The organism is Actinomadura madurae, from assembly GCF_900115095.1.
Taxonomy (GTDB): Bacteria; Actinomycetota; Actinomycetes; order Streptosporangiales; family Streptosporangiaceae; genus Spirillospora; species Spirillospora madurae.
The window spans coordinates 56251-113921 of the sequence record NZ_FOVH01000002.1 but is presented as its reverse complement, the minus strand read 5'-3'; the positions used below and the strand labels follow the sequence as shown (position 1 = coordinate 113921).

The 57671-nt window shown below is 73.0% G+C and carries 46 protein-coding genes and 1 other RNA gene (2 of these 47 only partly in view); 23 read left to right on the top strand and 24 right to left on the bottom strand.

All coding sequences use genetic code 11. The annotated features are described in order from the left end of the window. Nucleotides 1-533: the 3' portion of a YidC/Oxa1 family membrane protein insertase gene (locus BM339_RS06310; protein ID WP_075020217.1), read on the top strand. 157 nt of this gene lie to the left of the window's left edge; the window shows 533 of its 690 coding nt (coding positions 158-690); its start codon lies off the left edge, out of view; the stop codon is at nt 531-533. 76 nt (nt 534-609) lie between these two features. Beyond that, the gene (locus BM339_RS06305) at nt 610-1893 is read left to right on the top strand and encodes a cytochrome P450 (protein ID WP_024935041.1); all 1284 of its coding nucleotides are present in this window, start codon (nt 610-612) and stop codon (nt 1891-1893) included. A gap of 31 nt (nt 1894-1924) precedes the next feature. Here the strand turns inward: BM339_RS06305 and valS are convergent, their stop codons facing one another. Continuing rightward, nucleotides 1925-4450, bottom strand: a complete 2526-nt coding sequence (gene valS / locus BM339_RS06300; RefSeq protein ID WP_075020216.1) for a valine--tRNA ligase — start codon at nt 4448-4450, stop codon at nt 1925-1927. A gap of 128 nt (nt 4451-4578) precedes the next feature. Between valS and BM339_RS06295 the strand changes: the two genes are divergently transcribed. Continuing rightward, nucleotides 4579-4866, top strand: a complete 288-nt coding sequence (locus tag BM339_RS06295; protein ID WP_021593592.1) for a DUF4235 domain-containing protein — start codon at nt 4579-4581, stop codon at nt 4864-4866. Nucleotides 4867-4891: 25 nt separating this feature from the next. On the opposite strand, the gene BM339_RS06290 is transcribed toward BM339_RS06295, so the two are convergent. Both BM339_RS06290 and BM339_RS06285 read right to left on the bottom strand, forming a co-directional pair. Then, nucleotides 4892-5710: a hypothetical protein gene (locus BM339_RS06290; RefSeq protein ID WP_235206393.1), complete on the bottom strand. Its 819-nt coding sequence runs from the start codon at nt 5708-5710 to the stop codon at nt 4892-4894. A 17-nt stretch (nt 5711-5727) separates the two neighbouring features. Then, nucleotides 5728-6024 carry a DUF4193 domain-containing protein gene (locus BM339_RS06285; protein ID WP_021593594.1) on the bottom strand — a complete coding sequence of 99 codons (297 nt, stop codon included), beginning with the start codon at nt 6022-6024 and terminating at the stop codon, nt 5728-5730. A 507-nt stretch (nt 6025-6531) separates the two neighbouring features. Here BM339_RS06285 and BM339_RS06280 point away from each other — a divergent pair. Then, nucleotides 6532-8202: a serine/threonine-protein kinase gene (locus tag BM339_RS06280; RefSeq protein WP_024935040.1), complete on the top strand. Its 1671-nt coding sequence runs from the start codon at nt 6532-6534 to the stop codon at nt 8200-8202. Further along, complete coding sequence (locus BM339_RS06275) at nt 8199-10940, top strand: ABC transporter substrate-binding protein (RefSeq protein ID WP_075020215.1); 2742 nt, start codon at nt 8199-8201, stop codon at nt 10938-10940. The genes BM339_RS06280 and BM339_RS06275 overlap by 4 nt, the downstream gene beginning before the upstream one ends. Before the next feature lie 130 nt (nt 10941-11070). Here BM339_RS06275 and BM339_RS06270 read toward each other — a convergent pair whose 3' ends face one another. Together BM339_RS06270 and BM339_RS06265 are read right to left on the bottom strand one after the other, a co-directional pair. After that, nucleotides 11071-12459, bottom strand: a complete 1389-nt coding sequence (locus BM339_RS06270) for a sensor histidine kinase (RefSeq protein WP_256255229.1) — start codon at nt 12457-12459, stop codon at nt 11071-11073. Further along, nucleotides 12456-13109, bottom strand: a complete 654-nt coding sequence (locus BM339_RS06265; RefSeq protein ID WP_024935038.1) for a response regulator transcription factor — start codon at nt 13107-13109, stop codon at nt 12456-12458. Before BM339_RS06265 ends, BM339_RS06270 begins: the two co-directional genes overlap by 4 nt. 223 nt (nt 13110-13332) lie before the next feature. Here BM339_RS06265 and BM339_RS49630 point away from each other — a divergent pair, with 223 nt between their 5' ends. Further along, nucleotides 13333-13509, top strand: coding sequence for a hypothetical protein (locus BM339_RS49630; protein WP_021598675.1), 177 nt, complete (start codon nt 13333-13335; stop codon nt 13507-13509). 152 nt (nt 13510-13661) lie between these two features. Here the strand turns inward: BM339_RS49630 and BM339_RS06260 are convergent, their stop codons facing one another. From BM339_RS06260 to BM339_RS06250, 3 genes are all read right to left on the bottom strand, one after another. Next, nucleotides 13662-14471: an inositol monophosphatase family protein gene (locus BM339_RS06260; RefSeq protein ID WP_021598674.1), complete on the bottom strand. Its 810-nt coding sequence runs from the start codon at nt 14469-14471 to the stop codon at nt 13662-13664. Beyond that, a complete protein-coding gene (locus BM339_RS06255; RefSeq protein WP_075020214.1) occupies nt 14468-15376 on the bottom strand; it encodes a ferrochelatase in 909 nt (302 codons plus the stop codon). Before BM339_RS06255 ends, BM339_RS06260 begins: the two co-directional genes overlap by 4 nt. A gap of 78 nt (nt 15377-15454) precedes the next feature. Next, on the bottom strand, nt 15455-16744 hold the full coding sequence (locus tag BM339_RS06250) for a lytic transglycosylase domain-containing protein (RefSeq protein ID WP_256255228.1): 1290 nt from the start codon (nt 16742-16744) through the stop codon (nt 15455-15457). Nucleotides 16745-16886: 142 nt separating this feature from the next. Here BM339_RS06250 and BM339_RS06245 point away from each other — a divergent pair, with 142 nt between their 5' ends. Further along, nucleotides 16887-18197, top strand: a complete 1311-nt coding sequence (locus BM339_RS06245; RefSeq protein WP_075020213.1) for a D-arabinono-1,4-lactone oxidase — start codon at nt 16887-16889, stop codon at nt 18195-18197. Between the two features lie 9 nt (nt 18198-18206). Here BM339_RS06245 and BM339_RS06240 read toward each other — a convergent pair whose 3' ends face one another. After that, a complete protein-coding gene (locus tag BM339_RS06240; RefSeq protein WP_075020212.1) occupies nt 18207-19139 on the bottom strand; it encodes a hypothetical protein in 933 nt (310 codons plus the stop codon). Between the two features lie 422 nt (nt 19140-19561). On the opposite strand from BM339_RS06240, the gene sepH reads away from it, so the two are divergent. Then, on the top strand, nt 19562-21268 hold the full coding sequence (gene sepH, locus BM339_RS06235; RefSeq protein ID WP_075020211.1) for a septation protein SepH: 1707 nt from the start codon (nt 19562-19564) through the stop codon (nt 21266-21268). Here sepH and BM339_RS06230 read toward each other — a convergent pair. Together BM339_RS06230 and BM339_RS06225 are read right to left on the bottom strand one after the other, a co-directional pair. Beyond that, a complete protein-coding gene (locus BM339_RS06230) occupies nt 21240-22793 on the bottom strand; it encodes a PH domain-containing protein (RefSeq protein ID WP_083597342.1) in 1554 nt (517 codons plus the stop codon). The genes sepH and BM339_RS06230 overlap by 29 nt on opposite strands. Next, nucleotides 22790-23350, bottom strand: coding sequence for a PH domain-containing protein (locus tag BM339_RS06225; RefSeq protein WP_075020210.1), 561 nt, complete (start codon nt 23348-23350; stop codon nt 22790-22792). The genes BM339_RS06230 and BM339_RS06225 overlap by 4 nt, the downstream gene beginning before the upstream one ends. Nucleotides 23351-23607: 257 nt before the next feature. On the opposite strand from BM339_RS06225, the gene BM339_RS06220 reads away from it, so the two are divergent. Further along, nucleotides 23608-24603 carry a daunorubicin resistance protein DrrA family ABC transporter ATP-binding protein gene (locus BM339_RS06220; protein WP_021599112.1) on the top strand — a complete coding sequence of 332 codons (996 nt, stop codon included), beginning with the start codon at nt 23608-23610 and terminating at the stop codon, nt 24601-24603. Beyond that, on the top strand, nt 24600-25409 hold the full coding sequence (locus BM339_RS06215) for an ABC transporter permease (protein ID WP_021599111.1): 810 nt from the start codon (nt 24600-24602) through the stop codon (nt 25407-25409). Before BM339_RS06220 ends, BM339_RS06215 begins: the two co-directional genes overlap by 4 nt. A 31-nt stretch (nt 25410-25440) precedes the next feature. Here BM339_RS06215 and BM339_RS06210 read toward each other — a convergent pair whose 3' ends face one another. Then, nucleotides 25441-28698, bottom strand: coding sequence for an ATP-binding protein (locus tag BM339_RS06210; protein ID WP_075020209.1), 3258 nt, complete (start codon nt 28696-28698; stop codon nt 25441-25443). A 69-nt stretch (nt 28699-28767) separates the two neighbouring features. After that, nucleotides 28768-30141, bottom strand: coding sequence for an NAD(P)/FAD-dependent oxidoreductase (locus BM339_RS06205; RefSeq protein WP_021600125.1), 1374 nt, complete (start codon nt 30139-30141; stop codon nt 28768-28770). Nucleotides 30142-30532: 391 nt separating this feature from the next. Between BM339_RS06205 and BM339_RS06200 the strand changes: the two genes are divergently transcribed. From BM339_RS06200 to BM339_RS06190, 3 genes are all read left to right on the top strand, one after another. Then, a complete protein-coding gene (locus BM339_RS06200; RefSeq protein WP_021600124.1) occupies nt 30533-31120 on the top strand; it encodes a YbhB/YbcL family Raf kinase inhibitor-like protein in 588 nt (195 codons plus the stop codon). 268 nt (nt 31121-31388) lie between these two features. Next, nucleotides 31389-33263 (top strand): hypothetical protein, encoded by a 1875-nt coding sequence (locus BM339_RS06195; protein WP_143118297.1) that lies wholly within the window; start codon nt 31389-31391, stop codon nt 33261-33263. A gap of 109 nt (nt 33264-33372) precedes the next feature. Then, nucleotides 33373-35631, top strand: coding sequence for a SulP family inorganic anion transporter (locus BM339_RS06190; protein WP_075020207.1), 2259 nt, complete (start codon nt 33373-33375; stop codon nt 35629-35631). A 45-nt stretch (nt 35632-35676) separates the two neighbouring features. Here the strand turns inward: BM339_RS06190 and BM339_RS06185 are convergent, their stop codons facing one another. Then, a complete protein-coding gene (locus BM339_RS06185) occupies nt 35677-35880 on the bottom strand; it encodes a hypothetical protein (RefSeq protein WP_075020206.1) in 204 nt (67 codons plus the stop codon). A 227-nt stretch (nt 35881-36107) separates the two neighbouring features. Here BM339_RS06185 and BM339_RS06180 point away from each other — a divergent pair, with 227 nt between their 5' ends. Next, a complete protein-coding gene (locus tag BM339_RS06180) occupies nt 36108-36356 on the top strand; it encodes a hypothetical protein (RefSeq protein ID WP_021597438.1) in 249 nt (82 codons plus the stop codon). Between the two features lie 578 nt (nt 36357-36934). On the opposite strand, the gene rnpB is transcribed toward BM339_RS06180, so the two are convergent. From rnpB to BM339_RS48445, 5 genes are all read right to left on the bottom strand, one after another. After that, nucleotides 36935-37331: RNase P RNA component class A (gene rnpB, locus BM339_RS06175), an RNA gene on the bottom strand. 81 nt (nt 37332-37412) lie between these two features. After that, a complete protein-coding gene (locus tag BM339_RS06170; protein WP_075020205.1) occupies nt 37413-38756 on the bottom strand; it encodes a TrpB-like pyridoxal phosphate-dependent enzyme in 1344 nt (447 codons plus the stop codon). A gap of 72 nt (nt 38757-38828) precedes the next feature. Continuing rightward, complete coding sequence (locus BM339_RS48455) at nt 38829-39929, bottom strand: bifunctional RNase H/acid phosphatase (RefSeq protein WP_075020204.1); 1101 nt, start codon at nt 39927-39929, stop codon at nt 38829-38831. After that, nucleotides 39926-40669 carry a zinc ribbon domain-containing protein gene (locus BM339_RS48450; protein ID WP_021597441.1) on the bottom strand — a complete coding sequence of 248 codons (744 nt, stop codon included), beginning with the start codon at nt 40667-40669 and terminating at the stop codon, nt 39926-39928. The genes BM339_RS48455 and BM339_RS48450 overlap by 4 nt, the downstream gene beginning before the upstream one ends. Then, nucleotides 40666-41487: a Nif3-like dinuclear metal center hexameric protein gene (locus tag BM339_RS48445; RefSeq protein WP_075020203.1), complete on the bottom strand. Its 822-nt coding sequence runs from the start codon at nt 41485-41487 to the stop codon at nt 40666-40668. Before BM339_RS48445 ends, BM339_RS48450 begins: the two co-directional genes overlap by 4 nt. Before the next feature lie 113 nt (nt 41488-41600). Between BM339_RS48445 and BM339_RS06150 the strand changes: the two genes are divergently transcribed. From BM339_RS06150 to BM339_RS48440, 4 genes are all read left to right on the top strand, one after another. Then, a complete protein-coding gene (locus BM339_RS06150; protein WP_021597443.1) occupies nt 41601-42143 on the top strand; it encodes a pyridoxamine 5'-phosphate oxidase family protein in 543 nt (180 codons plus the stop codon). A gap of 45 nt (nt 42144-42188) precedes the next feature. Beyond that, complete coding sequence (locus tag BM339_RS06145; protein ID WP_024936756.1) at nt 42189-42533, top strand: DUF6191 domain-containing protein; 345 nt, start codon at nt 42189-42191, stop codon at nt 42531-42533. A gap of 52 nt (nt 42534-42585) precedes the next feature. Then, nucleotides 42586-42984, top strand: coding sequence for a hypothetical protein (locus BM339_RS06140; protein WP_021597445.1), 399 nt, complete (start codon nt 42586-42588; stop codon nt 42982-42984). Nucleotides 42985-44688: 1704 nt separating this feature from the next. Next, nucleotides 44689-45357 (top strand): M48 family metalloprotease, encoded by a 669-nt coding sequence (locus BM339_RS48440; protein ID WP_177287633.1) that lies wholly within the window; start codon nt 44689-44691, stop codon nt 45355-45357. Here BM339_RS48440 and BM339_RS06130 read toward each other — a convergent pair whose 3' ends face one another. Further along, nucleotides 45358-47478 carry a hypothetical protein gene (locus BM339_RS06130; RefSeq protein WP_075020201.1) on the bottom strand — a complete coding sequence of 707 codons (2121 nt, stop codon included), beginning with the start codon at nt 47476-47478 and terminating at the stop codon, nt 45358-45360. Nucleotides 47479-47947: 469 nt separating this feature from the next. Between BM339_RS06130 and BM339_RS06125 the strand changes: the two genes are divergently transcribed. The 4 genes from BM339_RS06125 to BM339_RS06110 are packed head-to-tail and all read left to right on the top strand — an operon-like array spanning nt 47948 to nt 52749. Continuing rightward, nucleotides 47948-48796 carry a hypothetical protein gene (locus BM339_RS06125; RefSeq protein ID WP_143118295.1) on the top strand — a complete coding sequence of 283 codons (849 nt, stop codon included), beginning with the start codon at nt 47948-47950 and terminating at the stop codon, nt 48794-48796. Next, a complete protein-coding gene (locus BM339_RS06120) occupies nt 48783-49358 on the top strand; it encodes a 3'-5' exoribonuclease domain-containing protein (RefSeq protein WP_075020199.1) in 576 nt (191 codons plus the stop codon). The genes BM339_RS06125 and BM339_RS06120 overlap by 14 nt, the downstream gene beginning before the upstream one ends. A 2-nt stretch (nt 49359-49360) precedes the next feature. Then, nucleotides 49361-52078: an ATP-binding protein gene (locus BM339_RS06115; RefSeq protein WP_075020198.1), complete on the top strand. Its 2718-nt coding sequence runs from the start codon at nt 49361-49363 to the stop codon at nt 52076-52078. Nucleotides 52079-52095: 17 nt separating this feature from the next. Next, nucleotides 52096-52749: a DUF1361 domain-containing protein gene (locus tag BM339_RS06110; RefSeq protein ID WP_024936056.1), complete on the top strand. Its 654-nt coding sequence runs from the start codon at nt 52096-52098 to the stop codon at nt 52747-52749. Between the two features lie 33 nt (nt 52750-52782). On the opposite strand, the gene BM339_RS06105 is transcribed toward BM339_RS06110, so the two are convergent. Then, nucleotides 52783-53166: a RidA family protein gene (locus BM339_RS06105; protein ID WP_021598858.1), complete on the bottom strand. Its 384-nt coding sequence runs from the start codon at nt 53164-53166 to the stop codon at nt 52783-52785. 72 nt (nt 53167-53238) lie between these two features. On the opposite strand from BM339_RS06105, the gene BM339_RS06100 reads away from it, so the two are divergent. Next, on the top strand, nt 53239-54138 hold the full coding sequence (locus BM339_RS06100; RefSeq protein ID WP_075020197.1) for a LysR family transcriptional regulator: 900 nt from the start codon (nt 53239-53241) through the stop codon (nt 54136-54138). Here BM339_RS06100 and BM339_RS06095 read toward each other — a convergent pair. The 3 genes in view from BM339_RS06095 to BM339_RS06085 are tightly spaced (at most 43 nt apart) and all read right to left on the bottom strand, a layout consistent with a single transcriptional unit that may run on beyond the window. Further along, entirely contained in the window at nt 54126-54860 is a 735-nt protein-coding gene (locus BM339_RS06095) for a maleylpyruvate isomerase family mycothiol-dependent enzyme (protein WP_021599095.1), read from the bottom strand. The genes BM339_RS06100 and BM339_RS06095 overlap by 13 nt on opposite strands. A 38-nt stretch (nt 54861-54898) precedes the next feature. Next, entirely contained in the window at nt 54899-56119 is a 1221-nt protein-coding gene (locus BM339_RS06090) for a glycosyltransferase (RefSeq protein ID WP_083597339.1), read from the bottom strand. Nucleotides 56120-56162: 43 nt separating this feature from the next. Further along, on the bottom strand, nt 56163-57671 hold the 3' end of the coding sequence (locus BM339_RS06085; RefSeq protein WP_075020196.1) for a type I polyketide synthase. Its footprint extends 2793 nt past the window's final position; 1509 of the gene's 4302 nt are visible here — the last part of the coding sequence; the start codon falls outside the window, past its right edge; it ends in the stop codon at nt 56163-56165.

The window sequence follows — 57671 nt, the reverse complement described above, 5'->3', positions numbered from 1 at the left end:
AGGGCGAGCGGACGCGGGCCCGGCTGCTCCCCCAGGTCCAGGCGTTGCAGAAGAGGCACGCGAAGAATCCGCAGCGGCTCCAGCGGGAGATGGCCGCGCTCTACGAGAAGGAGGGCGCGACGCCGCTCAGCGGATGCCTGCCGATGTTCGCGCAGGTGCCGTTCTTCATGGTGATGTACCGGCTGTTCGTGTCCGCGACGGTCGCCGGGCACCAGAACCTGCTGCTCACGCACACGCTGCTCGCGGCGCCGCTGGGCCAGAACTGGATCGGCGTCCTCGGCGGCGGGCTGCTCTCGCCGCCGTCGCTGGTCTTCCTGGGACTGTTCGCGCTGCTCGCCTGCGTCGCCGTCTGGACGTCGCGGCGGGTCACCGCCGAGGGGCCGATGGGCGTCGCGGCGCGGCTCATGCCGTTCGGGACGATCGCGGTCGCGGCGTTCGTCCCGCTCGCGGCGGGGTTGTACCTGCTGACGTCCGGGGCGTGGACGGCGGTGGAGCGGGCCGTTCTGCACCGCAGGATCGTGGCGGCCGGCTGATCGGTCTTGACGGATGTCCGGCGGGGTCGGTTCGATGGAAACCGAATGGCGTTCTGACTTCTGAGGACGGTGTGCGGTGACCGCGACGCTAAGGGCGACCGAGGACGACCTGTCGGACCTCGCCTTCTGGTCCCTGCCGCCGGCCCGGCGGCTGGAGGCCTTCGCGCGGCTGCGGGAGCGCGAGTCCCCGGCGTTCTTCCCCGAGCTCAAGCTGCCGTTCATCAAGACCGGACCGGGCTACTACGCGCTCGCCCGGCACGCGGACGTGGTGGAGGCCAGCCGGACGCCGGAGGTCTTCAGCAGCGAGCCGTGCTCCAACAGCATCGCCGACCTGCCCCGGTACATGGCCCGCTACTTCGGCTCGATGATCAACATGGACGACCCGCGGCACGCCAAGATCCGCCGGATCGTGTCGCGGGCGTTCACCCCCCGCGTCCTCGCCAAGCTGGACGCCGACCTGCAGACGACGGCGACGCGGATCGTCGACGACCTGCGGCGCAAGGGCTCCGCCGACTTCGTGACCGACATCGCGGCCCGGCTCCCCGTGCAGGTCATCTGCGACATGATGGGCATCCCCGAGCGGGTCCGGCCGATGGTGTACGACCGGACGAACATCATCCTCGGCCTGGGCGACCCCGAGTACACCGGCGGCAAGGACTTCAACCGCGACGGCATCACCCGGATCGGCGTCCTGTACGGGCTGCTCAAGGCGATGACGGCCGGATACGAGCTGAACCACCTGGCGATGAAGCTGGCCCGCCGGCGCCGCCGGTACCCCGGCGACGACCTGGTGTCGCGGCTGGTGTCCGCCAACGTGGACGGGGAGTCGCTGACCGACCAGGAGATCGGTTCGTTCTTCATCCTGCTCGTCGTCGCCGGGAACGAGACGACCCGCAACGCCATGACGCACGGGCTGAAGTTGCTCACCGACAACCCCGAGCAGCGGGCGCTGCTGACGGAGGACTTCGAGGCGCACATCCCGGGCGCGGTGGAGGAGATCGTCCGGATGGCGACGCCGGTCATCCAGTTCCGCCGGACGGTCACCCGCGACCACGAGATGAACGGCCACCAGTACAGGGCGGGCGACAAGGTCCTGCTGTTCTACAACTCCGCCAACCGCGACGCCGAGGTCTTCGAGAACCCGGACGTCTTCGACATCACCCGCTCCCCCAACCCGCACGTGGGGTTCGGCGGGCCGGGCCCGCACTTCTGCCTCGGCGCCAACCTGGCCCGGCAGGAGATCACGGTGATGTTCCGGGAGCTGTTCACCCGCGTCCCGGAGATCCGGGCCGCCGGTGAGCCGCAGATGCTCTACTCCAACTTCATCAACGGCATCAAGCACCTGCCCTGCACGTTCTGAACGGCCCCCGCGACTCGGCGGGCCCGGCGCCCTACGTCGCGGGAGCGAGGACGACGTCGACGGTCAGGTCGGCGGGCGCGTCCTCCAGCGTCAGGTCGGCGATCCGCCCGGCCGCGGCCAGATCCGGCCGCGCGATCCGCATGACCTCGGCGCCGCGGACGACCGCGCGGGACACGTCGGCGCGCATCGACGCCTTCGCCTCCGACTTGGCCTTGCGGACCTGCCGGAGCGCCTCCCCCGTCGCGGCGAGCACCGCCGGGTCGCCGCCGCGGGGCAGTTCGGCGACCGTGGGCCAGGACGCCGTGTGCACCGACCCGCGCCGCCACCACGACCAGACCTCCTCGGTCACGAACGGCAGGACGGGCGCGAACAGGCGCAGCAGCACCGCGAGCGCCGTGCGCAGCGCGGCCCGCGCCGACCGCGCCTCGGGGCCGTCCCCGTAGGCGCGCGCCTTGACCAGTTCCAGGTAGTCGTCGCAGAACTCCCAGAAGAACCGCTCCGTCCGCTCCAGCGCACGCGCGTAGTCGTAGCCCTCGAACGCGTCCGTCGCGTCCTGGACGACACCGGACAGCGCCGCCAGCATCGCCCGGTCCAGCGGCTCGGTCACCGGGGCGTCCGCGGTGACCTCGCCGAGCCCGAGCACGAACTTCGACGCGTTGAGGATCTTGATGGCCAGCCGGCGGCCGACCTTGATCTGGCCGGTGTCGAACGCCGTGTCGATGCCGGGGCGCCCGCCGGCGGCCCAGTAGCGGACGGCGTCGGAGCCGTACTGGACCAGCAGGTCGATCGGCGTGACGACGTTCCCCTTCGACTTCGACATCTTCTTGCGGTCCGGGTCGAGGATCCATCCCGACAGCGCGGCGGCCCCCCACGGCAGCGAGCCGTGCTCCAGATGCGAGCGGACGACCGTGGAGAACAGCCACGTCCGGATGATGTCGTGCGCCTGCGGCCGCAGGTCGTAGGGGAAGACGCGGCCGAACAGGTCGGCGTCGCGCTCCCAGCCGCCCGCGATCTGCGGGGTCAGCGACGACGTCGCCCAGGTGTCCATCACGTCGGGGTCGCCGACGAAGCCGCCCGGCGTGCCGCGCCGGTCCTCGGTGAAGCCCGGCGGGACGTCCGACGACGGGTCGACCGGCAGCGCGTCCTCGGACGGGACGATCGGCTCGCCGTAGACCGGGTCGCCGGAGTCGTCCAGCCGGTACCAGACGGGGATCGGCACGCCGAAGAAGCGCTGCCGCGAGATGAGCCAGTCGCCGTTCAGGCCCTCGACCCAGTTCTCGTAGCGGGCCCGCATGTAGCCGGGGTGCCACTCCAGCTCCCGCCCGCGCGCGAGCAGCTCCGCGCGGACGCCCTCGTCGCGGCCCCCGTTGCGGATGTACCACTGCCGGGTCGTGACGATCTCCAGCGGCTTGTTCCCCTTCTCGTAGAACTTCACCGGCCGGCTGATCTTTCGGGGTTCGCCGTCGAGGTCGCCGGACTCGCGCAGCAGCTCGACGACGCGCTCCTTGGCGGAGAACACCGTCCTGCCCGCCAGCTCGTCGTACGGCCGGGCGGGGACGCCCTCCGGCGGGTCGGCGGCGAGGCGCCCGTCCCAGTCGACGACCGCGCGGGTGGGCAGGTTCAGCTCGCGCCACCAGGTGACGTCGGTGACGTCGCCGAACGTGCAGATCATCGCGATGCCGGAGCCCTTGTCGGGCTCGGCGAGCCGGTGCGCGACGACCGGGACGTCGACGCCGAACAGCGGCGTGCGGACGGTCGTCCCGAACAGCTCCTGGTACCGCTCGTCGTCGGGATGCGCGACCAGGGCGACGCACGCGGGGAGCAGTTCCGGCCGCGTGGTCTCGATGTAGACCGGGCGCCGCTCGCCGTGGAACCGGATGCGGTAGAAGGCGCCGGGCTGCTCGCGGTCCTCCAGCTCGGCCTGCGCGACGGCGGTGCGGAACGTGACGTCCCACAGCGTCGGCGCCTCGGAGACGTACGCCTCGCCCCGGGCGAGGTTGCGCAGGAACGCGCGCTGGGACGCCGTCCGGGCGGTGTCGCCGATGGTGGTGTAGAGGTGGTTCCAGTCGACCGAGAGGCCGACGCGGCGCCACATCTCCTCGAACGCCTTCTCGTCGACCTCGGTCAGCCGTTCGCACAGCTCGATGAAGTTGCGCCGGGAGATCGGCCGCTGCCGTTTCGGATCCGGCTTGGCGGGCGGCTCGAAGTCGGGGTCGTAGGGAAGCGATGGATCGCACCTGACACCGAAATGGTTCTGCACGCGGCGTTCGGTGGGAAGCCCGTTATCGTCCCATCCCATCGGGTAGAAGACCGCCCGACCGCGCATGCGGTGGAACCGCGCGACGGTATCGGTGTGGGTGTAGGAGAAGACGTGGCCGACGTGGAGGGAACCGCTCACGGTGGGCGGCGGGGTGTCGATCGAGTAGACCTCGGCACGCGGCCGGGTGCGGTCGAAGCGGTAGACGCCCTCCTCCTGCCAGACGCGTACCCACTTGTCCTCCAGGCCGTCCAGGGAGGGCTTCGGAGGAACGTGCGGAGTACGCGGCTGCTCTGTCATGCGCTCAATGGTATTGACAACGGCCCGGGTCGCACGCTGATTACCCGCGCGGACGCGGCGATCACCTCCACCGCCGGGGGCGGACCGTTCCGGTAGCGTCGGAGACGACAGACGAGTGGAGGACGAATATGGCGGACAAGGGCGACATCGGCTGGCGGGTGATGGCCGGCGCGGCCGCATTCGCGGGCGGCTTCGTCGCGAAGAAAGTGATCACGCTGGCCTGGAAGAAGAGCACCGGCAAGGAGCCGCCGACCAATCCCGAATCCCCCGACGTCGCGCTGACCGAGGCGCTCGGGTGGGCCGTGGTGATGGGGGTGGGCATGGAGATCGCCCGCCTGCTCGCCACCCGTGCCGCCGCCCGCCAGTGGGCCAAGGGCACCGGGGAGCTCCCGTCACATCTCAAGGCCGAGGTCTGACCCTGCCCGCGGCGACGCGGGCCGGCTAGGGCGTGAGGCCGCGGGTGTCGTCGCCGGGAAGCCTCGGCGGGATGCCGGCGGTCTCGCGCAGGTCGTTGCGGAGCTTCGTCGCGAGGGCCCGGGTCGCCGAGCGGTTGAGCGCGGCTCCCGCGGCGGCGCCGGTGAGGAAGGGGCCCATCGTGCCGAGGCTGCGGCCGAAGGTGCGGAGCATGCGCTTGCGCAGGGCCGACTTGGCGGCCGTTCCGAGCGCGCTGGTGAGGGAGCCGGTCTCCAGCGGGTTGATGCCGCGCTGCCGCGCCCAGGACGTGACGAAGGCGGCGCCGCGGGCGGTGCCGGTGCCCTGCACGCGGACCCCGTACACCTCGTGCAGCTCGGCGATCATCTTGACCTCGACCGCCGCGACGACGAGCGTCTCGGCGGCGAGCTGGGCGGGCGCCGTCAGCAGCAGCGGCGGGGCGGCGAACTCCACGGCGGCCAGCGCGCCCCCGGCGGCGCCGATCGTGGTCGTGGTGTTGCCCGCCACCTTGACGATCCGGTCGGCGAGCTCCTCGCCCATCAGCCCGTGGTGGTGCGCCTGCAGCGTCTCCAGGTCGCGGATCGTGATGTGCGGCGCGACCTCGACGAGCAGGTCGGCGAGCCAGCGGCCGCGCCCGATCCCCGCGGCGCCCACCTTGCGGGCGCTCTGGCCGAGCAGCCTGGCCAGTCGTCCGAGCAGGCGGCCGCGGGTCTCGCGGTCCATGTCCTCGTCGGCGGTGAGCCGTCCGATCAGCTCACCCAGTTCCGTGGAGCCGTCGCCGGGCGCCGGCTCCACCTCGTCACGGCGTCGTTCTATCTCTCCCGCCACCCCGCGGCCACTCCCGGTCAGGCGGCGCACTCGCGGCAGATCGGCCGGCCGTTCTTCTCCGTGGCCAGCTGACTGCGGTGGTGCACGAGGAAGCAGCGGGTGCAGGTGAACTCGTCGGCCTGCCGCGGGACCACCCGGAAGGTGAGCTCCTCGTTCGACAGGTCGGCGCCCGGGAGCTCGGCGACCTCACCGGCGTCCAGGTCCTCGTCGATGATGCTGGCGGCCTTGTCGGCCCGCCGGGCCTGGAGCTCCTGGAGGCTGTCCTCGCTCAGGTCGTCATCTGTCTTGCGTGGGCTGTCGTAGTCGGTCGCCATCTTCTATCTCCATCCCCCTCAGGTCTTTATGCGCCCCGTCGCGCGGATCTAACGCTCGGGGGACCGTTCTTGTGCCCGATCCGGGCCGGAAATTCTGTCACGGTTGGTGACCTGCGACACACGAGGCGCGACCGTTCCCACGAGTGACACCCATCACCCGGATCTTTCCTCGTACTGTGTCTTCCGTCACATACCCGGCGAATGCCACGGCCCGGTCCGGAGGGCCGGGACACCTGCCGGGGTTCCCGCGGCGGCGGGGATCATATCGGTCCGGGGGGCGTTGCGCGCGCCGACCGGCCCGGCACAGCGAGATGGCCCGATCCGGCTGGCGGAACTTCGAACCAGACGCTTCGGTGAAACGTCTGAACTAACGCGATATCGTGCCCGCCTGAGATTGGGGGCGGACCCCCTGCGGGGGCCCGGCCCGGCGATCGCCGGCTACGGAACTCCGGAGACGGGTCCGGCGCACAATGTCGCGGACATCACTGCGGGTCACTGGAGGGTCAGATGCCGGATGCCGCTCCGCTGGAGCCGGGCGATCCTAGGGCACTCGGACAGTACGAGGTCGTCGGACGCCTGGGCGCCGGGGGCCAGGGCGCCGTCTTCCTGGGCAAGGCGCCCGGAGGGCAATACGTCGCGGTCAAGCTGCTGCACGCGCAGATGGCCAACGATCCCGCCGCGCGGGCCCGCTTCACCCGTGAGGTGTCGGCGGCGCAGAAGGTCGAGCCCTTCTGCACAGCGCGCGTGCTGGAGGCCGACGTCCACGGTGACCAGCCGTACGTCGTCAGCGAGTTCATCGACGGCCCGTCCCTGCACGACGTCGTCGCGCACGACGGGCCGCGCAGCGCCGCCGAGCTGGAGCGGCTGGCGATCGGCACGGTGACCGCGCTCGCGGCCATCCACGAGGCCGGGATCGTGCACCGCGACTTCAAGCCGAACAACGTCATGCTGGCGTCCGACGGCCCGCGCGTCGTCGACTTCGGCATCGCGCGGACGGTGAACTCGCAGGAGAGCGCCGTCACCGCGACCGGCATGGTGGTGGGCACGCCCGGCTACCTGGCGCCCGAGCAGCTCACCGGCGCGCCGCTCACCCCGGCCGTCGACATCTTCGCCTGGGCCGCGACGATGGTGTTCGCCGCCACCGGGCAGTCGCCGTTCGAGGCCGACACGCTGCCGGTCATCATCAACCGGATCCTGAACGAGGACCCCGACCTGTCGGCGCTGCCGCCGGGCCCGCTGCGCGACCTGATCGGGCGCTGCCTGTCCAAGGACGCGGGGCTGCGCCCGCCCGCGCCGCAGCTGCTGCTGAACCTCCTCGGCCACGTCGGCGCCGCCCCGGCCGGGCAGGGCGCCGGCCAGGAGGACCTGCTCAACCAGGGCACCCGGATCGCCTCGCAGCTTCCGCCGCCGCCCCCGGTGCCGCCCGCGCCGCGGCCCCAGCCGCAGCAGCAGCCGATCACCCCGCCGCCGATGCCGCTGCACCAGGGCGGCATGGGCGGCAACATGGGCGGGCCGAACACCCCGCCGCCGCAGCCGATCACGCCGCCGCCCATGCCCATGTACCAGGGCGCGCCGATGCCGCCGTCGCCGCCCCCGATGCAGATGCAGCAGCCCGTCCCGCCGGGGCCGGGGTACGGGCCGCCGAAGCAGTCCAGCTCCGCCGGCCCGATCATCGCGATCGGCTGCGGCGCGCTGGCGCTCATCGTGATCCTGGTCGTCGTGGTGCTGGTCATCATCGGCGCCAACAGCGACGACGACCCGCCCGTGACGACGTACACGCCGCCGACGAACACCTACACCCCGAGTGACAGGCCGACGACCAGCACGACCGGCGGGCTGCTCGGCGTGTGGGACGGCAACGGCAACCAGCCGAGCGCCTCGTCCGGGCACACGAGCTTCCAGGTGCGCTTCGCCCTGCTCTACACCAGCGGCACGGCCCGGTACACCTACCCGTCGGGCGCGCAGGACAACTGCTACACCAGGCTGTCCCTCATCTCCGACGACGGCGACGGCGGAAAGGTCGAGTACCGCGAGACCCCGATGGCGGGGATGGACCCGAAGGAGTGCGCCTCCGGCTACATCACGTTCATCCCGTCCAGCTCCACCTCGATGCGGTGGGAGTGGCGGCAGACCCAGTCGTCCCCGAGCCCCGACGCCTACGGGACCGTGAGCAAGTGACCGCGGAGGTCGCCCCGCTCCGCCCGGGTGACCCCTCGCAGCTCGGTTCCTACCGGCTGACCGGCCTCCTCGGCGAGGGCGGTCAGGGCGCCGTCTACCTCGGAGAGGACGAGCCGGGCCACCGGGTCGCCGTGAAGCTGCTGCACGCGCGCTTCAGCGGCGACCCGAAGGCGCGGTCCCGGTTCGCGGCCGAGGTCGCGGTCGCCAAGCGGGTGTCGGCGTTCTGCACGGCCCGCGTCCTGGACTCCGACGTCGAGGGCGACCGCCCCTACATCGTCAGCGAGTACATCGACGGGCCGGCGCTGTCGGACGTGCTCACGGCCGAGGGGCCGCGGCGCGGCGCCGACCTGGACCGGCTGGCGATCGGGACGATGACCGCGCTCGCCGCCATCCACCAGGCGGGGGTCGTGCACCGCGACTTCAAGCCCGCCAACGTGCTGCTCGCGCCGGACGGCCCGCGGGTGATCGACTTCGGCATCGCGCGGGCGCTGGACGCCACCGGGACGATGTCGAGCACGGCCATCGGCACGCCCGCCTACATGGCGCCCGAGCAGATCTCCGGCGCGCGGGTCGGCCCGGCCGCCGACGTGTTCGCGTGGGCCGCGACGATGGTGTACGCGGCCACGGCGCGCCCGGCGTTCGGGCAGGACTCGATCCCCGCGGTCATGCATCGCATCCTCAACCTGCCGCCCGACCTCGGCGATCTCCAGGAGCCGCTGCGCCGGGTCGTCACGGACTGCCTCAGCAAGGACCCGGCGCTGCGTCCGGCGTCCCAGCAGGTCCTCGCGCACCTGCTGGAACTGGCCGGGAGCCTGCCGCAGCCGAGCGCACCGCAGGGCGGCGCGGACGCCGTGATGCTCACGCAGGGCGCTCAGACGGCCGCCACCGAGTCCGTGCAGTTGCGCGTCCAGACACCGCCGCCCTTCCCGCAGCCGCCGATCCCCGGACCGCAGACGCCGCCGCCCATGCCGGGCCCGGCGTGGCCCTCCCCCGCCCCGCCGCCCAACGGGGGCACGCCGGGCACATGGCCAAGGGCCGGGCATCCCGGGCAGCTCGGGCATCCCGGCGGCTTCACCACGCCGTCCGGGACGGGCGGGCGGCGCGGCATCACCGTCCTCGCCAGTGCGGGCGGCGCCGCGCTCGCCGTGCTGGTGCTCGCCGCGGGCCTGGCCTACATCCAGCTTCGCGGAGACTCCGAGGAGACTCCGCCGGCGACCGGGCGGACCGGCGGGACGCTGCCGGTCTCGATGTCGTCACCGACGACGATCAAGGGCGAGATCGACCCGTCGCACGCCTACGCCGGCACCGAGAAGTTCCTCACCAAGCAGCTGTTCACCGGCCTCACCGAGCTCGGCGCCGACGGCGTCGCCCGCCACCGCCTCGCCACGTCGATCCAGCCGGACGCCGAATGCCGGCAGTGGACGATCACGATCAAGGATGGGACGACGTTCAGCAACGGCGAGCCCGTCGACGCGCAGGCGTTCGCCCGCGGCTGGGCGCGCAGCGCGGCGGAGAAGACCGGACCCGGCTCGTACCTGATGAACGACATCGAGGGGTTCTCCTCCGTATCGTCCGCGGGGAGCGGGGAGCTGTCCGGGGTCAAGGTGGCGTCGCCCACCACCCTGGTCGTCAGGCTGAGCGATCCCAACTGCGACTTCGGGGCGCGGCTGTCCGAACCGCCCTTCATGCCCGCTCCGCAGGCGGCGGGGAAGCCAGACAACACCGTGTACAACGAGCGCCCGATCGGCAACGGGCCGTTCCGGCTGGAGGAGTACCGGAAGGAGGCGAGCGTCTCGCTCGTCCGCAACACCGCCTGGGCGTTCGGCAAGACCAAGCTGGACCGCGTCACCGTCATGCTCGGCAGCGACCCCGCCAAGGGACGCGCGGCGTACGCGGCGGGCGAGGTCGACTGGTACACGATCGGCACCGAGGAGCTGGCCACGGTTCCGGACACCGGGGTCACCTCCCGTCCCCTGCCGTTCACCAGGATGCTCGTCCCGCTCACGGCCAAGGGCCCGATGAAGTCGAAGGAGGCGCGGGAAGCCGTCTCCTACGCCATCGACCGCGGCAAGCTCAGCCTGACGCTCGGCGGCTTCTCCAAGCCCGCCCACGGCATCGTCCCGGCATCGGTCCCGGGGTTCGGCAAGCCCGGCGCCTGCCCGTCCTGCGACAAGTACGACCCGGAGCGGGCGAAGACGCTCGCCTCCCAGGCCGGGCTCAAGACAGGCGACACCGTCCCGATCTACTTCCGGGAGTCGCCCGTCGACAAGCGCCTGGCCGAGGTCGTCGGCCAGCAGCTGAGGTCGGTGCTCGGCCTGCGGGTGGAGATGAAGTCGTATCCGGTCGCCGAGTTCACGAAGTACCGCGAGGCGGTCATCGCCGGGGACGCGTCCGGGCTGGCCTTCCTGCCCTACGGCCCCGACTACCCGGGCGCCTACACGATGCTCTGGCCGCTGCTGGGCGGCGACCTGGTCGCGACCAGCGGCAACGCCTACTACAACCTCGGCAAGTACAAGAACGACCGCTTCGACAACCTGGTCTCCACCGCGCTCAGGACCGGTCCGGCCCAGAACCGCACCGAGCTGTTCAAGCAGGCCGAGAAGGTGGCGCTGGACGACATGGCGCTGATTCCGCTGGTCAACGACGGCCGTGTCGCCGTCCTCCGGCAGGGCGAGTACGTGAAGCTGGCGATGGACTACGACGGCGACCCGACCGTGGCGACGGCCGCGCTCAAGTAGCCGCTCACGTGACGCCGCTCACGTGACGCCGCTCACGTGACGCCGCTCACGTGACGCCGCTCACGTGACGCCGCTCACGTGACGCCGCTCACGTGACGCCGCTCATGTGACGCCGCTCATGTGACGCCGCTCATGTGACGGGGCCCGCCGGCGGCAGCCGGACGGTGACGATCAGCCCGCCGCCGGGGCGGGGCGCCGCGTACACCGCGCCGCGGTGCGCCAGCACCACCGAGCGGACGATCGACAGCCCGAGGCCCGCGCCCTTGGCCGACTCGACGCGGTCGGCGTTCAGCCGCCGGAACGGCTCGAACAGCCGCTCCACCTCGTAGGCGGGCACGACGGGCCCGGTGTTCTCGACCTGGACGGTGGCGTACCCCTCCAGCATGCCGGTGCGGATCCACAGCTCGCCGCCGTCCTCCCGGTTGTGCTTGACGGCGTTCTCGACGAGGTTGGACACCAGATGCTCCAGGAGCACCGGGTCGCCGAGCGCCGCCCCCGACGTCAGCTCCGGGTGCACCGTGACGTCGTTGTCGTGCTCGCGGCGGGCGGACTGCTCCAGCACGGTCGCCGCCACCTCCGCCAGGTCGACGGGCGTGCGGGCGGTCAGCTCCCGCTCGCTGCGGGCCAGCAGCAGCAGTCCCTCGATGAGCCGCTCGTGCCGGGCGTTGGTCGCCAGCAGCGTCCGGCCGACGGCGCGCAGGTCGTCCGACACCTCGGGGTCGCCGAGCGCCACCTCCAGCAGGGTCCGGTTGATCGCGAGGGGGGTGCGCAGCTCGTGCGAGGCGTTGGCGACGAACCGGCGCTGCGAGTCGAACGCCTGCCCGAGCCGCTCCAGCATCGCGTCGAAGGTGTCGGCCAGCTCCTTGATCTCGTCCTCGGGGCCCTCCAGCGCGATCCGCTCGTGCAGGGTGCTCTCCGACAATCGGCGCGCGGTGGTGGTGACCCGCTGCAGGGGGCTGAGGGCACGGTCGGCGACGAACCAGCCGAGCACCAGCGTGATGACCCCCACCCCGCCGAGGGCGAGCAGCGACCGCCCGACGAGCTGCTTCATCGTCTGCTCGACGAACTGGCGCTGCAGTTCGGCCGCCTCCGCGTCGGAGATCCCGAAGCCGATCACCTTGACGTTGCCGAGGATGTTGGCCATCAGGACCGACATCACGAAGAGCAGCAGCGCCCCGGCCATGAAGAACAGCAGCCCGTACAGGAGGGTGAGGCGCAGCCGCACGCTCATTCTGGCGGGCACCACGTCCAGCTGCGGGAACGGCCCGCTGCCCTCGCCGCGCCACACGCCCGCCGGGTAGGGCTGCGGGACCTGCTGCGGGCCGGGGCGGCGCCACCGGCCGCCGCGCCGCGCGCCGCCGGCGTCGCCGTTCGTGCCGTCCGCGCCGGGGACGGCGGTCGGCCCGGTCGCCTGCGCGCCGTTCTCCCATCCGGCGTCGGTGCGGGTGGCGGGGCCCTGCTCCTGGGCCGCGCCGCCGGTCTCGTCCGGCCGGTTCCGGGGTGCTGGTTCGTCGGTCACAGTCGGTATCCCACTCCGGGCACGGTCTCGATCACCGGGGGGTCGCCGAGCTTCTTGCGCAGCGTCATCATCGTGACCCGGACGACGTTGGTGAACGGGTCGATGTGCTCGTCCCAGGCCTTCTCCAGGAGGTGCTCGGAGCTGACGACGGCGCCGTCCGCGCTGAGCAGCACCTCCAGGACCGCGAACTCCTTGCGGGTCAGCTCCACCGGGCGGCCGTCCCGCGCGACCTCCCGGCGGGCCGGGTCGAGCGTGATCCCGGCGCGCTCCAGGACGGGCGGCAGCGGCGCCGCGGCGCGCCGGCCGAGGGCGCGCACGCGGGCGATCAGCTCGGCGAACGCGAACGGCTTGGCCAGGTAGTCGTCGGCGCCGATGGACAGTCCCTCGACGCGGTCGTCCAGCTCGCCCGCCGCCGTCAGCATGATGATCCGCGCCGGGTAGCGCTGAGCGACGAGCTGCTTGCAGACGTCGTCGCCGTGGACCTTGGGCAGGTCGCGGTCGAGCACGATCACGTCGTACTCGTTGACGCCGGCCCGCTCCAGCGCGCCCGCGCCGTCGTAGGCCACGTCCACGGCCAGCGTCTCCCTGCGCAGGCCGGTGGCGATGGCGTCGGCGAGCACGCGCTCGTCCTCGACGACTAGAACACGCACGGGGTCCCCCTCCTGGCCGGGGCTCGGCGGGCCCCGGGTCTTCCGAACATGCCTGCTTCACATATGCCATGGGGGTCGTAAGACGCCCGTAAGCAGCTGTTCCGCTTCTTGTACGCCACACCGTGCCGTAGCGGACGCAAGAATCCGCGAAAATTGCATCGGTGCGCAGGTTTACCTTCAGCCTAGGCCTGGGTAAGCATGGGCACGATCCGGGAGGAGGCCCATGGGCGAGTTGTCACGCATGATCCAGCAGCGGCTCGACGACGCGTACGCGTCGCTGCGGAGCGCCCACGCAGACGGCGACACCTACCTGGCGGGCATTCGCCAGGAGGAGATCGACGACCTGCGCCGGATCGCAGCGAACAACGACATCGGCGTCGAACCACCCCGCTGCGACTGACCCGCCGAACCGCGAGGCGCGACCCGTGAACGGGGAGCCCGGGACCATCCGGCCCGGGCTCCCCGTTTCCGCGCTCGCCCGTCTCCATGCCGCCCGTCTCCATGCGCGCGTCTCCATGCCGTCCGTCTGCGTCCCGTCCGGGCCGGGGCCCGCTAGTCCCGGGCCGGGTCGAGCGGGGCCAGGAGGGCGTGCAGGGCCTCGAACGTGCCGGGCCCGGCGGCGATGGTCAGCTCCGGCCCCGGAGCCGCTCCGTGCAGCCCCTCGACGCGTCCGCCGGCCTCCTGGACGATCAGCCCGCCCGCCGCGATGTCCCACGCGTGGACACCGCGCTCGTAGTAGGCGTCGGCCCGTCCCGCCGCGAGCGAGCACAGGTCCACGCAGCAGGAGCCGCCCCGGCGGATGTCGCGGATGTTCGGCAGCACCCCGGTGAGCACCTCCGCCTGCCGGGCGCGCCGTCCGGCTTCGTAGCCGAAGCCCGTGGACACCAGCGCCCTGTCCAGCGGCACGTGCGCGTTCACGCGGAGCTCGCGGGTGCCGGACGCGGTGTGCTGGAGGGCGCCGCCGCCGCGCACGGCCGTGTACGACTCGCCGCGGCGCGGGATCTCGACGGCGCCGGCGACGACGGCGCCGTCCACCTCGGCGGCGATGCTGACCGCCCAGTCGGGCAGGTCGTAGAGGTAGTTGACGGTTCCGTCGATCGGGTCGACGACCCAGCGGACGCCGCTGCCCCCGGTGCGGGTGCCGCCCTCCTCGCCGAGGAACGCGTCGTCGGGGCGGACGGCCCGGATCCGCTCGATGATCAGCTGCTCGGCGGCGCGGTCCATCTGGGTGACGACGTCGGTCGGGGACGACTTGGTCTGCACGACGTCCGGGCCGTCCGCCGGGCGCTTGTCGACCAGCATCCGGCCGGCCTCGCGGGCCGTGGCGGCGGCCAGCTCCAGCAGCTCACCGGCGAGGCTCATCCGCGCTCCTCCAGCAGCAGGCGGGGCAGCCGGGCGAAGCGCGGATCGGTCCCGGGCGTCGCGGCGCGGGCGAACGCGAGCCCGAGCTCGGCCGCCCGTCCCGCGGCCTCGACGTCGAGGTCGTACTTGACCTCCATGTGGTCGGAGACGAAGCCGATCGGCACGACCGCGACGGCGGGGACGCCCTCGCCGTGCAGCTTCTCCAGATGGTCGGTGATCTGCGGCTCCAGCCACGGCTGGCTCGGCGGCCCGCTCCGGCTCTGGTAGACGAGGTCCCACGGCCTGCCGGGGGCAACCGCCTCGGCGACCGTCCGCGCGACCGTGTGCAGTTCGGCCTCGTAGAGTTCCCGGTTGGGCTGGGCCAGGGGGACGCTGTGCGCGGTGAAGACCAGCCGGGCATCCTGCGGGAGGCGGCCGAGGGCGTCCTTCGCCGCGTCCACGAAGGGGTCGACGAAGCCGGGCCGGTCGCAGTAGACGGGCAGCTTGTCGATCTCCGGAGCGTCCGGGACCTCGTCGCGTGCCCGCGCGATGTCGTTGAGGTACTGGTCGTTCGTGGAGAAGCCGCTGTAGGCGGACGTGACGAACGCCGCCGCCCGCCGGATCCCGTCCTCCTTCATCTGCCGGACGGTGTCGGCGAGGTACGGGGTCCAGTTCCGGTTGCCCCAGTACACCGGCAGATCCACGCCGTGGGCCGCGAAGTCGGCCTCGACCGCGGCCTTCAGGTCGCGGCACAGGCGGTTGATCGGGCTGACCCCGCCGAACAGGTGGTAGTGCTCGCCCACCTCTTCCAGGCGCTCCCTGGGGATGTCGCGGCCGCGGGTGACGTTCTCCAGGAACGGGATCACGTCCTCGGGCCCCTCCGGCCCCCCGAAGGACAGCAGAAGCAACGCGTCGTAGGACGTCATGCGTCCATCCAACCAGCCAGGGTCCGATGCCCCCGCCAGGGGCCGGTCACTCGTGGCGCGCCTCACTCGTAGCGCGCCTCACTCGTAGCGCGCCGCGTACGCCTTGGCGAGGTTGAGCACCTTCTGGACGTACCAGTCGGCGTGGTTGTAGTGCCACACGGCGTTGTAGAGCTGCTTGCCGCCCCTTCCCGCGCCGTTCGCGCACAGGTACTTGGCGGCCCCTGGGATGGCGTCGTAGGGGTTCATGATGTCGGCCTTGCCGTCCCTGTCGCCGTCCACCCCGTACGCCTTCCACGTCGCGGGCATGAACTGCATCGGGCCGAGCGCGCCGGCGCTGGAGCGTCCGGCGTTGCGGCCGTGGTCGCTCTCGACCTGGCCGATCGCGGCGAGGACCGTCCAGGACAGGCCCGGGCAGCTGGTGGCGGCCTGCTTGTACAGGTCGAGGTAGCCGCTCGCGCCACCGCCGTCCGACGGCGACCGGTACTTGCTCTCGTGGAGGTTCAGCACGCTCGTCCCGGTGCCGAGGACCTTGGTGACGGCCTGGACGACCTTGGCCGGGCTCACGCCGGGCGCGTTGACGAGGACCGCCACGTTCGGGACGAGCCCCATCTCCCGGCCGGTCTTCTCGCTGACGAGCATGTCGATGCCGGGCAGGCCGAGGGGGCCGGAACCGCCCATCGTCAGCCTCGGCATCGTCCGGCCCACGACCGGGTAGTCGTAGCCCCGGGTGAGCTGGAGCTGCTCGGCGGCGGCCGGCGACACCACGAACCGGTTCCCGGCCAGCGCCCCCCACAGCTCTGTCTTCTTCGCCGTCCCGGGCGGCGTCCAGGACCGGTACGCCGACGGGTCCACGGCGAACGCGTTGACCTGGCGTCCCTGGAGCTGGACGGCTCCGCCCGCGACCGCCATCACGTCCTTGACGCGCCCCAGCCTGGCGATCCGCTTGATCTTGGCGGCGGGGATCGAGCCGGTGCCGACGGCGAGCACGTCGGGCGGCACGACGCGGCGCAGCGGCGCGACCTGCCCGCCGGTGGCCACGTTGACCGGGTCGCCCGGCGGCACGCCCGGCGCGGTCCGCTGCGCGGGGCCGGACGCCTCCGCCGTCGTCTCCGTGGTCAGCGCCGCATAGACGCCGCCGGACGTGCTGGCGACGGCGAGGACCGCGATGGTGCCGATGAGGAACGGCAGGCCCCGCCCGCCCCGCCGCCGAGCCGGCCGTTGGGCCGGCCGCGCGGCGGCCTCCCGCGGAGCGCGCTTCTTCTTCTCGGGACGCGGTTTCTTCTTCCCGGGCCGCGGTCCCGCCGGAGGGGCGGCGGTCGCCTCACCACCGCCGACCGCGCCGGTGCGCGGTGCTGAAGGAGGAGCCACAACTGATCCCAACGCGTGTCGCCACGGACGGTTACCCTGCGGGCAGTTACCGGATCGTACGTTATCGCCCGATCTGCCCCCGAGGGGCGCCCGGGATAAACATGAACTTTCCTCACGATCGATATCTGAGTAGAGTCGCCGCATGTCCCCCGTGACCCATGAGAAGTGGCGGAACTGGGCCGGAAACCAGCAGGCCACGCCGCGGCGCGTCGCCACGCCGCGCACCGCCGGCGAGGTCGCCGCGGAGGTCCGGTCGGCCGCCGGCGACGGCCTCACGGTCCGCATGACCGGCACAGGACACTCCTTCACCGGCGCGGCCGTCGCCGAAGGCGTCCTGCTCCGGCCCACCGCCCTCACGGCCGTCCGCTCGGTCGACACGGCGAGCGGCCTCGTCACCGTCGAGGCGGGGCTCCCCCTCCACGCGCTCAACCGCGTCCTGGACGAGCACGGCCTCGCGCTGGCCAACATGGGCGACATCCAGGAACAGACCGTCGCGGGCGCGCTGCAGACCGCCACGCACGGCACCGGCCGCGACGCGGCGGGCCTCGTCTCCCAGGTCGGCGCGCTGGAACTCGTCCTCGCCGACGGCACGACCGTCACCTGCTCGCGGGAGGAGCGCCCCGACCTGTTCGACGCGGCCCGCGCCGGGCTCGGCGCCCTCGGCATCGTCACCGCCATCACCTGGCGGACCGTCCCGGCCTTCCTCCTGCGCGCGCAGGAGGCGCCGATGAAGTGGGACGAGGTCCTCTCCCGCGTCGACGAGTTCGACGCGGCCAACGAGCACTTCGAGTTCTACTGGTTCCCGCACACCGAGGGCTGCCTGACCAAGCGCAACAACCGCGTCGACGGCCCCGCCGAGCCGCTGTCCAAGGCCAAGTACTGGCTGGACGACCGATTCCTGTCGAACACGGTGTTCGGAGCCATCAACCAGGTCACGCACCTGGCGCCCGCCGCGACGCCCTTCGTGAACGGCATCTCCGCCAAGGCGCTCGGGGCACGCACCTACAGCGACACGTCCTACAAGGTCTTCACGAGCCCCCGGGCGGTCCGCTTCAAGGAGCAGGAGTACGCGATCCCGCGCGAGGAACTCGTGCCCGCGCTGCGCGAGCTCCGCTCCCTGTTCGCCAAGCGGGACTGGCGGATCAGCTTCCCCATCGAGGTCCGCCTGCTCCCCGCCGAGGACGCCTGGCTCTCGATGGCCCACGGACGGCGGAGCGCCTTCATCGCCGTGCACGTCTACCACCGCGACCCGCACGAGGACTACTTCGGCGGCGTCGAGGAACTCCTCACCGCGTTCGGCGGCCGTCCCCACTGGGGCAAGCTCCACACCCGCGACGCCGCCTACCTGGAGAAGGCGTACCCGAAGTTCGGCGACTTCCGCGCCCTGCGGGACGAACTGGATCCCGACCGCCGCTTCGCCAACCCCTACGCAAGGCAGGTCTTCGGCGACTGACCGGGCGGGTCACCCCGCCGGGGCCGTCTGCCCCTGCGGGTTCGTGGCGCCCGGACCGCCCTCCTGCTCGCCGCCGGTCGGCGCCGGCGTCTCCGGAGCGGTCGGCGCCGGCGTCGTCGGCGCGGTCGTCGGCTGCTGGGTGGGCCGCTCGGACGGCTCCGCCGGCTGCGGGGCGGGAGTGCTCGCCCCCGTCGACGGCGTCCCGCCGGTCGGCTCGCCGCTCGGCGTGGCACCGGGCTCCGGCGTACCGCCGGACGGGCTCTGCGACGGGGTGTCGTCCGTCTGCCCGCTCCCGCCGCCGCCGAGCACCTTCGTCACGGTCAGCCCCTTGCCGCCGCCGGCCCCGACGGGCTGCCCGGTGGTCGCCTCATAGATCGTGATGCCGCCGATCACGACGGCGAACACCGCCGCCGACGCCACGACCAGCTTCACCCAGTGCGCCTTCGCCCACTCGACCGTGCTCAGCAGCGCGGACCGGCGCACGACCTCGCGCACGGCGTCCTCGCCGGCCTCCCGGGCGAACGCGGCGGCGACCGCCTCGCCCGGGTCCACCCGGGTGGCGTTCGGGTCGCCGCCGGGGTCCAGGCGCGTGGCGTTCGGGTCGCCGTCGAACGGCGGGTCGAAGCGCGTCGCGTTCGGATCGCCCGACCACACCCGCGTCCGGGTCGGGTCCGCGCTGGTCGCCCGCGCCGCCGCGTTCTCGGCCGCGTCCCGCCGCCGCACCGCCGACTGCAGGTGCGTCAGCTCCCGGATCTGCTCCCGGCCCTGATCGAGGTAGTGCTTGCCGACCGCCGACCCGGCCGTCGAGATCACGCTCATCAGCGCCGCGCCGATGATCGTGCCGTACACCCCCAGGTAGGACGCTCCCAGGGCGGCGACCGACGTCGCCACCGCACTCGCGATCAGCTGCGTCGTGCTCAGATCCGGCAGCTTGCGCGGCATGACCCGTATCACCCCTATCCAACGCCACGATTCCCCACGACCAGGAACTGATCAGGAGGACCCGGGTGTTCCTGCCCAAGACGTGACACTCGCAACGTCAAGACGGGCGGCATCGTCCCGGCCCGCCGGGCACGGTGTGGAAAAGGATGCACAAGAATCCGGCAGGGCGACCCCCCGCCGGTCGCGACACCGGCAAGCTTGGGCAGTGCCCTCTTCGACCTCGTGAAGAGGGCTTCGAGAGCGGCGATGTTCGGACATGCCGGGTACGGTGCTGGCAGCAGGTGTGTCCGAAAGAGAGACTCGGGAACCCGGGGGAAGGGCACGCATGCGCCCTCGGTGGGCATCGGACGGCCGACCGTTGAGAGCACGGTCGCGCGGTCCGGCGTCCTCCGTGCCATCAGAACAGGGCAGGAAGGACACGCATGCAGGAGCTGCGCCTCGTCGCGGTCAGCGAGGACGGTACGTACCTCGTCCTGGCCACCGCGGGCCGAGGCACCCGGTTCACCCTGCCCGTCGACGACCGGCTCCGCGCAGCCGTCCGTGGGCACTTCTCCCGCCTCGGCCAGTTCGAGATCGAAGTGGAGAGTCCCTTGCGCCCCAAGGAGATCCAGGCACGCATCCGGTCCGGGGAGACCGCGGAGGAGATCGCCGAGTCGGCGGGCATCCCGGTCGAACGCGTCCGCTGGTTCGAGGGTCCGGTCCTGCAGGAACGCGAGTACATGGCCCAGCAGGCGCAGCGCGTCACCGTCCGCCGCCCCGGCGAGACCGCCCCGGGCCCGCCGCTCGGCGAGACCGTCGAGGAGCGCCTCGGCCGCGGCGGCGTCGACCTGGAGGAGGCCGAATGGGACTCCTGGAAGTGCGAGGACAGCACCTGGCGCGTCCGGCTGTCGTTCTTCGAGAGCGGCCGACCGCACGCCGCCGAGTGGACGTTCGACCCGCGCCGCCGGCACGTCACCCCGCTGGACGAGATCGCCGCCCGCCTCACCTCCGTCGAGTGGGACGACGAGACGCTCTCCGACACCGTCACCCCGCTCGTCCCGCGCCGTCCCGCGATGAAGGTCGTCTCCAGCGACCGTGACCTGACCGCTCGCGGCCTGCCCGCCGAACCGGAGCAGCCCGCCGCCCCCGGACCCCTGCGGGCCGCCGAGCCCCCCGAGTATCTCCTCGACCACGGCCGGGCGGCCGACCCCGGCGCCGCCTTCCGCGAGGCGTCCGAGAGCGCCCCCCTGCGCGAGGCCGCCGCTCCTCTCGAACGGCCCCGGCCCAGCGAGGCCCCCCGGCCCGTCGAGGCGCCTGGTCCCGCTGAATCGTCCCGGCCCAGTGCGGCAGCGGAACCGCCCGAGGACTTCGCCGAGGAGCCCCGCGAAGCCTCTCCCGGCTCCGCGGCCCCACACCTGGCGGAAACCGCCGAAGACACCGGCGACGCGGACGCCGCCGCCACCGAGGCCGCGACGCCTTCCCAGGCCACCGAGCCGGCCGCCCCTGAAGAAGCACCGCGGGCGGACGACGGCGACCACGCGAGCACGGCATCCGAGGTGCCGGAAGAGCCCGCGGAGGAGGCGCCGGCCGCCGAGACGCGCCCCGTCCGAGAGACCGTCGCCCCGTCCACCGAACCGGACGAGGAGCCCGCGGAGGCGAGCGCCGCGCACGAGTCCGACGAGCCGGACGAGGCCGTCCACGACGAGCCGGCGGCGTCCGGCGACGCCGAGCGGCCGCGTGCGGAGGACGTGATCGCCGAGCCCGCGGCCGTCCGCGAAGAGCCCGCGGCACCGGCGGCGGAGCCCGAGGCACCGGCCGAGTCCGGCGGCGAGCCGGAGACCGCGCCCGCTCCGGACGAGTCCCGCGCCGAGCCCCGGGAGCCCGGCCGGGATGCCCCGCGGCCCGCGGAGAGCCCCCAGCCGGCGCCGCAGCGCCGGCAGTCGCCGCGCCCGCCCGCGAAGAAGAAGCCGGCGGGCCGTCCCGCGATGCCCGCGGCGCAGGACAAGCCGGCGACCGGGTCCCCCGCCGCCGCGGCCGGCGGCGAGCCGGCGGCGCCTCAGCGCCCGGCGCGGCGGCGCAAGTCCAAGGGCAAGCGCGCCTCCGTCCCCTCCTGGGACGAGATCATGTTCGGGGCCCGCCGCCCCGAGTGACCCGGGGGGTGCGGCGTCCCCGGCCGGGGGCGCCGTGCCCGGTGAGGCCGTCCTCGGCCGGCCCGGCGGGCGGGGCGCTGCCGTTCCCGGCGGAGCCGCGGTCGGGGACGGGCCCGCCCTTGGACGCGGGGGGCTCGTCGAGGAACGGGGTCAGCCAGTCGGGGGTGATGGCGGCGGCCAGGGCGACGGCGTCCTCCTCGGACATGTCCGTCGCGGAGTAGCCGCCGTCGCCGGCGCCCACGGCGGCGAAGAGGGTGGCCAGGCCCAGCCTGCGCTGGAAGAGGGTGCGGCGGATCCGCCAGCCGATGACGGCGGAGTGCTCGACGACCACCTGGCGTCGGCGCAGCGACCCCGAGCGGACCGTGAGGCGCTCGCCGTCGGTGGCGTGGCCGAGCTGGCGGTAGCGGTCCAGCCCGAGGGGGACGGCCAGCACCGCCACGGCGGCGCACAGGTAGGCCACCCACGGCTGCCCGGCCAGGAGGGCCAGCACCGCGACGCCCCCAGGCGGAGCCACGGCGCGCAGGACCCGGCGGCCGCGAGCCGCGCGGGGATGCGCGACCAGCGGCCCGGGGACGGCGCCGACGACACGGGCGGCAAGCGACTCGGCGACCCTCCGGGGAGCGGCGGGCAGGAGGCGCCCCCGGTGCGCCACGTCCCCGAGACCCGTGATGAGCGCACCGAGGCGGGTCACGCCCGCCACGCGCTCGAACGGGTTGTCGGCGAACTCGACGCCGCGCAGCCGCCGGCGTTCGAGGGAGACGCTGCGGCGGGTGGCGAGGCCGCGTTCGGCGACGACCGAGCCGTCCCGCTCGCGGACGGTGAAGTCCCAGTTGAACAGGGTGAAGGCGATCACCGACATGACCGGCATGGCGATCAGCGTCAGGATGGCCAGCGCGAGGACGAGTGCCGTGGGCAGGCCGACCACGTCATGGCCGACGCGCTCCACGCGCTCCCGCGTGATGAGGCCGAGGTCGTCGCCGAGGTTGTAGACGGTGCCGAGGAGGCTGCCCGCCAGCGCGAACGGCGTGAACAGGTAGGCGCCGCTCAGCGGGGCGTACACGTACCAGCGGCGCCGCATGCGGGCCAGGACACGCTGGGGCGGGGCCGGGGCGTCGCGGGTGAGCAGCACGCCGCGGAGCCGTTCGGCCTCCTGGCGCGAGACGGCGTTCAGCTCCCCCTCCCCGCCGTCCGCCCCCGCGTCGATGTGGACGACCGCCAGGCCGAGCAGGCGGTGCGGCAGGGACGTGCTGATGTCCACGCCCCTGATCCGGTCGCGCGGGATGCTCTTCACCGACCGCCCGATGAGGGCCCGCCGGAGCTCGATCCGGTCGTCGTACAGGACGTAGGTGAACGTCACCCAGTTGGCGACATGGAAGAGGAGCCCGAAGGCGAGGCCCGCCAGCGTGAAGTAGAACGCCGTGGACATCCCGCCGACCAGGAGGCCCGTGGCACCCGCGGCCAGGAGGGCGATGAGTTCGCGGACCGCCCCGACGACGAACGTGAGCGGATGCAGGCGTGCGCTCACGTGGCGTCGTCGCGGAGGTCGTGCGCGCGGTGCGCGAGGTCTTCGGCGAGGCGCGTCGCCACGTCCACGGGCAGGCCGGAGACCTCCGAGGAGCCGGTGTGGGAGGCCGTGTTGACCTCGATGGTGGCGAGACCCAGCATCCGCTCGATCCAGCCCTGCTTGCTGTCGACGGTCTGGATCCGCCCGACGGGCACCAGCAGCCATTCGCGGCTGAACCAGCCCGTCCGGGTGTAGACCACGTCGGCGCTGACCTCCCAGCGGTGGACGCGGTAGCGCCACACGGGCGCGACGGTCACCATGAGCAGCCCGGCGACGCCGATGGCGTAGGGCAGCCAGCCGACCCGGCCCGTCAGCCACCCCGGCAGCGCGTCCCAGTCGGAGTCGCCCGCCCAGGCGGCCACTCCCAGGGCGAGGCCGAACGCCAGGCCCCACAGGAGGAGGTACTCGATCGCCCAGTGGGCGACGGCGCGCGGCGAGACGCGGTGCTCGGGCGGCCGTAGACGCGGCGGGTGCGGGGCCCCGCCGTCCGCCTGGCGACCGTGCCGCACCGACGTCACACCGCGAGTTTAGAACGCCGGGGGCCCTCTCCCGTTGCCCCGGCTGGGCGGAAATCCCGGAACGAGCGGCACGATCGCGGTCCCGGCGCCGTTTTGTCAGTGGCACATGCGAAGTTGGGAGCGCGTCTCACGCCGCTGACAGCGCTTTGCCAGAGGCGGCGGAAAAACTGGATGCGCACCACCCGGACACCGCATATTTTGGCAGGTCCCCTACGAACGGGACGCAGACGTCCGGCGACGACACCCTAGGAGATCACATGACCTACGCGATCCAGGCCGAGGGTCTGGAGAAGCGGTTCGGTGAGACCCAGGCCCTGGCCGGCGTCTCCCTCACCGCCGAACCCGGAACGGTCCTCGGCGTGCTCGGCCCGAACGGGGCGGGCAAGACGACCATGACCCGGATCCTCGCCACGCTGATCGAGCCGACCGCCGGCTCCGCCCGGGTCGGCGGGTTCGACGTCGTGAAGGACGCGCACAAGGTGCGGCAGCTCATCGGGCTGACCGGCCAGTACGCCGGCGTCGACGAGATGCTCACCGGCACCGAGAACCTCGTCCTGATCGGGCGGCTGCTCGGCATCTCGCGCAGGGCGTCCAGGGCGCGGGCCGCCGAGCTCCTGGAGCGGTTCGAGCTCACCGAGGCCGCCGAACGCGCGGCCAAGACGTACTCGGGCGGGATGCGCCGCCGTCTCGACCTGGCCGCGAGCCTGGTCGGGCAGCCGCAGATCCTGTTCCTGGACGAGCCGACCACCGGCCTCGACCCCCGCAGCCGCAACGGCCTGTGGGACATCGTCCGCGGCCTGACCGACGACGGCGTGACCGTGCTGCTCACCACCCAGTACCTGGAGGAGGCCGACCAGCTGGCCGACGACATCATCGTCATCGACCGCGGCCAGGCCATCGCGCACGGCACGTCCGACGTGCTGAAGGCGCAGGTCGGCGGGCAGGTGCTGGAGGTCCGGCCGGTCGCCGCGGCGGACGTCCAGACCGTCGCGAAGATCGTCGGCGAGCTGGCGGACGCCGACCCCGAGATCCGCGACGAGCTGGTCAGCGTGCCGATCACCGACCCGCAGCTGATGCCGGCCGTGGTGCGCCGGCTCGACGACGCCGGCGTCACCGTCGGCGAGCTGTCGCTGCGCAAGTCCAGCCTGGACGAGGTGTTCTTCGCCCTCACCGGCCACCACACCGACGACATCGACGCCGAGGCCGGCGAGCTGGAGAAGCAGGCCGCGCGCAAGGAAGGGGCGTCCGCATGACCACCGCGACATTCGCGCCGCAGGACCTGACAAAGCGGATCGCGCCGGGCACGGCCGCGCGCAACACGGCCACCCTGGCGTGGCGCAACCTCGTGCAGATCAAGCACAACCCGATGGAGCTGCTGGACCTGTCCATCCAGCCCATCATGTTCGTGCTGCTGTTCGCCTACGTGTTCGGCCCGGCGATGGCGGGCAGCGTCGAGGCGTACCTGCCGGTCGTCATCCCCGGCATCATCGCGCAGAACGCCCTGTTCGCCGGGATGAGCACCGGATTCGGGCTGAACACCGACATCACCAAGGGCGTGTTCGACCGGTTCCGCAGCCTCCCCATCGCCCGCAGCGCCCCGCTCGCCGGGCGGATCATCGCCGACACCGCCAAGCAGGCGTGGTCGATGGCGATCCTGCTGCTGGTCGGGTTCGCGATCGGGTTCCGCCTCGGCACGAACGTGCTGGCCCTGCTCACCGCGTTCGTGCTCCTGCTGACCTTCGCCATCCTGTTCTCCTGGACGTCGGTCTACATCGCGATGAAGGTGAACGAGCCGGAGAAGGTGCAGATCTTCGGATTCGTGGTGATCTTCCCGCTGAGCTTCCTCAGCACCGCGTTCATCCCGAACACCGACGGCATCCCCGGCCCCGTCGCGTTCGTCATGGACAACAGCCCGGTGACGAAGCTGGTCGAGGCCATGCGCGGCCTTCTCGTCGGCGGCCCCGTCCTCGAACACGCCTGGGTCGCCCTCGCCTGGGGCGTCGGCATCTCCCTGGTCTTCGCCCCCCTCTCCCTAGCGGCATTCAAGAAGCGAGCGTGACCTCCCAGGGGGCGACCCCCTGGAACCCTCGTCACGAGCCGGTTTCGGTCCGCTCCCTATCAACAGGGTCCTTCTCGGGCGGCTTTTGCCCGGAGGTTCTCGGGGTTAGGGCGAAGTCTTCGAGGATGTCGTCGAAGGTGCGGGTTCGGCCTCGGGTGTAGGCGGTTTCGAAGGCCGCCTCGCCCAGGTCGGCTCTGGTGGCCTGCTCGATGGCCAGGGCGTCGGCCAGGGAGAGGTCGCGGGTGCCGCGCAGGGCGTCGGCGGTGCCGAGGAGCTCGGCGGCGCGTTCGGGGTCGCCCTGGACGCGGGCCTGCTCGGCGTGGCCGGCCAGGACGTGGGAGATGATCGGGTAGTCCCGCGCCTCGACCGCGCCGCGCAGGGCCTCGTCCAGGCGCGCGGCGGCTTCGTCCATCGCGCCGAGCGCCAGGTCGGCCTGAGCCCGCCCGCACAGGACCATGGCACGGAACTGTGGCGGGCCGGGAAGGCCCCGGGTGAGGTCGTCCGCCTGCGAGAAGCGCCGCAGGGCCTCGGCCGTGTCGCCGGAGCGGCGGGCGAACTCGCCCAGCTGGTAGTGCAGGGCGGCCTTCTCCTCCGGCCCGCCGGAACCGGGCGGCTCGCGCATGGCGTCGCGCAGCAGCGCCTCGGCCCGGTCGCGTTCGCCCAGGAGGTCCAGCCCGTTCGCCAGCTTCATGCGGACGTGCAGGAGCCCGGCGGTGCCGCCGCCCAGCTCGGCATTCAGCCGCAGCGCCTCCTCGTACAGGGCGACGGAGCCGCGATGGTCGCCGCGCCGGCCGAGGATCTCGGCCTGCGAGGTCAGCGTGAACGACAGGCCCCAGCGGTCGCCGGACTCCCGGAACGCGGCGAGCGCCCGGTCGAAGGCGTGCTCGATCTCGTCGATCCTGCCGAAGTTGTGGGCGATCTGGCCGTGGATGAAGTACGCGAGGCCGCGCACCCACGGATCGGGGTCGTCCAGCAGAGCCGCGATGCCCGATGCCGGGGGCTCCTCCCAGCCGACGGCGTACATCTGGATGGTCTCCGCCATGAGCCGGAGCACGGGATGCAGCGTCGCACGGTCCTGCCCAGCGCAGATCGCCTCCGCGCGGGCGAGCCATGAGGCGACGTGGTCGCCGCTGTGCCGGTTGTCCAGCGCGGTGAGCGCGCCGAGCGCGAGGGCGCGGGCGGTGATCTGGTCGTCGGGGACGCCGGGCAGGGCCATGACGTCCTGGAGGCTGTCGGCCCCCTCGACGAGCCGCCCGCGCAGGAACCAGTACCAGCCGAGCGCGGCGCAGAACCGCATCGCCAGCGGCGCGTCCCCGGCGGAGATCGCCCAGCGCAGCGCGGCGGAGATGTTGTCCCCTTCCGCGGTGAGGCGCCGCAGCCAGGCCAGCTGGTCGCCCCGGTACAGGTGCGGTTCCGCCTCCTCCGCCAGCCGGACGAAGTACCCGGCGTGCGCCCGCCGGGTCGCGGTCTCCTCCCCCGAGCCGGCGAGGCGTTCGAGCCCGTAGGCGCGGATCGTCTCCAGCATCCGGTAGCGGGGTTCGCCGTCGGTGTCGCCGACCGTCAGGAGCGACTTGTCCACGAGGGCGGCGAGGAGGTCGAGGACGTCGGCGCCGTCCAGCCCCGGGCCCGCGCACACCGCTTCGGCGCTCTGCACGGTGGCGCCGCCGGGGAACACGGCGAGACGGCGCCAGAGCGTCCGCTCGGGCCCGTCCAGGAGGTCCCAGCTCCACTCCACGACGGCCCGGAGCGTCTTGTGCCGGGGCAGGGCGGTGCGGCTGCCCGCGTTGAGGAGCCGGAACCTGTCGTCCAGCCGGACGGCGAGCTGCGCCGGCGTCATCGCGCGGAGCCGGGCGGCGGCCAGCTCGATGGCGAGCGGCATCCCGTCGAGGGCGCGGCAGATCCGGACGATCCACCCGGCGTTGGCGGCGGTGACCGCGAACCCGGGCGAAACGGCCGCCGCTCGGTCGGCGAACAGCCGGACGGCCGGGGAGGACAGCGCCTCCTCCGGGCCCGCGTCCGCGGGCGGCGGCTCCAGCGGCTCGACGGGGCGGAGCGTCTCCCCGGTGATGCCGAGCGGTTCCCGGCTCGTCGCGAGGATCCGGATGCCGGGGCAGTTCTCCAGGACCGCCTCGGCGAGCCGGGCCGCCGCGTCCAGCAGGTGCTCGCAGTTGTCCAGGAGCAGCAGCAGCCGCCTGCCCGACAGCGCCGTCACGAGCCGGTCCGCCGGGTCGGGCGCCGGGGCCGGCGGGACGGCGGTGATCGGCGCCGGCTCGCGGAGCCCGAGCGCGGTGAGGACGGCGGCGGGGACCTCGGCCGGGTCGCTGACCGGTGCCAGCTCGACCAGCCAGGCGCCGTCGGGCATCCGCCCGGCGAGCCGTTCCGCCGACTCGACCGACAGCCGGCTCTTGCCCGCGCCGCCGGGCCCGGTCAGCGTGACGAGCCGGCTGCGCGCCAGCAGGTCGCCCACCCGCCCGAGGTCGGCGTCGCGGCCGATGAAGCTGGTCAGCCGGGCCTTGAGGTTGCCCCTGGACGTGCTCGGGGGCGGTGCGGCGTCCGGCAGGAGGGACGGGTCCTGGCGCAGGACCGAGAGGTGGACGGCCTCCAGCTCGGGCGACGGGTCGACGCCGAGTTCCTCGCCGAGCGCCCGCCTGGCGTCCTGGTACCGGGCCAGCGCCTCGGCCTGCTGCCCGGACGCGTACAGGGCCCGCATCAGCAGGGCGGCCACGGGTTCGCGGAGCGGGTCGGCGGCGGCGAGCGCCTGCAGCTCGGGGATCAGCTCGGCGTGGCGGCCGAGCGCCAGGTCGGCGTCCAGCCGGTCTTCGAGCGCGGTGCGGCGCAGCGCGTCCAGCCGGGCGGCGGGGGCGTCCGCGAACCGCAGCCCGGCGGCGTCGGCGAGCGCGGGGCCGCGCCAGAGGGCGAGCGCGTCGCGGAGGCCGGCCGACCGCCCGCCCGGCTCGGCGGCGGCCCGCGCGGCCCGGACCCGCGCCTCGAAGTCGTGCGCGTCGACGGACCCCGGCGGCAGGACGAGCCGGTACGCGCCGGGCACCGACTCGATGACGTCCCGCCCGATGGCGGCCCGCAGCCGCGACACGAGGGACTGCAGCGCGTTCGGCGCGCCCCGCGGGACCGCGTCCTCCCAGAGGGCGTCGATGATCCGGTCCGCCGGAATCGCCGTGCCCGGGTCGAGGGCGAGCAGCGTCAGCAGCACCCGCAGCCGGGCGCCACCGACCGCGACGGGCGCGCCGTCGTCGGCGCGCACGTCGAGAGGGCCCAGGATGCCGATCCACACGGACCGATTCTCCCCCAGAACGGACGGCGCCCCGGCGGTCGGGGACCGCCGGGGCGCCGGGCCGGAAGGTCAGGCCGCGGACTCGGTGGTCTTGGCCTTGGCCTTGCTCTCGTCGAGGGCCGCGAGCTCGAAGTCGGCCCGGGGCTGCTCGATGGTGGCGAGCGAGATGGTCTCGCGCTTGAGGAACAGCGCGAGCGTCCAGTCCGCGATGACGCGGATCTTCCGGTTGAACGTCGGGACCATCGCGCCGTGGTAGCTGCGGTGGAAGAACCACGCGGGCCAGCCCTTGAGCTTGATGCCGAGGGGGTTCGCCACGCCCTTGTGCAGGCCGAGGCCGGCGACGGTGCCGAGGTTGCCGTGCACGTACGGCTTGAGCGTCTTGCCGCGCAGCGACCGGACGATGTTGTCGCCGAGGAGCTTGGCCTGGCGGACGGCGTGCTGCGCGTTCGGCGGGCAGTACATCCCGTCCTGGGTGAGGTCCGGGATCGCGGCGTTGTCACCGGCGGTGAACGCCCGGACGAGGCCCTCGACGGTGAGGTACTCGGTGCCCTTCACCCGGCCGCGCTCGTCCAGCGGCAGGTCGCCGTGCCGGACGACCGGGGACGGCTTGACGCCGGCGTTCCAGACCAGCGTCCCGGCCGGGAAGCTGCTGCCGTCCGACAGCTCGATCTGCCCGTCCACGGCCGATTCGAGATAGGTCTTCATCTTCACGGCGATGCCGCGGCCGCGCAGCTGCTCCGCGGTCCACCTGCCCATGTCGGGACCGACCTCCGGCAGGATCCGGTCCGTGGCCTCGACCAGGACGAACCGCAGGTCCTGCGGGGTGACCTTGCGCATGTACTTCGTCGCGTCGCGGGTCATGTCCTCCAGCTCGGCGACCGCCTCCACGCCGGCGAACCCGCCGCCGACGAACACGAAGGTCAGCGCCTTGCGGCGCAGTTCCACGTCGTCGGTCGACTCGGCGATCTCCAGCTGCTCCAGGACGTGGTTGCGCAGGTGGATGGCCTCGCCGACGGTCTTCAGGCTGATGCCGTTCTCGGCGAGCCCGGGGATGGGCAGCAGCCGCGGCACCGCGCCGGCCGCCATGACCAGGTAGTCGTAGGAGATCCGCTCCGGGGGGCCGGCCAGCGGCTGGACGATGGCCCATCGCTCGTCGTGGTTCAGCTCGGTGACGCGCGCCTTGCGGACGGTGCACTTCGGCAGCACCCGGCGGAGCGGGACGACGACGTGCCGCGGGGAGATGTTCCCGGCGGCGGCCTCGGGAAGGAACGGCTGGTACGTCATGTACGAGTTCGGGTCCACGACGGTGACCTTGACCTCGCCACGCCTGAGCTCGCGCTTCAGCTTCTTCTGCAGGCGCAGGGCGGTGTACATGCCCACATAGCCGCCACCCACGATGAGGATGTGGGGAGCGCCAGGGGTCCCCTCGGCGGTCCTGGCCATTGCGGCCCTCCAATGTCACGGTCGGCTTGTGAAGACATTCACAAGCTACCTGATGGAACGTGCCCGGCACCAATCGATAACCATGAAAGAACCTCGAAACTTCCCGTTCTGGCAAAGCAAGGGCCACGATCGGATGTGAAACCCGCCACTACTTCCCAAATTTTCGGATGGATCGGGACAAACCACGCATGACGAAGGTCACAGGGCCCGGCGCGCGCGGGCGTCGCCCGGAGCCGGGTGAACGGCCCGTTCCACTCCCGCGGAAGGCCTATCGTTGGGGCGGACGAGGAAGGGGGCGCCGGCGGCGGGACGCGCGCGGCCGGGGCAGCGGCCGGGATGGCGGCGGTCCGGCGGCGCGCGGCGTACGATCTCGCCCGGGAGCGTATCGATGATGAGCAGAGACCGGCGTCCGATCCTGGCCGCGGCGGGCGCCCTCGCGCTCGCCGGGACCGTGGGCGGCTGCGGGCTGATCGGCCAGCCCGAGAACAAGAGCGCCGAACTGTCGGAATGGTTCACCGTGACCAGCCCGGTCTTCCGCGATGGCGGCGACTTGCCCCCGCGATACGGCTGCAGGACGTACTCTGGCGGACAGGATGGCAAGACCCCACCGCTCCGTTGGTCGGCACCGGCCGGGACCAAGTCGATCGCGATCGTCATGGACGACCCGGACGCCTCGAGCGGCGCGCGCGTCCACTGGGTGATCGCGGGCATCGACGGAACGGTGAACGAGATCGTCGAGGGTGCCAGGCTTGACAAGACCGTCGAAGGGTTGACCACTGGCAACGAGAAGGCGGGCTACGTGCCGCCGTGCCCGCCCAAGGGAGAACGGCATCGGTACCGGTTCACCATCTACGCGCTGGACGAGCCGGCACCGTTCCGGAACGGCGCCGAACTGAAGGACTCGCTCCCCGCCATCGCCGAGCACACGGTGGGACGCGGACGGATCACCGGGAACTTCGGCGGCGAGCAGGCGCGTTGACCGTGGAGCCTGTGAGCACAGGGTCAGGGCGGACCCCTCGGGGGGCTGAAGCTGACAGGGGTGTGCGGGTCGGCGAAGTTGGCCGATCGGTACGCGCCGTGTGAGGGTAAATGTGCGCGAAGGGTGTGACAACGGTCATAGCGGTCGGAGAGAATCGGGGCACGCCGGGACGGCGGATACCCGTGACATTCCGGACGCTGGCGACAATCGGGACGGACCCGCGGTCCGCGCCGGCAACTCTCGCCGGGCCTAGGCATTGGGTGGTGGCATGACTTCTTACATCGTGGTCTTCGGCCTCATTGTGGTCGTGGTCCTCGTGGTCGTCCTCGTGGCCCTCGGCCTGCGGGCCAGCAGGGCGGGACGCGACGACGACGACTGGATGGACGACGAGCCGCAGAAGCAGCCGCGCGGCCGCCGCGGAGCCCCGCCGCAGGAGCCGATGGGCGGCCCCGACGAGTACGGCCCCGGCTACAACGACGGCTACAACGACGGCGGCTACGACGGCGGCTATGACGAGGGCTACGACGGTGGCTACGACCGCGCGCCCGAGCCCGTCCCCGACCGCCGCGTCGCCGGCGGCGGCGGCGGTCCGCTCGCCGCCCCCACCTCCGCCCCGGCCCCGCCGCCCCCGCCGCCGGGCCCCGCGTCCGACGAGATGGAGGACGACGACTACTGGGCGACGATCACCTTCGACAAGCCCAAGTTCCCGTGGCAGCACGACCACGACGGCGACCGCCCCGAGTCCGACCCCGCCGCGGACCCGCTGAACGCGCAGGCTCCCCCGCCCGACCAGCCGCCCGCCGAGCCGCCCAACCTCACCCAGCCCGTCTCGATGGGCGCCGACGGCACCGTCCTCAACGGCCTCGGCGGCGGGACGGGCCCGCAGCAGATGCCCGCGGGCCCCGGCGGGTTCCAGGGCGGCCCCGCCTTCCCGAACAACGACCCGGGCGCTACGTCGCTCGACCCGATCCCGGCCGACCTCGCCGGACCGGGGGTGCCGGGCGGCCCGCAGGCCCCCTACGGCGTCCCCGACCAGCCGGCGTACGGCGGGCAGGAACCGCAGCCCGCCTACGGCGCGGCCGACTACGGTCCCGGCGACCCGTCCTACGGCGGCCAGGACCAGTACGGCTCGCCCGAGTACGGCTCCCCCGAGCCGTCCTACGGCGACTACAACGCCGACCCGCTGGGGAACCGCCCCGCCGCCGGCCCGCCTCCCGGCGGCCGCACCGACTTCGACCGGCCGGGCGCCCCGCCCGCCCCCGGCGGCCCGCTCGGCGGCGACCCGCGGGTGTCCGACCCGCTCGGGCTGCCCCTCGGACGCCCCGAGGAGCCGGCCGCCCCGCCCGCTCCCCCGGCGCCTCCCGCCCCTCCCGCCCCTCCCGCCCCTCCGGTCCCCGCCGCCCCGGCGGCGGCGCTCGGCGGCACCGGCGGCGGGTCCGACACCGACGGGCACAAGCTCCCGACCGTGGACGAGCTGCTCCAGCGCATCCAGTCCGACCGGCAGCGGTCGGCGGGCGGCGCTCCCGCCGAGTCGGGCGGCTCCTACGGAGGCGGCTCCCTGAACGACCCCCTGGGCGACCCGCTCAGCACCGGGTCCTTCGGGACGACCTCCTCCGCCCCGCCGAGCCCGCCCGGCACCGGGAACACCGGCCCGTGGCCGTCGCAGGCCGGCGGCCAGAGCGGCGGCTACGACCCCGGGCTCGGGGGCGGCTCCGGCTACGACTCCGGGCTCGGCGCGCCGTCCGGGTACGGGCAGGGCCAGCAGAGCGACGGCTACCCGACGGCCCCCGCCTACGGCGAGTCGCCGCGCTACGACGACCCCCTGAGCGGCGGCCGGGAGCCCTTCGGCGCCTTCGGCGGTACGGAGGGCGGTGCCCCCGGTCCCGGCGGAGCCGGCAACTACGGCGACTTCAGCGGCAGCAGCTACAACGGCGGCGACCCGCTGGCCGCGCCGCACGACCCGGGCGCCTCCGGCGGGTACCAGCAGGACCCGAACGCCACCCAGGCGTACGGCTCCGGCTACTACGGCGGCTCGCAGCAGCAGCAGGGCGGCGGGTACCCGCAGGGCGGGCAGCAGAACGAGGCCGGCCAGTACGGTTCCCGCCAGCCCGCCGCGGACGACTGGGAGAACTACCGCCGCTGAGGCACGCGCGCAGGGCCGAGGGCCGCCGGATCCGTCCGGCGGCCCTCGGCGTGTCCGGGCCCGGCCGTGTCCGGGGTGAAGCACCGGGAATCCTGGTTATATACATAGAGTGACTACGAAGCCACTCAACGTCTCCAGCTTCCGACAGGACCTGCTCGCATCGTTCGTCGTCTTCCTGGTCGCGATCCCGCTGTCGCTGGGAATCGCGGTGGCGTCCGGGGCGCCGGTCGCCGCCGGGCTGATCGCCGCGGTCGCCGGCGGCATCGTCGCCGGGCTGATCGGCGGCTCGCCCCTCCAGGTCAGCGGCCCCGCGGCCGGCCTGACCGTGATCGTCGCCGAGCTCATCCAGACCTACGGCTGGCGCGCCACCTGCATGATCACCATGCTGGGCGGGCTGCTACAGCTCGCCCTCGGCGCCGTCCGGGTCGCCCGGGCCGCGTTCGCCGTCTCCCCCGCCGTCGTGCACGGGATGCTCGCCGGCGTCGGCGCCGTCCTCGTCCTCGCCCAGGTGCACGTGGTGCTCGGCGGCAGCCCGGAGCGGTCGGCCGTCACCAACCTGCGGGAGCTGCCCGGCCAGCTCGCGCACCCGCACACGCATCCGGCGCTGCTCGGCGGGCTGACGATCCTCGTCCTGCTGATCTGGTCGCGGCTGCCCCGCGGCGGATGGCTGCGCCTCGTCCCCGGCCCGCTGCCCGCGATCGCCCTCGCGACCGCCGCCGTCTGGGCGCTCGGCTGGAACGCACGGCGGGTGGACCTCCCGGACACCCTCTTCGGCGACTGGCACGCCCCCGTCCTGCCGCAGGGCGATCTGCCCGGGATCGTGGGAGCCGTCCTCTCCGTCGCGCTCGTGGCCGCCGTCGAGTCGCTCCTGTGCGGCGTGGCGATCGACCGCGCCCGTCCCGCCGGCGTCCGGCACGCCGACCTCGACCGGGAGCTCATCGGCCAGGGCGCCGGCAACACGGTGTCGGGCCTGCTCGGCGGCCTGCCGATCGCGGGCGTGATCGTCCGCAGCACGGCCAACCTGGAGGCGGGCGCGCGCTCCCGGGCGTCGTCGGTGCTGCACGGTGTGTGGGTGCTCGTCCTCGCGCTGTCGTGCGGCCCGCTGATCGAGCAGGTTCCGCTCCCGGCCCTCGCGGCCCTGCTGATCGTGCTGGGCGTCAAGCTGATGGACACCGCCCGTGTCCGTGACCTTCGCCACCACCGCGAGGCGCCCGCCTACTACGTCACCTTCGCCGGCGTGGTCCTCCTCGGCCTCGGCGAGGGCGTGCTGCTCGGCATCGCCGTGATGGCGGTGCTGGCGCTGCGGCGGCTCACCCGCCTGACGGTCCGTGCCGAGCACCTGATCCCGGAGCCGGGCGACGCCCCCGGCCCGCCCCGGGTCCACGTGGTGGTGGAGGGCACCCTGACCTTCCTCGGCGTTCCGAAGGCGACCCGGGTGCTCCAGGACGTCCCGGCCGGTTCCAGCGTCGACCTCGACCTCAACGTCGACTTCATGGACCACGCCGCCTTCGACGCGATCCACCAGTGGCGGCTCGCCCACGAGCGCCAAGGAGGGAGGGTCGATATCGACGAGATTCACGAGGCTTGGTATGAAAGAGCCGTGACAGGCGAAATGTCCCAGCCGCGGAAGACTCCCCCGCACACCCGCTGGTGGGCGCCCTGGGAGAACCGGCGGCGGCGTTCCGAGGCCGAGCTGGACGCGCCCGACATGTCCCCCGCGGACGTGCTGCTGAACGGCGTCCGCGAGTACCACGGCCGCACGGCCCGGCTCGTCCGGCCGATCATGGCCGAGCTGGCGATGGAGCAGAAGCCCGAGCACCTGTTCATCACCTGCGTGGACTCGCGCGTCGTGCCCAACATCATCACCGCGAGCGGCCCCGGCGACCTGTTCATCAACCGCAACGTCGGCGCCCTCGTCCCCCGGCACGGCACCCGGACCCCGGACGACTCCGTCGCCGCCACCGTCGAGTACGCGACCAACGTCCTGGACATCCGGACGATCACGGTCTGCGGCCACTCCAACTGCGGCGCGATGGCCGCGCTGCTGGCCGGCGGCACCGAGGTCGAGCATCTGGAGGGCCTCTCCCGCTGGCTGAAGCACGGCAACCACAGCCTGGCCCGCTTCCTCGCCGAGAAGCCGTCCGGCGACGAGCCGCCCCTGACCCGGCTCTGCAAGATCAACGTGATGCAGCAGCTCGACAACCTGCTGACCTACCCCTGGCTCCGGGAGCGGGTCGAGTCCGGCGAGATCGAGCTGGTCGGCCTCTACCTGGACCTCCAGTCCGCCACTGTGGAGATCCTGGACCGGCCCACCGGAACCTTCGTCCGCGTCCCCGACGAGATCCCCGATTCCCGGCCGCTCACATGAGGCGCGGGCCGCCCCCCGCCGCGGGCGGCCCGCCTTCGACCGCGCTCACCAGCGTCCGACGAGCTCGTCGTCGCGGCGCGCGTAGTCGCGTATGTACATTCCCGTCACCCGGCGCGCCCGCCGCGCGCGCCGGTCGGACGCCGGAAGGAACAGCGCGTCGCGCCGGCTGGCGCGCGAGAAGTCCCACAGGTACACCAGGCCCCCCATCATCCCGGCGAGGACGAGGGCCATGAACACGATGACGAACATCAGCGCTCCTCTCGACGGGACCCAGCACCCGGCCCCGCCGCCGCCACCGATCAGGGTGATCAGCTCTTACCAGGACGGTAAGCGCCTTGTTTCCGGCCCTCTGTGTCGTATGACCCGTTTCTCCCGAGTCACACGGCGCAACCCCCACCGCCGGAGGGCGGTCATGTGCCCATGATGCGCCCTCCGGCAAACGGCCTCGCCAACGACCGAGCGACTAGGGTACGGCCGTGCCCTACCACCACCAGAACATCATTCAGAAGTTCGGCTCGGACGGGAATTTGGAGCGTACCTGGGTACTTCCGCGAGCCGTCGACGAGCCGTTGCGGCCGCACGTCATGATGAGCGACGACGGCAACATCATGATGGGGTGGGTAGTGACGGAAGAGATCGCGCCTATCCTGCAGCCGTGGGTTGACGAGCCCATCGACCTAGCCTCCGGAGAATGGCACATCTCTTGTGATGGGTATTGGGACTGACCGACTGCACTCAGGTGTGCCACGGTACGTCGGGGTCAGTAGCACCAGCCTCCAACTCGAATAGAACTGGACGATTCCGCACTTGCGTGGGGGCGGGGCCTCATAGCCGGGACCGGCGGACGGATCGCCGCTGCCACCTACCCGTATCAGTCGGCATGTGGTGGCGTGTTGCCGCTCGTCAAACGGTCCGGACTCCTTTGGATTTCGCGTCGACCGACCGGCTTAGGGCCTTAGCCCACTGCTGACCGCCGTTGAAAGGCGGCGAGCCATGCGTCGAATCAGCTGCGCGTGCGGCCCGGTTCTCAGGTCCTCATGCTTCCCACGGTCGGACCCATCTACGGCAATACGGGCGATGTCATCCGGAATGGGTTCATGCGCATGAGTCCGCGCACCGGCAGCCATTTTTTCAACATCTCCCCATCGACGCCGCCTGCTGCCACCCGGCCACCGGCTGCTGCGCTGCCGCCCGTTTAGGCGTGCCTGTTTCCGAAGTGTCGCGGTGGTCTGGGGCGCAAGTCCGTCACGACGGCCGTTGGCCTCTTGGGCCCGGTTTCGTGGCCCTGATGGGGTGGGTGGGGCGGACGAGCCGGCCTGTAAGCCGGGTTCTGTGCCCGCCGGCCCTTGCGGGGCGGCGGGTGACGGCCATCCATCTCGGACCGCCGTTGCCGGCGGCCTCCAGCGGTCTACCCGCAGGCTCGGGCGGGCCGCCCTCAGGCACCTGCGCGGGGCCTCTTGCGGGGCCCCTTCTTGACCTTGCTCCGGGTGGGGTTTACCGAGCCGCCCACGTCACCGTGGGCGCTGGTGAGCTCTTACCTCACCGTTTCACCCTTACCACCGGCGGACCGGTGGCGGTCTGCTTTCTGTGGCACTGTCCCGCGGGTCACCCCGGGTCGGCGTTACCGACCACCCTGCCCTGTGGAGCCCGGACTTTCCTCGACGGGGATCGCTCCCCGACGCGGCCGTCCGGCCGGCTCGTCCGCCGTACGTCAAGGTTAGCGGGTGCGTGAGGCACTCACGCACCGCTCTTCAACGGTGTGCAAGTCGGCTCGCACACCTCTAGGGGAGCGTGGTCAGGGCCTGGTCCAGGCGGGACTGTGGGATGGCGTGGTCTTCCATTCGGCCGGACAGGAAGCGGTCGTAGGCGGCCATGTCGAGGTGGCCGTGGCCGCAGAGGGCGGTGAGGATGACCTTGGGTTCGCCGGACTCCGCGCAGCGGCGGGCCTCCTCCACCGCGGCGGCCAGCGCGTGGGTGGGCTCCGGGGCAGGAACGATGCCCTCCGTCCGGGCGAACAGGACGCCGGCCTCGAAGCATTCGCGCTGCGGTTTGGCCGTCGCCTCGAAAAGGCCCAGGTCGTACATGTGGGAGAGCAGCGGGGCCATGCCGTGGTAGCGCAGGCCGCCCGCGTGGATGGGGTCGGGGACGAAGTCGTGCCCCAGCGTGTGCATCTTGAGCAGCGGCGTGAACCCGGCGGTGTCACCGAAGTCGTAGGCGTAGTGGCCGCGGGTGAAGGACGGGCACGCGGCCGGTTCCACGGCGCGGACGACCGGGTCCATGCGGCCCCGCAGTTTCTCGCGGAGGAACGGGAAGAACAGCCCGGCGAAGTTGGAGCCGCCGCCCGTGCAGCCGACGATCAGGTCGGGGGTGTCGCCGGCGAGGGCGAGCTGTTCGAGGGCCTCCTCGCCGATGACGGTCTGGTGCATCAGGACGTGGTTGAGGACGCTGCCCAGGGCGTAGCGGGTGTCCTCGGGGGCGGCGGACTCGACGGCCTCGCTGATCGCGATGCCGAGGGAGCCGGGCGAGTCCGGGTCGTCCGCCAGGATCTTCGCGCCGGACGAGGTGAGCGGCGACGGGCTCGCGTGCACCTGCGCCCCGAACAGCTCCATCATCGAGCGGCGGTAGGGCTTCTGGTCGTAGGAGGCGCGCACCATCCAGACCTCGCAGTCCAGGGCGAACTGCGCGCAGGCGAAGGCGAGGGCGCTGCCCCACTGGCCGGCGCCGGTCTCGGTGGTGAGGCGGCGGACGCCCTGGCACGCGTTGTAGTAGGCCTGCGGAACGGCCGTGTTCGGCTTGTGGGAGCCGACGGGCGACACGCCCTCGTACTTGACGTAGATCCGGGCGGGCGTGCCGAGGGCCCGCTCGAGGCGGTGGGCGCGGATCAGGGGCGTGGGGCGCCAGAGCCGGTAGACCTCGCGGACCTCCTCGGGGATGTCGACGAAGCGGTCGCCGCTGACCTCCTGGGCGATGAGGTCCGCCGGGAACAGCGGCGCCAGATCGTCTGAGCCGACCGGCTCGCGCGTCCCCGGGTGCAGGGGCGGGGGCGGCGGCGCCGGCAGGTCGGGGACGACGTTGTACCAGCGGGCCGGAAGCCTCGACTCGTCCAGCAGGATCTTCGTGGTCACGCCGCCTCCCCGCGCACGATGCCTAGTGCGGAGGGTAGGCGGCCAGGGGCCAGGTGGGAAGGCCGGTTGCGGTCAGGCCGGAAGGTGGTGGGTGTCGTTGTAGGTGCGCAGGGTGGCGGGGCCGTCGGCGTACCAGTCGATGGACGAGAGCGACGCCACGTCCAGGTGCATCCGGTACAGGGCCGACATGGGCGCGCCCAGGGCGTCCTTCACCAGGAGCTTGATGGGCGTGACGTGGGAGACGACCAGCACCGTCTGCTCGCGGTAGCGGACCTTCAGCTTGTCCAGCGACGTGCGGACGCGGCGCGACACCCGGGCGAAGCTCTCCCCGCCGGGCGGCGCGGCCTCCGGGTCGGCCAGCCACGCCTTCAGCTCGGCCGGCCATCCCCGGCCCGCCTCGGCGAACGTGAGGCCCTCCCAGTCGCCGAAGTCGGTCTCCCGAAATCCGTCCTCGACGCGGACGTCCAGGCCGGTGACGGCGGCGACCTCGGCGGCCGTGTCGCGGCAGCGGGCCAGAGGGGAGGTGACGATCGCGTCCAGGCCGCGATCCTTGAGGGCGAGGGCGGCACTGCGGGCCTGGGCGACGCCGTTGGCGGTGAGCGGGATGTCACCGATCCCGGCGAAGCGCTTCTCGGTCGACAGCGGCGTCTCGCCGTGCCGCAGCAGCAGGGTGGTCATCGGCGTGCCCGAGACGGGACGCGGCGGCGGCTCGGGCTCCCCGGGCGTCTCCTCGACCTTGCGGGTCCAGTGCTCGCCGCGGGCCGCGGCGTCCATGGCCTCGTTGGCGAGCCGGTCGGCGTGCGCGTTCCGGTTGCGCGGGATCCAGCCGTAGGACACCGAGCCGAGCGCGGCGGCGACCTCCCGGGCCTCCAGCGCCAGCGGCACCATGTCCGGATGCTTGATCTTCCAGCGGCCGGACATCTGCTCCACGACGAGCTTGCTGTCCATCCGGACCTCGACCCGGGCGGACGGGTCGATCCCGGCGGCGGCCCGCAGCCCCGCGATCAGGCCCCGGTACTCGGCGACGTTGTTGGTGGCGTGCCCGATCGACTCGGCGACCTCGGCCAGCACCTCGCCGGTCAGCGCGTCCCGGACCAGCGCCCCGTACCCGGCCGGGCCGGGGTTGCCGCGCGACCCCCCGTCCGCCTCGACGACCAGCTTGCGGGAGCTCACAGGCCCGACTCGGGCGTGCGGACGAGGATGCGGCGGCACTCCTCGCAGCGGATGACCTCGTCCTCGGCGGCGCTGCGGATCCGGTTGAGGTCGACGGTGTTCAGGGCCAGGTGGCAGCCCTGGCAGGCGCCGCGGAACAGCTTGGCGGCCCCGACGCCGCCGAACTGGCCGCGCAGCTTCTCGTAGAGCGCGAGCAGCTCGTCCGGGACGTCCTTGGCGACCGCGGTGCGCGCGGTGCTGGTCGTCCCCGCCTCCTCGTCGATCCCGCGCTGGGCCTCGTCGCGCCGCCCGGTGAGGGTCTCCAGCTCCTCCTGCGCCCCGGACCGCTCGGCCCGCAGCGCGGCGACCCTGCCCTCCGCCTCCTCGGCCCGCTCCATGATCTCCAGCACGACCTCCTCCAGGTCGGACTGGCGGCGCTGCAGCGACTCGATCTCCGCCTGGAGGCTGCCGAGGTCCTTCGCCGAGGTCACCTGCCCCGAGTCGAGCCGTTGCCGGTCGCGGTCGGCGCGGGTGCGGACCTGGTCGACGTCCTGCTCGGCCTTCTTCTGCTCCCGCTGCAGGTCGCCGACCTCGGTCTCGGCCGCCACGATCGCGTCGCGCAGCTCGGTGAAGCGTGCCTCCAGCCGCTCGATCTCCGCCAGCTCGGGCAGCGTCCGGCGGCGGTGCGCCAGCCGGTCCAGCGAGCTGTCGAGGTCCTGCAGGTCGATCAGGCGAAGCTGGGCTTGCGGTGCGGCTTTCACTGTGCTCCTTCTTCGTGAAGGCGCCACGCGTCGGTGACGAGCGTGGACACCCGTGTCTCCAACTTGCCCGCTTCGGGGGAGGACCCGGCCAGGCGCCGTTCGGCGTCGGCGAGCCACGGCCACTCGGTCGCCCAGTGCGCGGCGTCCACCAGCGCCGGCCCGCCGTCCTCGGCGAACTCCGACGCGGGATGGTGCCGCAGGTCGGCGGTGAGGTAGGCGTCGACACCGGCGGCCCGCGCGGTGCCGAGCAGGGAGTCGCCCGCGCCGCCGCACACGGCGACCGTGCGGACGGGACGGTCCGGATCGCCCGCCGCGCGGACGCCCCACGCGGTCGCCGGCAGCCCGGCCGCGACCCGGCGGGTGAACTCCCGCAGGGTGACCGGCTCGTCCAGCTCCCCGATCCGGCCGAGGCCGCGCCGGGGATCGTCGTCGGCGGGGACCATCGGACGCAGCCCGCCGGTGAGGCCGACGGCCCGCGCCAGCGCGTCCGACACGCCCGGGTCGGCGCGGTCGGCATTGGTGTGCGCGGTGTGCAGCGCGATCCCGTTCCTGATCATGCGGTGGACGAGCCGTCCCTTCGGCGTGGTCGCGGCGACCGAGTGCACCCCGCGCAGCAGCAGCGGATGGTGCGTCACCACGAGGCCGGCCCCCCACTCCAGCGCCTCGTCGATCACCGCGGCCACCGGGTCGACCGCGAACAGCACCCGGTCCACGTCCTGGTCCGGGTCGCCGCAGACGAGGCCGACGGCGTCCCAGGACTCCGCCCACGCGGGCGGGTAGAGCTCCTCCAGAGCCGTGATGACATGGGATAGGCGCACGTCCCGCAGGCTACCGCGCCGAGCCGCTCCCAACGAGCCACCGAGCGTCACCAAGAGACGCCGGCGTCTGTAACGATATGGACGGGACAGTGCACGACCGAGGGAGGAACGCCATGTCGGCTTCCGGAGCCGCCGCGGAACCGGAGCCCATCACGCCTGCCGAGCCTGTAGCGGAACGCCCGTACATGCCCGGCTACGGCATCCAGGGACCTGACGAGGGAAGCGGCCTGCTGCCGTGGTCCTGGGCCGTGGAACGGTTGCAGGCGGCCCGCAACTTCTGGGTGTGCACGGTCCGGCCGGACGGCCGCCCGCACGCCATGCCCGTGTGGGGCGCCTGGTCGGGAGAGGCGCTGCTGTTCAGCAGCTCCGTCCCGTCCCGCAAGATGGTGAACCTGCGGCTGAACCCGCAGGTCGTGGTCACCACCGAGGAGGCCGAGAACCCGGTGGTCATCGAGGGGCGCGCCCACGTCCTCACCGAACAGCGGGACTTGCAGCGGTTCATCGACCTGGTCAACTCGAAGTACGCCACGCGCTATCGTGTGGATTTCCTGGACCCCGAGGTGAACGCGACCGTCGCGGTGCGTCCGCAGTCGGTGTTCGGGCTCCGCCAGGGAGACTTCACCGGTTCTCCCACCCGGTGGTCGTTCGCCACCTGAACGCCCGCTGGGATCAATCTGGAGACTCATCACGTTGGAGTCTGTGTGAAGTCACCCTTTCGCCGGCGCAAGCGCGTCAAGGGCCGCCCGATGGGCAACCGCCCCGAGGCGGCCGAGCCGGAGACCGTCGAGTGGCCCCGCGAGGGGACGGGCAGGTCGTCCCTGATGGGGGCCATCCGCGGCACCGGCGAGACCGGTGCCGGTTTCGGCGGCGGCATGTTCGAGGATCTCGCGTCCGCGTTCGAAGGCTCCAAGAAGATCAAGCAGGAGGAGCAGGAGCGGCAGAAGATCCTGCGGCAGGACGACCACGAGCAGGCCGGCGACGGCAAGGCCCGCGACGACCTGGACTCCGGCACGATCCGCATCCGCCGTACCCCACCGGCCGAGTGACAGTTCACGATCCCTATCGAACATAAGTTCGAACCGGGGTTATCCTGCCCTCGTGAGCACCTACGTTCCGCCCGGCTGGCCCTCGCAGGTGCACCCACCGGGCACCGACCGTTTCGAGGACACCGCCCTCGCCTGGCTGCTCGAGCTCGTCCCGCCCGAGTACCGGCGCTACGGCGTCCTGCGCCGCTACCCCATCGCCCTCGCCCGGATGGCCCGCCACCACGTCAGCGCGTCCGTCGAGGCGGCCCGGGAGGGCTTCCGGACGGCCCGCGTCGACCTCGGCGACACCGTCCCGCCGCACGGCATCGAGTCCGTCCTGGACACCTACCGCCGGGAGGGCGCCCGCCTCGTCGCTCTCCTCCAGGCCATCGAGCTCGTCGAGACGGCCCTGCGCGGCCTCGCCGACCCGGACGATCCCGCCCATCGCCGTCCCTTCACCCCCAAGCTGTGACCACCGTGTTGACGCTGTGTCGTGGCGTGCGCAAGCCTTGATCTGTTCCTGACGGGAGGCGGGGTTCCGGTGAGCGCACCACCTGGGTGGTACCCAGATCCAGAGTGGATGGGCCGCGAACGCTACTGGGACGGACAAACCTGGACCGACCAGTCACGCCCCTACGCCTCCCGCTCCCGCCGCCGCGCGTCACAGCAACCACCGAAACCGCCTCAGCCCCCACAAACCGAACACCACCCACCACCCACCCCACCAACGGCTCCCCCACCACGCTTCGCCACCCCACCACCCCACCCACAGGCTCACCCAACCCAGCCCCCGCCCCCTGCACGCACTGACCCGCCCCCACCGGCGGAAGCGACGCCCAAAGCCTCCCCACCGAAAGCCGTATCGCCGCCAGCCCCCCAGCAACCTCCACAACCACCACCGACCGCACCGCGCACGGAGCCGCCCGCAGGCGCAGCAGCGCACCAGCGACCTCCCGACGGCCCAGCAAAACCGCCCGGGCCGCCCGCAGAGAAACCGGCCGCGCCTCCTGCGAAGCCGCGTAAGGACGCCGCAGCGCACCAGAAGCCGCCTAGCGGCTCGACACAGCCACCCGGGACACCTGCACAGAAATCAGTCGCGGCGCCCGCAGAGCCGCGCGATAGCGCGGCGATGCACCAGAAGCCTCATGGCCGTTCGACACAGTCGCCGGGGCCGCCCGCACAGGGATCAGTCACGCCCCCTGCGGAGCCCCGCAGGGACACGGCAGTGCGCCAGGAGCCTCCTGACGGCCCGGCGCACGGGGCCCCGGCCCAACGACCGGTCACGCCCCCTGCGGAGGCAAGACCTGGAAATGCCGCAGGGCGTCAAACGCCCCCTGGCGGCCCAACGCAAGCACCCAGCACGCCCACGCAGAGATCGGCCGCACCACCTGCGGAGCCCCGCAGGGACACGGCAGTGCGCCAGGAGCCTCCTGACGGCCCGGCGCACGGGGCGCCCGCGCAAGGGTCGGGCGCGCCGTCCGGGGCGGCGAGGCCTGGAGGTGCTGCGGGGCGTCGAGAGCCACCTGGCGGTTTGGCGCAAGCGCTCGGGGCGCATACGCAGAGATCAGTTGCGCCGCCTGCGGAGCCGCGCGGGGACGTGGCAGGGCAACAAGGACCTCCCGATGGGGCGGCACAGGAGCCTGGGACGTCTGCACAGGGATCAGTCGTGCCGCGGGGGGATGCAGCGGTGCGTCAGGGGCCTTTTGGTGGTTCGAGGCAGGTGCCTGGGGGTGCGGGGCGTGTTGGGGGGGCTGGTGCTTCGGCGCCGTTCGTGCCGTCTGGGGAGGAGGCGGTTCGGTTCGAGACGTCGGCGCCGCCTCATGTTGGGGGGCGGACGAGTAGGGGGGCGGGGCCGCAGCCGCAGCGGATGGTGGGTGGTCAGGCGCCGCCGTTGGGTGTTCGGGGGGTGGCGCCGCCTCAGTCGGGCGCGTCCGTTCCGTCAGCGCGGCCGGGCGCGCCTCCGATGGAAGCGTCGCGTTCGCCTGTGGGGGCGGACGTGGTTCCGCGTGGTGGGCGGTATCTGCCTCCGGGGCGGGCGCTGGAGCCTGCTGGGCGTGCCGGGGGCGCGGTTGTGGCGACCGTGGCTGCCGAGGGGGTGGCGGTCGCGGCCGTGGCGGTCGGGTTGCAGGTTCTGTGGCCCGTGTGGGGTCCGGTTGTTGTGGTTGTGGTGTGGGCGGTGCTGTTGCTGGCGCCGTTCACCGCGCGGCTCGCCTATGGCTATCGGGAGCCGGACGTCACCGAGCGCGTCAGGCTGGGGCAGCCGTGGCAGGACGTGCAGCGGCGTGCTGGGGCGGGCGCCTACCGGCTTGTGGTCGTCGAGTCGGACGAGCTGAACGCGTGCAGGCCGTTCGGGCGGACGGTCGCGGTCACGTCCCGGTCGGCGCGTTCGCTGCCGCCTGGACGGCTGGAGGCCGTCCTCGCCCATGAGCTCGGGCATCTGCTGGGGTGGCGGGCGCTCCCCGCGTTCGTCCACGCGCAGGTGACGCTGCCGGGACGCGCGCTGGTGTGGGCGCTGCGGAGGCCGTGGGCCCCGGTCGTGCCGATGTGGAAGCGGGCGGTGGAATGGCACCGGCCGATCGGCTTCCTGCCGGTGTTCCTGCTGGCCGTCCTCGCGGCGGCGGTCACGGTCGTGGTGGCGTTGCCCGCGGCGGTCGCCCATGGGGCCGCGCTGGGCGCGCGGCTGCTGAGCGCCCGCGGTGAGGCGCGGGCGGACGCGGCTGCGGTGCGGCTGGGGTTCGGCGCCGAGCTGGTCGCGGCCGTGGAGGAACGCATCGAGCACCAGCCCCACGGGCTGCCGCTCCCCCTCGTCCGGCGGGCGCAGGCGCTGCGCCGCCGGCTCGGCTGATCAGCCCTTCCCGCCGAACAGCGGTGGCGGCCCCTGGCGCGGGGTGTCGGGCGGCCGCGGGCCGGTCTGCCCGCCGGGCGGCGGGCCCGGGTCGACCGCGAGCGGCGCCCTGGGCGGGGGCGGCGCCGGCGGCGCGGCCCACTGGGGAGCGGCCGGTGTCGCCCACTGCTGCGGGGCGGTGACGGGCGCCGGGATCGCCTGCTGCGGGGCGGGCGGGTCCGGGAGGGGCCCGGTGGTGACGCGCTCCAGGGTGATGATGGCCGGGTCGCATTCGACGGGCGTGATCGCGCGGCCCCCGCCGGGCGCCGACTCGACGAGCAGGAGCGCGTGGTCCGGCAGGTGCTGGAGGGTGACGGGCTCGACGGCGTACTCGTACACGCGCTGCGTCGTGTCGGCGTCGCTCCAGTTCGTCCCCTCGGCGTAGGAGTAGGCGGCCGACCAGTTCCGGGACGTGGACGTGGAGGTCCCGACGGTGTCGCTGGTGTTGGTGGAGCCGCCCCGGTTGCTGCCGCGCTGGTAGTTGGTCGACCGGTCGGGGAACAGGCCGAACATCTCGCCGCCCGAGTAGGTGGTGCCGGACGAGCGGCTCGTCCCCCAGCTGCGGGACGTCCCCGTCGTGCGGCTCGTGCTGGTGGACTCCGAGTCGCCCGCGCCCTCGGTGTCGGTGGACGTGTGGGACTCGTTCCCGCCGACGTTCTTGGTGATCTGCGACAGGACGAACCGGTGGTCCCGGCCGATGAAGTCGGCGGCGCGGGTGGCGTCCTCGTGGTTGCCGAGCCGCATGAACGCGACGGCGCCGCCGCCGATCATCTCCGCGGACGTCTCCCGCAGCCGCCGGAACAGCAGGGTCAGCGGGACGCCGCGCCGCTCGCAGGCGTCCGACAGGCGCTCCAGGTGGCGGCGGGCCAGCTCGTCCGCGCCGGCGACGATGAGCGCGGGGGTGGAGTCCTGCGAAGCGGTGATCCGGTGCGTGACCCACTGGACGACCAGGTCGGTGAGCAGCTCGGACCGGACGTTGCGGGCCTGGCTGTCCAGCGCCATGCACGTCAGGTAGCCGGCGCCCTGCTCCTTGGGGGGTTCCGTGCCGAGTTCTTCCAGCGGGTGGATGTAGGACTCGATGCGGGACAGGTTCGCGTGGGCCTGCCGCCGGTACTCCACGGTGAACAGCTCGTTCGCGATGTGCCGGCGCTCGTCGCGGGTCAGGACGTCACCGTCGTCGGGTTCGCCCATCAGGGCGCGGAGGGCGGCCGCGATCCGGCCGAGCGTGATGTCGTCGCCGAGCGCGCGGCAGACCTTGGTCAGGATCCGGTCGTCCATGCTGCGGTCGGCGCGGGCGGCGTCGGGGGTGCCGCCGTGCATGGACTCGACGATCGCGTCCACGAGGTCCTGCGGCGGCATGTCGGCCAGCAGCTTGGACGAGGCCAGGCGGCTGGGCAGCAGCTGCACGTCCACGCCCATCCAGGCGGCCTGGGACAGCTCGACCAGCTCCCGGCTGACGACCTCCCGGGACAGGTCGAGCACCAGTAGCGGCTGGACGGCGAGGGTGGACGTGCCGTAGGTGGTGAGCAGCGCCTCCCAGGCCCACAGCGTCCCGCCGAACACGTCGAGCCGGCGGCCGGGGCGCGGGGCCGAGCCCCACTCGGGCAGGCCGTCCAGCCGTGCGCGCTCGCCGACGTCGTGGGCCTGCTTGCGCGCCTGCCACTGCCGGGCCTGTTCGTGGTAGCCGCCCGTGATCTGCTGCTGCGCCAGCTCGTAGGCCTGCCGGGCGGCCTGCCGCTGCCGGACGGCCCACCACGTCAGCGCCGCGCCCGGCGCCACGGCGATGACCGCGAGCAGGAGCATGCCGGTGGGGACGGGCGTCTTCACCATCTGGGAGTCGCTGGCCGAGCAGGCGGCGAACAGCACGAGGAGCGCCGCGATGGCGGCGCTGACGGGGAGCGTCCGGCTCAGCCTGCGCTGCGCGAGCTGTTCGGTCTCGGTGACGCGGCGCGCCAGGTATTCCGGCAGCGCCTGCTGCTGCGGCGGGGGCTCCGGGAACGGCCTGAGAAACCACCACCGGTCGCGGAACACCCAGCCGAGGCGGGGGTCGGGGCTGAACAGCCGCTCGCGGCGTGCCAGCAATCCCCCATGATCGACCGGTCTGCCCCTCACGATGTTGAACCCCCGTTCCGTCCGGGTGCCGACTCGATCGTCACGCCTGTCGGGTCATGCGCGGCGATGCCGCAAACAACCCAAGCAGATTGACACGTGACTTGTCAGGCCCTCCGCCGGGAATCGGCCTTCCCAATGGGGCCCTTGCTCAATAACCTGACTGTCCATGGCGCTGGACAGGGACGGATTCAGGGAGAAGACCGACCGTCCGCCACAGGTCGCCGAGCCGCCGCCTCCTCCGCCGGACCGTCCGGGCGCGCCCGGGGCTCCCTCGCGGGCGGCCAGCCGCGCGGCCGCTCAGGTCCCCGACCGCCCGGGTCCTTCCGACGTCGACGAGCCGGACGAGGGTCCAAGCCGGGACGACGATCCGGGCACGGAAGCGGACGACCCTCCCGGCGACGACCCGGACTCGGTATCCGTCCCGGACGAGGACGACGCCGTGTCCGTCCCGGACGAGGACGACGCCGTGTCCGTCCCGGACGAAGACGTCCCTGACCGTGAGAGGCCCGAGGAGCCGGCGGCCGGCGCGGGGCGGGAGGCCGCGGGCGACGACGGCCGGGGCCGTGAGCCCGAGCCGCCGCGTCCCGCCGACGAGAACGGTGCGGCGGCCATTGCGGAGAAGCCCGCGGCCGACCGGTCGAAGGCGGCGTACCCGCACGTGACGGATCAGTCCGGGTACGTCTTCGCCGACCGCGAATACGCTTTCGCCGGCGTTTCTCCGGACGAGGTCTGGAACATGAAGGACCGGCGCGCTCCCCTTGGAATAAGTCCTGAGCAATGGGACGAATGCGTCGCCGAACTGCGTGAGGCCTTGGCCTCCGATGGCCTCACTGACGTGGCCGTCCGACTGGGAGGCTCCAGTGTGCGGTTCTGCTCGGACGGCCCAGGGAAATGGTTCCCCCAGAGCGAGAACGACGTCCGGATCAAGGTGGCCGAACGCCACCGGAACACGTCCGAGGAAGACCGCGCCCAGCGAGCCGAGAAAGCCGCCGCGAAATACCGTGCCGCCGGTTTCTCCCGCGAAAGACCCAGACCGTTCGCGCCGTTCTTCGACAGCCAGTACCGGCTCGGCATCGCCGATGCCCCGGACGGCTACGACTTCCAGTTCGACGGCGACGGCATCGCCGGGTCCGAGGCGTTGCGCGCCTGGGCCGAGCGCTGGGAGGACGAACTCGGCCGCGGGGTGACCCTGACCGAGACGGGCGTCCGGGAACCGGAACTGCGCGAAGATGGCTGGACGGTGATCGATCCCGAGGACGGCGCGGAGAGCGAAGATGGCGAGAACTGAGGCGTACTTCTCGGTGGACGTCGAGGCGGACGGCCCGATCCCCGGCCCGTACTCGATGCTCAGTTTCGGCATCGCCGCCTGCGGGACGTTCGACGGCGCGACCTTCAAGCCGTCCGACCCGGCGGAGCGCACCTTCTACGCAGAGCTGAAGCCGATCAGCGAGGATTTCGTACCCGAGGCCCTGGCGGTGAGCGGGCTCGACCGCGATCAGCTCGCCGCCGAAGGGCGCCACCCGGCGGAGGCGATGCACGCGGCGTCCGCCTGGATCAAACGGACCGCGGGCGATGCCGCGGCGGTCCTGGTCGCCTATCCGCTGGCCTTCGACTGGATGTGGCTGTACTGGTACTGGATCCGGTTCACGTCCTCGTCGCCGTTCGGCCATTCGCGCCATCTCGACATGAAGAGCCTCTACGCGGCCAAGGCGAACGCGATGGTCGTCCGGTCGACGAAGCGGCAGATGCCCGCCGCGCTGCTGCCGGACCGCCCGCACACCCACAACGCGCTGGACGACGCCGTGGAGCAGGCCGAACTGTTCCAGAACCTCGTGCGCTGGGACGGCTGAGCATGTGGGACGTGGTGCGCGGCCTGCCGGTGTGCCGGCTGCTGGAGGTCCCCCGCCCGGACGAGCACGACGGGCGGGACGAGTGGCGCGACCAGCGGCTCGCGGCGCTCGTGTCGGCGTACCACGCGGGCGGGGACCCGGTGCTGCTCGGGTGGCGGCGCGCCGAGGCGTTCGGCCCGACGGAGGTGTTCGTCGGCGGGAGCGGGCTCCTCGCCGACCGCGACGGGCAGGACGCGACGCTGAGCCTGCCCGCCGGCGGGCGCGGGGTGATGCTCCCCGAGGGCCTCGCCGAGAACGCGATGGCGCACTGGGTGAGCATCGGCGGCATCGCCGACGGCCTGCTCGTCGACGATCCGGCGCCGGAGGAGCCCGCGCGGCCGTCGCTGGAGGACGGCCTGCTGTCGGTGTGGATGCAGCCGTTCGCGTGGATGCTGGTCGCCGAGCCCGTCGAACCCGAGGAGGCGCGGCGCCTCGCCGACGACCTGGCGGACCGGCAGCAGCGCGCCCAGTCGATGGCGGAGATGTCGCCCGAGGAGTCGGTGACGGCCCTCCGGATGGACAAGCGGCACCGCGAGCTGCGCCAGGCCGCGACGACCGGTCTGTGGCGGGTGCATCTGACGGCCGGCGCCGCGACGCCGCGGGCCGCCGCCCGGGTCGCCGCGCTCGTGTCCGCGTCGGCGGATCTGAGCCGGCTGCCGTACGCGCTGGTCCCGGGCGCGGCGGGGCCGTTCGAGGCGAGCACGCAGCTGGTGGCGGCGCTGGCCCGCCCGCCCGTCCGGGAGGTCGCGGGGGTCCGGTTCGTGATGCGGCCGGAGTTCGACGTGACGCCCGAGTCGGCGGCCACCGGCGTGCGGCTCGGCCGGGTCCTGGACCGCAACCGCCGCGACGTGGGCGAGATGTCGCTGCCGCTGTCCAGCCTGAACCGGCACACGTTCGTGTGCGGCGCGACCGGCGCGGGGAAGTCGCAGACCGTCCGGTCGCTGCTGACGGCGGCGTCGGAGGCGGGGCTCCCGTGGATGGTCGTCGAGCCGGCCAAGGCCGAGTACCGGCTGATGGCCGCGCGGCTCCCGGACGCGGAGGTCGTCACGATCCGGCCGGGAGACGCAGAGGCGGTCGCGGCCGGGATCAACCCCCTCGAACCGGCCCTGGGGCCAGACAGGCGGCCGTTCTCGCTGCAGACCCACGCCGACCTCGTCCGCGCCCTGTTCCTCGCCGCCTTCGAGGCCGAGGAACCGTTCCCGCAGGTGCTCGCGGCGGCGCTGACCCGCTGCTACGAGCGGCTCGGCTGGGACCTCGCGCTCGGCGAGCCGTCCCTACCGGGGACGTCCCCGCGCTACCCGACGCTCGCCGACCTGCAGGCCACCGCCGAGCAGGTCGTGGACGACATCGGCTACAGCCAGGAGATCACCGACAACGTCCGCGGCTTCATCCGGGTCCGGCTGTCCAGCCTCCGGCTCGGCACCACCGGGCGGTTCTTCGAGGGCGGCCACCCGATCGACTTCGACGCGCTGCTGTCGCGCAACGTGGTCCTGGAGATCGAGGACGTCGGGGACGACCGCGACAAGGCGTTCCTGATGGGCACCGTCCTGGTCCGCCTGGTGGAGCACCTGCGGCTGCGGCAGCGGCGGGACGCCTCGACCGGGCTGCGCCACCTGAGCGTGTTCGAGGAGGCGCACCGGCTGCTGCGCCGCACCGAGCAGGCGGGCGCGGCGGCCCACGCGGTGGAGACGTTCGCGAGCCTCCTCGCGGAGATCCGCGCGTACGGGGAGGGGCTGATCGTGGCGGAGCAGATCCCGTCCAAGCTCGTCCCGGACGTCATCAAGAACACCGCCGTCAAGATCGTCCACCGGCTGCCGGCGAAGGACGACCGGGACGCGGTCGGCGCGACCATGAACATCACCGAGGCGCAGTCGCAGTTCCTGGTCACGCTCACGCCGGGCGAGGGCGCGGTGTTCACCGACGGCATGGACTTCCCGCACCTGGTCCGCATGCCGGACGGCTCCCACCTGGAGAAGGCCGTGCCGACGGCGTCCCCGAGCGTGCTGGTGACCCCGCGCAGCGGCACCTGCGGGGCGGACTGCCGCGACTCCCCCTGCACGCTCCGCGACATGCGCGCCGCCCAGCGCGCCGTGGCGGACCGTCCCGAGCTGGTGGTCTGGGCCGAGCTGGCGGCGGCCGCCCACCTCACCGGCTGGGGCACGCCGCGGCCGGACCCGTCTCTTCTGGACGGCCTGCCGGCGCGGCTGCGCGACTGCACCGTGTCCCACGCCGTCGACGCGGCCGTCGCGTCCCGCGCCGCCCCCACCGGGTTGGCGAACCACCTGGTGGACGTCCTGCACGGCAACGCGTGCTCGACCGACGAGACGTCCTACTTCGCGGCCCCCTACCGCTGGTGCCTCGTCGTGGAGGAGCTGGAGCGGGCGAGCCAGGAGACGCCCGGCGGGGGGCGCCACCCATCGAGTGGCGAATGGGAGGACCTCTACGAACGCGCAATCCCCGGCGACACCCTCGCCGAACAGCTCCGCACCGTGAACGCGTGGTGGGAGCGCGACCAGCGCGACCAGGACGCCCGCAACCTCGCCCTCTGGGGTTCCGGCAAGACCCTCGAAACCGCCGTCGGGGCTCTGCGCACCGACCCCGAATGGCCCGACCGCTTCCGTGAGGCCACGTCCGCGCTCCGCAATTTCGGCGGGCTGCTCGGCTCGTATGTCACCGAATGACCGTGCACTATAGGTCCATGGGGGTACTGGAGCAGGTGGCACCGAATCTGGTCGATGTTCTGCGTCGCGACGCCTGGTGGATGGGCTGGAACACATTTCTCGCGTGGATCCCGGTGGGCCTCGCCTTTGTGCTCTTCCGCGGCCACCGGCTCTCCCGGTCACCGTTCTGGTGGTCGGGTCTAGTCCTTTTTGTCCTGTTCCTGCCGAACGCCCCGTACGTCGTCACCGACTTGGTGCACCTGCGCGGCGACATCATCATGTCCGACCGCGGCGGCCCGGTCGTGACCGCCGTCCTTCCCGTCTACGCGCTGCTCATCGGCTCGGGGTTCCTGGCGTACTACCTCGCCCTCTCGGCGGCCCTCCGTCACCTGGCCCGCCTCGGCCTGGGCGCCTGGCAAGGGCGCGTCACCATCGCCGCGCACGCTCTCTGCGCCATCGGCGTCTTCCTCGGACGCTGGGCGCGCCTGAACAGCTGGGAACCCGTCGTCGACCCGCACGCGACGATCGAACGGATCGTCGTCCACCTGACCTGGGCGTGGGCTCCCGTCCTCATCGTGGTCACATTCCTGGTCACCTGGGCAGGCCATTTCATGACGAAGGCCATAGCCGAGGCCTCCTATGCGGCCACGCTGAGAAGCGCCCGCCACTTCCGCCCGATTCTTCCCTCCTGACCAGGGATTTCGCGGTTCGCGACGAGGCACCGGTCAGGGTTTGCGGGCGTCGACCTCTATTTCGATTCTCATCCGGGGGTCGGCGAGACCGCAGACGAGCATGGTGGCGGCGGGGCGGACGTCGCCGAACCGGGCGCGCAGAGTAGGCCAGCACGGCTCGAAGTCCGCCCGGTCGGGCAGCAGGTACCGGACGCGGACGACGTCGGCGAAGGCGCACTTCGCCTCCGCGAGCGCCGCCTCGATGTTGCGCAGGCACTGCTCGGCCTGCTCCACCACGTCGTCCGAGATCGTCATGGTGGTGTAGTCGAACCCGGTCGTGCCCGACACGTGCACCCGGTCGCCGTCGACCACGGCGCGGGCGTAGCCGATCCGCTCCTCGAACGTCGAGCCGCTGAGGATCGCGCGTCGCTCCGTCATGCCAGGAAAGCTAGATGGGCCAGCGTGATACGTCTAATACTCCGGTGAGGATCAGGTGATATCTGTGGGCGTATGGAGCGTCCCGAGCTTCCGCTGGCGCAGCTGCACGCGTTCGTCGTTCTCGCGGAGGAGCTGCACTTCGGCCATGCCGCCGATCGGCTCGGCATCGCGCAGCCGCCGCTGAGCCAGCAGATCCGGCGTCTGGAGGACAAGGTCGGGCACGCGCTGTTCACCCGCGGACCCGGGCGCGTCGACCTCACCCCGGCCGGGCGGGAGCTGCTGCCCGCCGCCCGGCGGGCGCTCGGCGACCTGGCGGCGGGGCTGGCGGCGGCCCGCGCCGCCGGTGACGGCCGGGCGGGACGCCTGCGGATCGGCTTCGCCGCGTCCCTCGCCCTGACCGTCCTGCCCGGCCTGCTGCACACCTTCCGGCAGCGGTTCCCCGGCGTCGACCTGGACATCCGGGAGATGACCACGGCACCCCAGCTCACGGCACTGCGCGACAAGACGATCGATATCGGGCTGCTGCGCGAACCACCGGACGAGGCGGGGCTGGTCTTCGAGACCGTCGTGACCGAGCCCTTCCTGGCCGTGCTGCCGACCGGGCATCCCTTGGCCACGCAACGGACCGTGCGGGTATCTGACCTCGCCGAGTCGCCTTTCGTGCTCCTGCCCCGCACGGCCGGCCCGGGGCTGTACGACCGGATCACCGGCCTGTGCACCGCGGCGGGCTTCGCGCCGCGGGTGGTCCAGGACGCGGTGGAGTGGCAGACGGTCTGCGCGCTGGTGGAAGCGGGGCTGGGCGTCTCGCTGGCTCCGGCGAGCATCCGGCGCATCCGGCTCGCGGGGGTCGCGTTCCGCCGGATCGAGCCCGGGGCCGTCCGGACGCGCGTCGCCGTGGCGTGGCGGCCGGGCGATCCGAGCCCGCTGGTCGCGAACCTGCTGGCGGTCGTCCGCGGCGGTCAGGCGGCGTAGTTGCGCAGGAGGCGGAGCGCGTCGGCGGCGTGCGGGCCCTCGGCGGTGAGAGCGGTCCGTCCCGGCGGGAGGCGGCGGGCGCCGACCCGGCAGAAGTCCGAGGCCGGGCCCGTGATGCGGGACGGGGCGGCGGGGTCGCCGAACGTCCAGCGCGTCCCGTCCGGGCCGGTGAGGTCGCAGAACACGGGGGCGGCCGGGAGGCCTTCGACGGAGAAGGCGTAGGGCAGCGTGCGGTGGGCGAGCCAGGCGATGTGGCGGATCCGGTCCGTGTCCGGGTACGGGATGCCGAGCGGGACGGTGATGTCCAGGGCGTGGGCCCAGTGCTCGGCGAGCCGCGTCGTCGCGAGCGTGCGCGGGGACAGGGACGTCCGCACCCAGGAGAGGCGCGTGCCCGGCGGGTGGGCGCGCAGGGCGCCGGGGGTGGCGAAGGCGGCCTTGCGCCAGCGCGAGAGGAGGTCGGCGGGGGCGATGCCCTGCTCGGCGGCGACCATGTCGGCGGCCAGGCCGTCCACGGTGGTCTCGGTGGAGGGCAGGAAGGGCGTCCCGTCCGCGATGGCAGGACCGCTGATCACTTCCTCGGTCTGCACCAGGTGCAGGACGACGTCGGAGACGGTCCAGCCCTCGGCGTCGGACGGGTGGGACCACTGCTCCGGGGCGAGGGACTCCAGCAGCGCCGCCAGCCGGCGGTACTCCGCGGCCAGATCGTCGAATATGTCCGCCATTCCGGCACCATACCGAATCTAATTCGGTATGTCGGCCGTCATTCCAGTTTCTCCAGCCGGTCGGCGGCCTCCGCGGCGCCGCCGGCCGAGCCGATCGCGCCCCGCACGCGCTCCGCTGCGGCCCGGTGCGGGCCGTCCTCCAGGACGGTCGCGAGGGCGCCGCGCAGCTCGTCCGGACCGGCCTCGGCGCACGGGACGCGGACACCGGCGCCGGCGGCCTCCACCCGCCCGGCGATGGCCGGCTGGTCGCCCCGGACGGGGGCGACCACCAGCGGACGGCCGTGGGCGAGGGACTCGCAGACCGTGCCGTGGTCCCCGTGGCACACGACCGCTGCGACGCGATCGAGCAGCTTGTGCCCCGGGACGGTCTCGCGGACGAGAACGTTCGGCGGCGTCTCCCCCACCGCGCCGGGAGGTGCCACGAAGATCGCCTGGATGTCCATGTCCCGGACGGCGCCTGCGGCGGCCCGGAGGAACCCCTCGCCGGGCGGACCGCCGTCCACGCCCGGCGCGACGAGGACCGCGGGACGGCCGTCCAGCCACTCCCACGGGAACGCGGCGGGCGCGGAACGTCCCAGGATCGGCCCGACGAACGCGAAGTGGTCGGGGAAGACCGAGGTGTCGCCGACCAGCGCACCGGTCGAGAAGCACAGCACCAGGTGGTCGGAGAAGCGGAGGTCGAGCAGGTCGTCGATGTCGTGGTCGAGCTGGAAGTCGCCGATGCGGTCGCGCACCCACTGCTCCACCTCGGGCAGGCCGGCGAGCGGCCGGGTGAACTCGGCCGGCGACACCGCGGCGGTCGCCCAGGGGATCTCCCGCAGCCGCGCCGCGACCGGGGCGGCGAGGACGAGCTGGTCGCAGACGACCACGTCCGGGCGGAACCGCTCGATCGCCCGCTCCACGCCGGGCATCATCGCGTGGCCGAGCGGGACGAGGAACTCGTCCCAGAAGAAGCGCAGGGCGGCGACGTCGCGGAGCCCTTCCCAGCGCTCCAGCACGGCTTCCACCCGGCCGCCGAAGTCGTCGGCGGCGCTGAAGACGCGGGAGCCCGGACGCAGCTGGGGCTCCAGGGACGGCCGGTGTCCCGTCCAGGCGACCTTGTGGCCCCGGCGGGCGAGCTCGGCCGCGACCGCGGCGACCGGGGCCACGTGCCCGGCGAGCGGCGGGACGGCGAACAGGAAGCGGCGCTCCGGTGCGCGCGCCCGCCCGATGCCGGGGTCGCCGAGCAGGGACGGGACCCGGACGCGGCGGGCGCTCATCGGACGGCCCCCGCGGGCGCGGTGGCGCGGTCCGGCTCGGCGTTCATGTTCGGCTCTCCTCCATGTCCGGGCCGCCGGACGCCGCCGTCCAGGCCACGACGTGTCCGTCGACTTCGCGTGTCTCCACGGTGGTGACCGTGCCGCCGGCCGCGATCAGGAGCCGTTCGGCGTCGGCGACGGTCACGACCAGTTCGGGGCGGTCCGCTCCGGCGCCCATCGACCGCAGCACCGCCTGCTTGGCCGCGCGGACCCGCGCGTTCCTCTCGTCCTCCACCAGGGCGATGCCGGCCGGCACCCGGCCCGGCCGCACCAGGGCGACGCCCAGCTCGTCGTCCGAGGCGACGGCGACCGTGAGCGGCTCATCGAACGGTCCCGTCACGAGGGGACCGAGGGGGCCGTCTTGGACGGTGAGTTCCGCTGGGAACAGGGGCCCGTGCCCGTCGCTCCACAGGTGGTGCCTGACGGCGTCCTTGGCCGCCATCCGTCCGAGGAGCCACGGCCCCTGCGCGTAGGACGGGAGCGCCTCGTACTCGGCTCGTTCAGCGGCGCACAGGTACTGGCGCATCAGCAGATCACGGGACGCGCTGCCGTCCCAGCGCCGGCGGGCCAGGCACCAGCCGCCTGGTTGCGGTTCCCCCGTTCCCGACACCTCGGGGGTGAACTTCATCCGCCAGAGGGACTCGTCGGTGTAGAAGCGGTGCGTCGTCCATCCGTCGATGCGTGCCCACACCGTGCCGTTGTCCCGGATCAACTCCGCAGAGCAGCGCATGGTCGTGTCGGTCAGGGACTGGTTCCAGACCGTCGTCTCCAGGTGTTCGCCCGCGGGCGGCAGCGGCCCGTAGAGGGAGAGCCGTTCGATCCCCACCGGGAACACGGTCTGGTTGGTGTCGCCGTAGACCTGGAGCCAGTGGGCGCACAGTTGCCCTGCGCTGTCTATGAGCGCTCCCGGCGTGGGCAAGGAGGTCAGGACGGCGCGCACACCGTCCTCCGCGAGCGCGGTGATCTCGCTGATACCGCGGAAGAGCGGCCCCTGGAACATCCAGCGTTCCTCGTAGAGCCGTTCGGCTGTGACTATGGGCGGCCCTTCGATGCTGAGCGAAGTGTGGTCGGGGGCCGGCGGCATCGGGTAGTGCCCGGCGAGCAGGACCGTCCCGTCGGCGTGGCCCTCCACGACGACCTTCACCTTGCGCGGCCGGTCGCCCTCGCCGACGACATGGGCGCGGACGCGCGCCGCGGTCGCCGGGGCCGCGACGATCCAGCGGACCGCGCGGACGTCCTCGAACCCGGCGACCACCAGGTCCGGGACGAGTTCGCGTGCGGCGGCCGCCATGGTCTCCAGCAGCGTGGCCAGCGGGACGATGGGGAACCGGTCCGCCATGTCAGGCCAGTTCGGCGGCTGGGGAACGACGCACTGGTCGGCCAGGTAGGGCATCGCGTCGAGCGAGAAGACGCGGGAGGCGTCCAGTTCCGCCGCCACCGGGGACCCGCCCGTCTCGGGAAGGCCCGCTTCAGACAGTTCCGTCTCCGGCAGGTCCGGCTCGGATGCGGCCGC

Bases quoted from the DNA above. Each gene is read 5' to 3' on its own strand.
- BM339_RS06295 (WP_021593592.1), top strand. From the start codon at position 4,579: ATGGCGGACAAGGGCGACATCGGCTGGCGGGTGATGGCCGGCGCGGCC.
- sepH (WP_075020211.1), top strand. From the start codon at position 19,562: ATGCAGGAGCTGCGCCTCGTCGCGGTCAGCGAGGACGGTACGTACCTC.
- BM339_RS06245 (WP_075020213.1), top strand. From the start codon at position 16,887: ATGTCCCCCGTGACCCATGAGAAGTGGCGGAACTGGGCCGGAAACCAG.
- BM339_RS06105 (WP_021598858.1), bottom strand. From the start codon at position 53,166: ATGACGGAGCGACGCGCGATCCTCAGCGGCTCGACGTTCGAGGAGCGG.
- BM339_RS06205 (WP_021600125.1), bottom strand. From the start codon at position 30,141: ATGGCCAGGACCGCCGAGGGGACCCCTGGCGCTCCCCACATCCTCATC.
- BM339_RS06260 (WP_021598674.1), bottom strand. From the start codon at position 14,471: ATGAGCCTCGCCGGTGAGCTGCTGGAGCTGGCCGCCGCCACGGCCCGC.
- BM339_RS06185 (WP_075020206.1), bottom strand. From the start codon at position 35,880: ATGTTCGTCATCGTGTTCATGGCCCTCGTCCTCGCCGGGATGATGGGG.
- BM339_RS06200 (WP_021600124.1), top strand. From the start codon at position 30,533: ATGAGCAGAGACCGGCGTCCGATCCTGGCCGCGGCGGGCGCCCTCGCG.
- BM339_RS06115 (WP_075020198.1), top strand. From the start codon at position 49,361: ATGTGGGACGTGGTGCGCGGCCTGCCGGTGTGCCGGCTGCTGGAGGTC.
- BM339_RS06150 (WP_021597443.1), top strand. From the start codon at position 41,601: ATGTCGGCTTCCGGAGCCGCCGCGGAACCGGAGCCCATCACGCCTGCC.
- BM339_RS06285 (WP_021593594.1), bottom strand. From the start codon at position 6,024: ATGGCGACCGACTACGACAGCCCACGCAAGACAGATGACGACCTGAGC.
- BM339_RS06215 (WP_021599111.1), top strand. From the start codon at position 24,600: ATGACCACCGCGACATTCGCGCCGCAGGACCTGACAAAGCGGATCGCG.
- BM339_RS49630 (WP_021598675.1), top strand. From the start codon at position 13,333: ATGGGCGAGTTGTCACGCATGATCCAGCAGCGGCTCGACGACGCGTAC.
- BM339_RS06220 (WP_021599112.1), top strand. From the start codon at position 23,608: ATGACCTACGCGATCCAGGCCGAGGGTCTGGAGAAGCGGTTCGGTGAG.
- BM339_RS06120 (WP_075020199.1), top strand. From the start codon at position 48,783: ATGGCGAGAACTGAGGCGTACTTCTCGGTGGACGTCGAGGCGGACGGC.
- BM339_RS06100 (WP_075020197.1), top strand. From the start codon at position 53,239: ATGGAGCGTCCCGAGCTTCCGCTGGCGCAGCTGCACGCGTTCGTCGTT.
- valS (WP_075020216.1), bottom strand. From the start codon at position 4,450: ATGACAGAGCAGCCGCGTACTCCGCACGTTCCTCCGAAGCCCTCCCTG.
- BM339_RS06255 (WP_075020214.1), bottom strand. From the start codon at position 15,376: ATGACGTCCTACGACGCGTTGCTTCTGCTGTCCTTCGGGGGGCCGGAG.
- BM339_RS06110 (WP_024936056.1), top strand. From the start codon at position 52,096: ATGGGGGTACTGGAGCAGGTGGCACCGAATCTGGTCGATGTTCTGCGT.
- BM339_RS06195 (WP_143118297.1), top strand. From the start codon at position 31,389: ATGACTTCTTACATCGTGGTCTTCGGCCTCATTGTGGTCGTGGTCCTC.
- BM339_RS06090 (WP_083597339.1), bottom strand. From the start codon at position 56,119: ATGAGCGCCCGCCGCGTCCGGGTCCCGTCCCTGCTCGGCGACCCCGGC.
- BM339_RS06280 (WP_024935040.1), top strand. From the start codon at position 6,532: ATGCCGGATGCCGCTCCGCTGGAGCCGGGCGATCCTAGGGCACTCGGA.
- BM339_RS06240 (WP_075020212.1), bottom strand. From the start codon at position 19,139: ATGCCGCGCAAGCTGCCGGATCTGAGCACGACGCAGCTGATCGCGAGT.
- BM339_RS06095 (WP_021599095.1), bottom strand. From the start codon at position 54,860: ATGGCGGACATATTCGACGATCTGGCCGCGGAGTACCGCCGGCTGGCG.